53 protein-coding genes and 4 pseudogenes (1 of these 57 running past the window's edge) are annotated in these 56885 nt (G+C 60.0%); 20 read left to right on the forward strand and 37 right to left on the reverse strand.

What is annotated here, in order from left to right; translation table 11 throughout:
- Both BKP54_RS16550 and BKP54_RS16555 read left to right on the forward strand, forming a co-directional pair.
- Nucleotides 1-520 (forward strand): zinc-binding dehydrogenase (locus BKP54_RS16550; protein WP_143347940.1); only part of this gene is annotated, 520 nt, incomplete at its 5' end.
- A 117-nt stretch (nt 521-637) separates the two neighbouring features.
- Nucleotides 638-1960 (forward strand): MATE family efflux transporter, encoded by a 1323-nt coding sequence (locus BKP54_RS16555; RefSeq protein WP_084814667.1) that lies wholly within the window; start codon nt 638-640, stop codon nt 1958-1960.
- Between the two features lie 206 nt (nt 1961-2166).
- Here the strand turns inward: BKP54_RS16555 and BKP54_RS16560 are convergent, their stop codons facing one another.
- Nucleotides 2167-3762 (reverse strand): winged helix-turn-helix domain-containing protein, encoded by a 1596-nt coding sequence (locus tag BKP54_RS16560; protein ID WP_084814668.1) that lies wholly within the window; start codon nt 3760-3762, stop codon nt 2167-2169.
- A gap of 249 nt (nt 3763-4011) precedes the next feature.
- On the opposite strand from BKP54_RS16560, the gene BKP54_RS16565 reads away from it, so the two are divergent.
- From BKP54_RS16565 to BKP54_RS16580, 4 genes are all read left to right on the forward strand, one after another.
- Nucleotides 4012-4764: an SDR family oxidoreductase gene (locus BKP54_RS16565; protein ID WP_025431392.1), complete on the forward strand. Its 753-nt coding sequence runs from the start codon at nt 4012-4014 to the stop codon at nt 4762-4764.
- A 77-nt stretch (nt 4765-4841) separates the two neighbouring features.
- Nucleotides 4842-5255 carry a cupin domain-containing protein gene (locus BKP54_RS16570; protein ID WP_025431391.1) on the forward strand — a complete coding sequence of 138 codons (414 nt, stop codon included), beginning with the start codon at nt 4842-4844 and terminating at the stop codon, nt 5253-5255.
- A gap of 89 nt (nt 5256-5344) precedes the next feature.
- Nucleotides 5345-6442, forward strand: a complete 1098-nt coding sequence (locus BKP54_RS16575) for an HlyD family secretion protein (RefSeq protein ID WP_025431390.1) — start codon at nt 5345-5347, stop codon at nt 6440-6442.
- Nucleotides 6439-8064, forward strand: a complete 1626-nt coding sequence (locus BKP54_RS16580; RefSeq protein ID WP_084814573.1) for a DHA2 family efflux MFS transporter permease subunit — start codon at nt 6439-6441, stop codon at nt 8062-8064. Before BKP54_RS16575 ends, BKP54_RS16580 begins: the two co-directional genes overlap by 4 nt.
- 194 nt (nt 8065-8258) lie before the next feature.
- Here BKP54_RS16580 and doeB read toward each other — a convergent pair whose 3' ends face one another.
- The 10 genes and pseudogenes from doeB to BKP54_RS16630 form a co-directional block, all read right to left on the reverse strand.
- Nucleotides 8259-9269, reverse strand: coding sequence for a N(2)-acetyl-L-2,4-diaminobutanoate deacetylase DoeB (doeB, locus tag BKP54_RS16585; RefSeq protein ID WP_084814574.1), 1011 nt, complete (start codon nt 9267-9269; stop codon nt 8259-8261).
- Between the two features lie 2 nt (nt 9270-9271).
- Nucleotides 9272-10453, reverse strand: coding sequence for an ectoine hydrolase DoeA (gene doeA / locus BKP54_RS16590; RefSeq protein WP_084814575.1), 1182 nt, complete (start codon nt 10451-10453; stop codon nt 9272-9274).
- Nucleotides 10454-10484: 31 nt separating this feature from the next.
- On the reverse strand, nt 10485-11477 hold the full coding sequence (gene eutC / locus BKP54_RS16595; RefSeq protein WP_084814576.1) for an ectoine utilization protein EutC: 993 nt from the start codon (nt 11475-11477) through the stop codon (nt 10485-10487).
- Nucleotides 11474-12481: a hydroxyectoine utilization dehydratase EutB gene (gene eutB, locus BKP54_RS16600; RefSeq protein WP_084814577.1), complete on the reverse strand. Its 1008-nt coding sequence runs from the start codon at nt 12479-12481 to the stop codon at nt 11474-11476. The genes eutC and eutB overlap by 4 nt, the downstream gene beginning before the upstream one ends.
- A 2-nt stretch (nt 12482-12483) precedes the next feature.
- A pseudogene (gene eutA / locus BKP54_RS16605) lies at nt 12484-13262 on the reverse strand (ectoine utilization protein EutA).
- The gene (gene ehuD / locus BKP54_RS16610) at nt 13262-13924 is read right to left on the reverse strand and encodes an ectoine/hydroxyectoine ABC transporter permease subunit EhuD (RefSeq protein ID WP_084814578.1); all 663 of its coding nucleotides are present in this window, start codon (nt 13922-13924) and stop codon (nt 13262-13264) included. Before ehuD ends, eutA begins: the two are co-directional and overlap by 1 nt.
- Nucleotides 13925-13928: 4 nt before the next feature.
- The gene (gene ehuC / locus BKP54_RS16615; protein ID WP_057207768.1) at nt 13929-14588 is read right to left on the reverse strand and encodes an ectoine/hydroxyectoine ABC transporter permease subunit EhuC; all 660 of its coding nucleotides are present in this window, start codon (nt 14586-14588) and stop codon (nt 13929-13931) included.
- Nucleotides 14589-14671: 83 nt separating this feature from the next.
- The gene (gene ehuB / locus BKP54_RS16620) at nt 14672-15523 is read right to left on the reverse strand and encodes an ectoine/hydroxyectoine ABC transporter substrate-binding protein EhuB (protein ID WP_057207767.1); all 852 of its coding nucleotides are present in this window, start codon (nt 15521-15523) and stop codon (nt 14672-14674) included.
- Between the two features lie 62 nt (nt 15524-15585).
- Nucleotides 15586-16371 carry an ectoine/hydroxyectoine ABC transporter ATP-binding protein EhuA gene (gene ehuA, locus BKP54_RS16625; RefSeq protein WP_025431380.1) on the reverse strand — a complete coding sequence of 262 codons (786 nt, stop codon included), beginning with the start codon at nt 16369-16371 and terminating at the stop codon, nt 15586-15588.
- Between the two features lie 123 nt (nt 16372-16494).
- The gene (locus BKP54_RS16630; RefSeq protein WP_084814579.1) at nt 16495-17880 is read right to left on the reverse strand and encodes a PLP-dependent aminotransferase family protein; all 1386 of its coding nucleotides are present in this window, start codon (nt 17878-17880) and stop codon (nt 16495-16497) included.
- A gap of 102 nt (nt 17881-17982) precedes the next feature.
- Here BKP54_RS16630 and BKP54_RS16635 point away from each other — a divergent pair, with 102 nt between their 5' ends.
- From BKP54_RS16635 to BKP54_RS16650, 4 genes are all read left to right on the forward strand, one after another.
- Nucleotides 17983-18465, forward strand: a complete 483-nt coding sequence (locus tag BKP54_RS16635; RefSeq protein WP_025431379.1) for an Lrp/AsnC family transcriptional regulator — start codon at nt 17983-17985, stop codon at nt 18463-18465.
- A 119-nt stretch (nt 18466-18584) separates the two neighbouring features.
- Nucleotides 18585-20081 carry an NAD-dependent succinate-semialdehyde dehydrogenase gene (locus BKP54_RS16640; RefSeq protein ID WP_025431378.1) on the forward strand — a complete coding sequence of 499 codons (1497 nt, stop codon included), beginning with the start codon at nt 18585-18587 and terminating at the stop codon, nt 20079-20081.
- 48 nt (nt 20082-20129) lie between these two features.
- The gene (locus BKP54_RS16645) at nt 20130-21506 is read left to right on the forward strand and encodes an aspartate aminotransferase family protein (RefSeq protein WP_025431377.1); all 1377 of its coding nucleotides are present in this window, start codon (nt 20130-20132) and stop codon (nt 21504-21506) included.
- 11 nt (nt 21507-21517) lie between these two features.
- The gene (locus tag BKP54_RS16650) at nt 21518-22588 is read left to right on the forward strand and encodes an alcohol dehydrogenase family protein (RefSeq protein WP_025431376.1); all 1071 of its coding nucleotides are present in this window, start codon (nt 21518-21520) and stop codon (nt 22586-22588) included.
- Nucleotides 22589-22767: 179 nt separating this feature from the next.
- On the opposite strand, the gene BKP54_RS16655 is transcribed toward BKP54_RS16650, so the two are convergent.
- Entirely contained in the window at nt 22768-23157 is a 390-nt protein-coding gene (locus BKP54_RS16655) for a RidA family protein (protein WP_025431375.1), read from the reverse strand.
- A 166-nt stretch (nt 23158-23323) separates the two neighbouring features.
- Between BKP54_RS16655 and BKP54_RS16660 the strand changes: the two genes are divergently transcribed.
- Nucleotides 23324-23917 carry a TetR/AcrR family transcriptional regulator gene (locus tag BKP54_RS16660; protein WP_025431374.1) on the forward strand — a complete coding sequence of 198 codons (594 nt, stop codon included), beginning with the start codon at nt 23324-23326 and terminating at the stop codon, nt 23915-23917.
- Nucleotides 23918-24053: 136 nt separating this feature from the next.
- Here the strand turns inward: BKP54_RS16660 and BKP54_RS16665 are convergent, their stop codons facing one another.
- Entirely contained in the window at nt 24054-25451 is a 1398-nt protein-coding gene (locus BKP54_RS16665; protein ID WP_084814580.1) for an MATE family efflux transporter, read from the reverse strand.
- Nucleotides 25452-25888: 437 nt separating this feature from the next.
- On the opposite strand from BKP54_RS16665, the gene BKP54_RS16670 reads away from it, so the two are divergent.
- Nucleotides 25889-27835 (forward strand): hypothetical protein, encoded by a 1947-nt coding sequence (locus tag BKP54_RS16670; RefSeq protein WP_025431372.1) that lies wholly within the window; start codon nt 25889-25891, stop codon nt 27833-27835.
- Between the two features lie 26 nt (nt 27836-27861).
- Nucleotides 27862-28080: a hypothetical protein gene (locus tag BKP54_RS16675; RefSeq protein WP_025431371.1), complete on the forward strand. Its 219-nt coding sequence runs from the start codon at nt 27862-27864 to the stop codon at nt 28078-28080.
- A gap of 170 nt (nt 28081-28250) precedes the next feature.
- Here BKP54_RS16675 and BKP54_RS16680 read toward each other — a convergent pair whose 3' ends face one another.
- From BKP54_RS16680 to BKP54_RS16710, 7 genes are all read right to left on the reverse strand, one after another.
- Complete coding sequence (locus tag BKP54_RS16680; RefSeq protein ID WP_025431370.1) at nt 28251-28529, reverse strand: HU family DNA-binding protein; 279 nt, start codon at nt 28527-28529, stop codon at nt 28251-28253.
- Between the two features lie 55 nt (nt 28530-28584).
- Nucleotides 28585-28878 (reverse strand): WGR domain-containing protein, encoded by a 294-nt coding sequence (locus BKP54_RS16685; RefSeq protein ID WP_025431369.1) that lies wholly within the window; start codon nt 28876-28878, stop codon nt 28585-28587.
- A 400-nt stretch (nt 28879-29278) separates the two neighbouring features.
- Nucleotides 29279-29527, reverse strand: coding sequence for a DUF982 domain-containing protein (locus BKP54_RS16690; protein WP_025431368.1), 249 nt, complete (start codon nt 29525-29527; stop codon nt 29279-29281).
- Between the two features lie 101 nt (nt 29528-29628).
- Nucleotides 29629-30033 carry a tRNA(fMet)-specific endonuclease VapC gene (gene vapC, locus BKP54_RS16695; protein ID WP_025431367.1) on the reverse strand — a complete coding sequence of 135 codons (405 nt, stop codon included), beginning with the start codon at nt 30031-30033 and terminating at the stop codon, nt 29629-29631.
- Complete coding sequence (vapB, locus tag BKP54_RS16700; RefSeq protein WP_025431366.1) at nt 30033-30263, reverse strand: type II toxin-antitoxin system VapB family antitoxin; 231 nt, start codon at nt 30261-30263, stop codon at nt 30033-30035. Before vapB ends, vapC begins: the two co-directional genes overlap by 1 nt.
- A gap of 153 nt (nt 30264-30416) precedes the next feature.
- Nucleotides 30417-31583, reverse strand: coding sequence for an MFS transporter (locus BKP54_RS16705; protein ID WP_084814581.1), 1167 nt, complete (start codon nt 31581-31583; stop codon nt 30417-30419).
- A 12-nt stretch (nt 31584-31595) separates the two neighbouring features.
- On the reverse strand, nt 31596-31811 hold the full coding sequence (locus BKP54_RS16710; RefSeq protein WP_041693189.1) for a DUF1127 domain-containing protein: 216 nt from the start codon (nt 31809-31811) through the stop codon (nt 31596-31598).
- Nucleotides 31812-32002: 191 nt separating this feature from the next.
- Here BKP54_RS16710 and BKP54_RS16715 point away from each other — a divergent pair, with 191 nt between their 5' ends.
- Nucleotides 32003-33511 (forward strand): winged helix-turn-helix domain-containing tetratricopeptide repeat protein, encoded by a 1509-nt coding sequence (locus BKP54_RS16715; RefSeq protein WP_025431363.1) that lies wholly within the window; start codon nt 32003-32005, stop codon nt 33509-33511.
- A 362-nt stretch (nt 33512-33873) separates the two neighbouring features.
- Here the strand turns inward: BKP54_RS16715 and BKP54_RS16720 are convergent, their stop codons facing one another.
- The 3 genes and pseudogenes from BKP54_RS16720 to BKP54_RS35850 all read right to left on the reverse strand — a co-directional run bounded on the left by BKP54_RS16720 (nt 33874) and on the right by BKP54_RS35850 (nt 36828).
- On the reverse strand, nt 33874-35640 hold the full coding sequence (locus BKP54_RS16720; protein WP_084814582.1) for an ATP-binding protein: 1767 nt from the start codon (nt 35638-35640) through the stop codon (nt 33874-33876).
- A gap of 236 nt (nt 35641-35876) precedes the next feature.
- A pseudogene (locus tag BKP54_RS16725) lies at nt 35877-36158 on the reverse strand (helix-turn-helix domain-containing protein); the annotation flags it as partial.
- Nucleotides 36159-36414: 256 nt separating this feature from the next.
- Nucleotides 36415-36828, reverse strand: a complete 414-nt coding sequence (locus BKP54_RS35850) for a hypothetical protein (RefSeq protein WP_158071700.1) — start codon at nt 36826-36828, stop codon at nt 36415-36417.
- A 130-nt stretch (nt 36829-36958) separates the two neighbouring features.
- On the opposite strand from BKP54_RS35850, the gene BKP54_RS16735 reads away from it, so the two are divergent.
- Complete coding sequence (locus BKP54_RS16735; RefSeq protein WP_084814583.1) at nt 36959-37339, forward strand: hypothetical protein; 381 nt, start codon at nt 36959-36961, stop codon at nt 37337-37339.
- 908 nt (nt 37340-38247) lie between these two features.
- Here BKP54_RS16735 and BKP54_RS16740 read toward each other — a convergent pair.
- The 13 genes from BKP54_RS16740 to BKP54_RS16805 all read right to left on the reverse strand — a co-directional run bounded on the left by BKP54_RS16740 (nt 38248) and on the right by BKP54_RS16805 (nt 52860).
- Nucleotides 38248-39015 carry a metallophosphoesterase gene (locus BKP54_RS16740; RefSeq protein ID WP_025431359.1) on the reverse strand — a complete coding sequence of 256 codons (768 nt, stop codon included), beginning with the start codon at nt 39013-39015 and terminating at the stop codon, nt 38248-38250.
- 1012 nt (nt 39016-40027) lie between these two features.
- On the reverse strand, nt 40028-40840 hold the full coding sequence (locus BKP54_RS16750) for a TIM barrel protein (protein ID WP_025431358.1): 813 nt from the start codon (nt 40838-40840) through the stop codon (nt 40028-40030).
- Nucleotides 40837-41646: a 5-deoxy-glucuronate isomerase gene (iolB, locus tag BKP54_RS16755; RefSeq protein WP_025431357.1), complete on the reverse strand. Its 810-nt coding sequence runs from the start codon at nt 41644-41646 to the stop codon at nt 40837-40839. Before iolB ends, BKP54_RS16750 begins: the two co-directional genes overlap by 4 nt.
- Before the next feature lie 11 nt (nt 41647-41657).
- Nucleotides 41658-43496, reverse strand: coding sequence for a 3D-(3,5/4)-trihydroxycyclohexane-1,2-dione acylhydrolase (decyclizing) (gene iolD, locus BKP54_RS16760; protein WP_084814584.1), 1839 nt, complete (start codon nt 43494-43496; stop codon nt 41658-41660).
- Entirely contained in the window at nt 43493-45415 is a 1923-nt protein-coding gene (gene iolC / locus BKP54_RS16765; RefSeq protein ID WP_025431355.1) for a 5-dehydro-2-deoxygluconokinase, read from the reverse strand. Before iolC ends, iolD begins: the two co-directional genes overlap by 4 nt.
- 15 nt (nt 45416-45430) lie before the next feature.
- A complete protein-coding gene (locus tag BKP54_RS16770; protein WP_084814585.1) occupies nt 45431-46360 on the reverse strand; it encodes a TIM barrel protein in 930 nt (309 codons plus the stop codon).
- Nucleotides 46360-46653, reverse strand: coding sequence for a putative quinol monooxygenase (locus BKP54_RS16775; protein WP_025431353.1), 294 nt, complete (start codon nt 46651-46653; stop codon nt 46360-46362). The genes BKP54_RS16770 and BKP54_RS16775 overlap by 1 nt, the downstream gene beginning before the upstream one ends.
- Nucleotides 46650-47591 carry a sugar phosphate isomerase/epimerase gene (locus BKP54_RS16780; RefSeq protein ID WP_025431352.1) on the reverse strand — a complete coding sequence of 314 codons (942 nt, stop codon included), beginning with the start codon at nt 47589-47591 and terminating at the stop codon, nt 46650-46652. The genes BKP54_RS16775 and BKP54_RS16780 overlap by 4 nt, the downstream gene beginning before the upstream one ends.
- Before the next feature lie 75 nt (nt 47592-47666).
- Entirely contained in the window at nt 47667-48839 is a 1173-nt protein-coding gene (locus BKP54_RS16785) for a Gfo/Idh/MocA family oxidoreductase (RefSeq protein WP_025431351.1), read from the reverse strand.
- A 171-nt stretch (nt 48840-49010) separates the two neighbouring features.
- Entirely contained in the window at nt 49011-49913 is a 903-nt protein-coding gene (locus BKP54_RS16790) for a sugar phosphate isomerase/epimerase (RefSeq protein WP_025431350.1), read from the reverse strand.
- A gap of 20 nt (nt 49914-49933) precedes the next feature.
- Nucleotides 49934-50755: an ATP-binding cassette domain-containing protein gene (locus BKP54_RS16795; RefSeq protein ID WP_025431349.1), complete on the reverse strand. Its 822-nt coding sequence runs from the start codon at nt 50753-50755 to the stop codon at nt 49934-49936.
- The gene (locus BKP54_RS16800) at nt 50752-51771 is read right to left on the reverse strand and encodes an ABC transporter permease (protein WP_198956842.1); all 1020 of its coding nucleotides are present in this window, start codon (nt 51769-51771) and stop codon (nt 50752-50754) included. The genes BKP54_RS16795 and BKP54_RS16800 overlap by 4 nt, the downstream gene beginning before the upstream one ends.
- Nucleotides 51772-51885: 114 nt before the next feature.
- Nucleotides 51886-52860, reverse strand: a complete 975-nt coding sequence (locus tag BKP54_RS16805; protein ID WP_025431347.1) for a substrate-binding domain-containing protein — start codon at nt 52858-52860, stop codon at nt 51886-51888.
- Between the two features lie 148 nt (nt 52861-53008).
- On the opposite strand from BKP54_RS16805, the gene BKP54_RS16810 reads away from it, so the two are divergent.
- From BKP54_RS16810 to BKP54_RS16825, 5 genes and pseudogenes are all read left to right on the forward strand, one after another.
- Complete coding sequence (locus BKP54_RS16810; protein ID WP_025431346.1) at nt 53009-54049, forward strand: LacI family DNA-binding transcriptional regulator; 1041 nt, start codon at nt 53009-53011, stop codon at nt 54047-54049.
- A 135-nt stretch (nt 54050-54184) separates the two neighbouring features.
- A pseudogene (locus tag BKP54_RS35155) lies at nt 54185-54292 on the forward strand (adenosine-specific kinase); the annotation flags it as partial.
- A pseudogene (locus tag BKP54_RS16815) lies at nt 54280-54496 on the forward strand (L-idonate 5-dehydrogenase); the annotation flags it as partial. The pseudogenes BKP54_RS35155 and BKP54_RS16815, both read left to right, overlap by 13 nt.
- A gap of 33 nt (nt 54497-54529) precedes the next feature.
- Nucleotides 54530-55285: an SDR family oxidoreductase gene (locus BKP54_RS16820; protein WP_025431345.1), complete on the forward strand. Its 756-nt coding sequence runs from the start codon at nt 54530-54532 to the stop codon at nt 55283-55285.
- A 272-nt stretch (nt 55286-55557) separates the two neighbouring features.
- Nucleotides 55558-56508 carry an alpha/beta hydrolase gene (locus BKP54_RS16825; protein WP_025431344.1) on the forward strand — a complete coding sequence of 317 codons (951 nt, stop codon included), beginning with the start codon at nt 55558-55560 and terminating at the stop codon, nt 56506-56508.
- Between the two features lie 213 nt (nt 56509-56721).
- Here the strand turns inward: BKP54_RS16825 and BKP54_RS16830 are convergent, their stop codons facing one another.
- On the reverse strand, nt 56722-56885 hold the final stretch of the coding sequence (locus BKP54_RS16830; protein WP_084814587.1) for a glycosyltransferase family 4 protein. The gene runs 979 nt beyond the window's last position; the window shows 164 of its 1143 coding nt (coding positions 980-1143); its start codon lies beyond the right edge, outside the window; the stop codon is at nt 56722-56724.

A 56885-nucleotide genomic window follows, 5' to 3' on the forward strand; every position in this document is an offset into this window, starting at 1 on the left:
GGTGACCGGCGCCGGGCCGATCGGCATCATGGGGGCGCTGGTTGCCAAGCGCTCGGGCGCGCGCAAGGTGGTGATCACCGACATCAACCCGACGCGGCTGGAGCTTGCCCGCAAGGTCGGCATCGACCATGTCGTCGATGCGTCGAAGCAGAACCTCGCCGACGTGATGAAGGCGATCGGCATGACCGAGGGCTTCGATGTCGGGCTGGAAATGTCGGGGGCAGCACCCGCCTTCCGCGACATGATCGACAAGATGAACAATGGCGGCAAGATCGCCATTCTCGGCATTGCGCCGGCCGACTTCGAGATCGACTGGAACAAGGTGATCTTCAAGATGCTCAACCTCAAGGGCATCTACGGCCGCGAGATGTTCGAGACCTGGTACAAGATGATCGCCTTCGTCCAGGGCGGGCTCGACCTGTCGCCGGTCATCACCCACCGCATCGGCATCGACGAGTTCCGCGACGGCTTCGAGGCCATGCGTTCCGGCAACTCCGGCAAGGTCGTCATGGACTGGTAAGCGGGACAACGTTTTGCAGACAGTATCGACGTAAACAGGCCGATCGGCCGGGGTGATAGAGATGTTTAGGCAAACTGGTGCGGCCGTGTGGATCTTTCCGCCAAGGCCGAATGCGCGATGAACATTTCGCCACCTGTGGAGCTGCAGGAAAACTGGAACCGCCGGATGGTCACGCTGGCGTTTCCGATCATCCTGGCCAATCTCGCGCAGCCGGTGTTGTCGCTGGTCGACACGATGGTGGCGGGGCATCTTCCTGGTCCCTGGTATCTCGGCGGGGTGGCGCTCAGCGGCGTTCTGTTCAATTTCCTGTTCTGGAGCTTCAGCTTTCTGCGGATGGCGACAACAGGGCTGGTCGCTCAGGCTTCGGGGGCCGACGACAGCGCACTCATGCGCAAGCATCTGCTCAGGGCGCTTCTCATTGCCGCTGCCGGTGGCACGATCATCATAGTGCTGCAGAAGCCGATCATCGAAATCGGGCTTGCGCTCCTTGGTGGCAGCGAAGCGGTCTACGAGAGCGCCGTGGCTTACGCTTCGGCGCGAATCTGGTCGGCCCCCGCGGCTCTCGGGAATTTCGTCCTGCTCGGTTATCTGCTGGGTCGCCAGCGGGTGATGATTTCGCTCGCGTTGCAGATCGCGCTCAATGTGCTCAATCTTGTTGCGACCGTGACATTGGTCTTCGTGTTCGACTGGGGGGTCGCCGGCATCGGCGCTGGCACCGCCATGGCCGAATGGGCTGCCTTCATTGCCGGTTTGTTGATCGTGCGACCCTTCAGTGCGGGGCCGCCGCTGGCGTTGCGCGAACTCCTGGATGGCGCCGCCTTTCGAAGCTTGATTGCAGTCAACCGCGACATATTCTTGCGCAGCCTCTTCCTGCTGGTGTGCTTCGGCTGGTTTGCGCGAAGCGGCGCTGCAGAAGGCGACGCGATCCTGGCGGCCAATGCGGTGCTCTTGAACCTCCATGGCATCACCTCCTATGGCCTCGATGGTTTTGCCCATGCAACCGAGACCCTTGTCGGATCCGTCATCGGCGCACGCCGCAAGCAAGCCCTTCGACGTGTGATCAAGGCGGCCTTCCTGTGGTCCGGACTGGTGGCGCTGCTGTTTTCACTGTGTTATGCGCTGGCTGGTCCGACGATCATTTCCCTGTTGACCAACCAGGAGGAAGTTCGCGCCGCGGCCGTCCAGTTTCTTCCCTACGTCGTCGTGTTGCCGCTGATCTCGGTGACGAGTTACATGCTCGATGGTGTGTTCATTGGCGCAATACGCACCCGGGAACTGCGCAACAGCATGTTTATCTCGACGACGGTCTTCCTCGCGACGGCATACATTCTCCAGCAAGTTTGGGGCAATCATGGGCTCTGGCTCGGGATGATGGTGTTGATGCTGGCGCGCGCGGCGACATTGGGCCTCAAACTGAAGCGTATTTTTGCGCAGCTGTGATCTGGGCGCGTTGACGAAAGGCGCCTTCGGGCCTTCGCCATCGCCTGCTTCGCGTTGCCACTGGGCGATACCGGGCTGTCTTCTGGTTTAACCCTATCGAGCAGCCTTTAGAGTGCTCGGTTGAGCAGGGAAAAGAGGATCGTTGACGGCGGCCAGTCTGTCCCGGCGAGGGCGGTGACGTCGTCATCCAGTTCAAGCCGGCGGGTTCATTCCGGCAACCCAGCCAGGCGCAAGCCATCGGCAAACCGTGCAAGATCTTCCGGGCGATGGATCGGAAGCCAGTCCTTGAGGTTGGCGATGCGCAAGGATGGATCGAGGGTGCGCAGGCGCTGCATCGCCTGTCGGGCTTCCTCCAAGCGCCCTGCAAGTGCGTTGCTCGACGCCAGAAGGGCGACCGCGACGAGGAGGCTGGGCAGGTTCCCCAGAGCCTTTTCCGCCCAGGACGAGGCGGAATCAAAGCGCCCGTCGAAGAAATGCGCGAGCGAAGTGGCGGCCTCCATGCGAAACATTTCCGGATCCAATGGGCTCAAACGAACGGCATGCGCGAGATCCTCGATTGCGTTTGCCGTTTCACCGCGGAAAACGCGCAGGGCGCCGCCGAGGAACCAGGCCGGAGCGAAGTTTGGATTGAGCAGTCGTGCCCTTTCAATGAGCGCAATGCCGCCGTCGAGATCGCCGGCGAGATGCCCGAGCGCGTGGCCGGCTCTCGTCAGCGCCACCGCATCATCCCGACCCAGTTCCACCGCCAGCCGCGCCAACCGCACGCCTTCGGCGATCTCGTGGTTCCGGTCGACCATCCAGCCGTTTAGCTTGCGCCAGAAATGGCACCAGGCCGCCCCGCCATAGGCCGATGCAAAGTCGGGGTCGAGCTCGATCGCCTTGTAGAAAAGGGCCAACGCTGCCTCGATCGCGTCGTGGGTTCCGATGTGCAGTTTCGCCATGCCACGCAGGTAATAGTCGTAGGCGTCAAGGCTTTCCGTCGGCTTGCGTTTGGCGCGCTCGATTTCCACGCGCTCGAGTTGCGGTGAGATCGCGCCGACGACACTTGCCGAAATCTGATCCTGAAGGTCGAAAATGTTGTCGAGCGCGCCCTCGAAGCGTTCTGCCCAGAGATGCGCCCCGGTCGTGGCGTCGATCAACTGGCCGGTGATGCGCACCTGGTTGCCAGCTTTACGCAGGCTGCCTTCCAGCACGTAGCGCACGCCCAGTTCCCGGCCGACTTCCTTCACGTCCACCGCCCGACCCTTGTAGGTAAAGCTCGAATTGCGCGCGATGACGAACAGCCAGCGGATGCGCGACAATGCCGTGATGATGTCCTCGACAACGCCGTCGGCGAAATACTCCTGATCCGGATCGCCGCTCAGGTGCTGGAACGGCAAGACGGTAATGGAGGGTTTTTCGGGAAGAACGAGCGCGGACGGCTGCTCCTGCAATTTTCCGGAGGCCTGTTCATTGGCGCCACGCCCGCCGGGCTGTGGCGTGTCTCCGATTTCATCGACCTCAACTTCGCCGACGAAGCGGAAACCCTTGCGCGCAATCGTGCGAACCAGGTGCTGCTCCTCGCCACTGTCGCCGATGGCCTTGCGAACGGCGTTGATGTGGCTGGTGATTGTCGATTCCGAGACCACCCGGCCGCTCCACACCGCCTCCAGCAGGTCGTCCTTGCTGACGACACGGTGACGGTTTGCCACCAGGTGCTGCAGAAGATCGAACACCTGCGGTCCGACGGCCACGACTTGCCCGCGCAGGGTCAGCTCCCTGCGCTCCTGATCGAGCACGTAGTCTGCGAACATGAACTGCAAGGCCGGCATCCCTGACCGAGCGCCACCGGTTCGTGGCCGGGGCAACTGACGAATGATATCTGACATCGATAGCGAACGCCTGGCTCGTCACGTGCCCGCAAGGGCGTCGGTCAGGCAGGCGTCTTGGACATATATTCAAGCATCCTTCAAAGGCAATTCAAGCCTGCCTCAAGGACTTCCCACATACCCGCAGGTACTCTCCATTCGTACAGACGGCAATGGTTGCGGTCGGCAAAGCGGAGAAAACCCATGAAGATCGTCGTTATCGGAGGCACCGGCCTTATCGGATCGAAACTTGTGAAGAACCTGCGCGAGCGCGGTCATGACGTGCTTGCCGCCGCCCCCAACACGGGCGTGAACACCATCACCCGCGAAGGTCTGGCCGAAGCGATGGATGGCGCCGAGATCGTCGTCGACGTGGCAAATGCGCCGGTCTGGGAAGACAAGGCCGTTCTCGAGTTTTTCGAGACCTCGGGTCGTAATCTATTGGCCGCCGAAGCCGCTGCCGGCGTTCGCCATCACGTTGCCCTGTCGATCGTCGGCAGCGAACGCCTTCCGGACAACGGTTACTTCCGGGCAAAGATCGCGCAGGAAAACCTGATCAAGGCGTCCGGCATGCCCTACTCCATCCTGCGCGCCACGCAGTTCTTCGAGTTTGTCGGCGGCATTGCGCAATCGGCCGACGTCGACGGCGAGATTCGCCTGTCGCCGGCGCTGTTCCAGCCGATTGCGTCCGACGACGTGGCGGCGGCGCTCACCGATGTCGCCCTCGCACCGCCGATCAACGGCACGGCCGAAGTAGCCGGCCCCGAGGCCGTTCCGCTCGATGAACTGGTGAGGCGCTTCCTCAAGGCAAAGCATGACACGCGCAAGGTCGTGCCGGACGTTCACGCACGCTATTTCGGTGCGGTGCTTAACGATCAGTCGCTGACACCAGGCGACAAACCGCGTCTCGGCACGATCCACTTCGAAGACTGGCTCGGCCAGCAAGCCGCACACTGAGGCTTGCGCAGTCTGCACAAAACGCTCGTCCGGGACACGGCGCGGCGTCCCACGAAACACCCATTAGGAGAACGACAATGCTGACACGGTTTCTCAAGGCCTTTGCCCTGGCAACACTCTCGATCACCCCGGTCTCAGCCGCCGACCGACCCGAGGGCAAGGTGACGATCGTATTCGACCACGTCCTTCCGAACGTTCCCGGCAAGAGCATGAAGGGCGTGCTCGTCGAGTACGGGCCGGGCGGCGCTTCGCCCGGCCATACGCATCCGGACTCGGCCTTCATCTACGCGACTGTGCTCGAAGGCGCGATCCGCAGCAGCGTCAACGGTGCGCCGGAACGGGTCTACGAGGCCGGCGAGAACTTCTACGAGGATCCCGGTGCTCGTCACGGAGTAAGTGCAAACGCCAGCGACACGAAGCCGGCGCGATTGCTCGCGGTGTTCATCGTTGAGACCGGTGAAAAGGAACTGACCACGCCCATCGGCGAATGACCATTGAACGCGTTTCCGCGCGGACAGCCTTTGGCAACTCCATCGAAAGGCTGCCTGGCGACCACCTAACCCCAACAGGAACTGAGAAAATGGATCCGCTCGAAGACAAAGTCGCCAGCGTCGTAGGCGAGGGCGCAGCGATCCGTGGCGCCGCGAAACAGGGCAACAAGAAGAAGGTCGTCGGCCTGCTTCTGTGTCTCGGCGCAGTGATCGCCGTTGCCGGCGGATGGGCCTGGGCTCGTCCGAGCGGCGAGGCGTCGACCGACAACGCCTATGTGCGCGGCGATGTGACCGCGCTTGCCCCAAAAGTCGGGGGCTACGTCACGGCGGTGGAGGTTGATGACAACCAGACTGTAAGCGCAGGGCAGGTGCTGTTCCGGATCGATGATCGGGACTACAGGGCGCGCCTTGCGCAAGCGGTGGCCAATGTTGAAGCTGCCGAAGCTCGCCTCACCAATGTCGACGCGGAGACCGAGCTTCAGCACGCACTCATTCGGCAGGCCGAGGCCCAGAGACGTTCGGCCGTCGCCGAAATGGATCTGGCGACCAAGGCCTACGATCGCCGGCGCGAACTCATTCGCAGCAATACTGTGAGCCAGGCCCATGTCGATGAAAGCGATACGGCGCGATCAAGAGCGGAGGCGGGCGTGGCGGCTGCATCCGCCACAGTCGAGGCTCAGCAGCAACGCATAACGGTCTTTGCCGCTCAGCGCGAGGCGGCCGTCGCCGCCGTGGCCCAGGCACAGGCCGCTCGTGATCTCGCCCAGATCGATCTCGAAAGCACCGTGGTTCGCGCGCCTGTTGCCGGCGTTATCGGCAACCGCCAGGTTCGTATCGGAAGACTTGTCGCGCCGGGTAACGCTTTGCTCGATATCGTACCGGTCGCCGGGGTGTGGGTGGTGGCGAACTTCAAGGAAACCCAGCTCGAACATATCCGGTCCGGCCAGCGCGTGCACATTCGCATCGACGGTTATCCGAACGATGCCCTTGTGGGCGTGGTGGACAGTTTTGCGCCTGGCAGTGGGTCTGCCTTCAGCTTGCTCCCCACCGACAATGCGACAGGCAACTTCGTTCGTGTCGTACAACGCGTTCCGGTGAAGATCCGGCTTGCCGGCAATCCGCTGCTTGGCCGTCTGGTTCCTGGCCTATCGGCACGAGTCGCGATCGATCTGGAGAGCGGATCATGACAATGGCCGTCACCGCGATCCCGGAGCGTGAGAGATCGACGACAGGCGCGCTTCTGGTCACTGGCATTGTGCTTGCCGCCCTGACGGAGGCGATCGCCAGCACCGTCCTGTCGCTCGGGCGTAGTGATATCATCGGCGACACCTATGCAACGCCAGACGAGTTCGCCTGGCTGGATGTCGGATACACCAGTTTCAAGCTCATCGGCTTCATGACGGCCCCTTGGCTGCTCAGCCGCATCCATCCCTTGCGCCTGATTATTGCTTCGACCCTTGCCATGGGCTTGGCGTGCGCCATTGCCGCCATGGCCACTCGCCTGGACTTGCTGGTCGTCCTTCGAGTAATTCAGGGCTTCTCCGGCGGCACCCTGTTGGTCGGCGGTCAGGCGATTATTTTCCTCGCCTATCCCAGAACTCGTCAACCAATCCTGCAAGCGTTGTTCGCCATGGGGGCCGTTGTCGCGCCAGCGACGATCGCCCCGGCGCTTCAGGGATGGTTGCTCGACAGCCAATCCTGGACATGGATCTTCTACAGTATTGTCCCGGTGGCGCTCGGCGCCGCCGGGCTTCTACTGATCGTAGACATGCCAATGCCGGCAAAAGCGGCGCATCGCCCGTTTGACTGGATCGGTTTTACACTGATGTCCGTCGCGCTCTTTTCGCTCACGTATGTCCTCAGCCAGGGAAGTCGATGGGATTGGTTCGAGGAGCCTCGGATCCTGTGGCTAACGGTGATTGGCATGGCCACGCTGCTGGCGTTTCTTGGCCAACAGGTGCTGGCAAAGGGGCAGGGTCTGCTCGATTTTACCCTGTTCCGGTCGGAGGATTTCAGCTTCGCCTTCATCGTCAGCTTCGTTGCCGGCGCCGCACTGTTCGGGAGCGCCTTCCTCATTCCCTCATTCGCCGTGTCCGTTCTCGCATTCACGCCCACCGACGCTGGGCAGCTCTTGTTGCCGAGCGGTGCACTTTTCATCGGCGCGCTCCTGCTGGCTGCCTATCTCATGCAGGCCCGCCACCTTCCTCCGTTTGCCACGGTGCCCTTCGGCATCCTGATGATCATGGTCGCGATGTGGATGCTGTCCGGCTCGACCAGCGAGAGCGGCGCGGACGACATGATGGCGGCGGTCCTGTTGCGCGGTCTGGGTCTCGGCTTCCTGTTTCTATCGATCACCCTGATCGCATTCAGCAACCTTAACAGCCGCAATCTTGCCTCCGGGATCGGCCTCTTCAATACCGGTCGCCAGCTTGGTGGACTGATCGGGGTCGCAGGGCTGCAAACATTGATAGACCATAACGTTGCCGCCAATGTCGCTGTGCTTGCCGCCGACGTGACCTCAGGGGAGATCGCGGTGCTCGAACGGCTGAAGATCACGACAGCCATGCTGATGGCGAAAGGGATGGAAGGAGCTGCCGCTAGCCGGGCAGCAACGAGCCTTCTGGGCCGGGCGGTCACAAGTCAATCGACGGTGATTGCCTTCGACACTGCCTTCAACGCCGTCGCACTGCTTTTTCTGTTTGCCGCCCCGGTGCTGGTCGCCATCAAGATCGGATTGGCAAAATATGCAAAGGCACGCGTTCGGCAATCGCAAGGCGAAGAAGTCGTATTGCAATCGCTTCGCCGATAACCCGCAGGGTGTCAGGACGGGCCACCGAGGTGGCAAGACGTACGGTTCCTCGTGTTCCAGCCGCTTCGGAGCGCACAAAATCAGTCACCGGCGTTTAAGCGGGACAAAAATAGTTTTCAGCGCCTGGCTGCGAGGTTTTGGAATGGCCGTGACGGCCGGCAACCGGTTCAACGCGTGCGGTGGAACGGGTCCAACTAGACGGCAACCGCAACGACCGCGACGCAGTCTCCTGCCTTGACGAGGCCTGGGAAATGCCGGGCGCACAGGATGCCATCCATCTTCGTGCAGACGTCGGAAGGCAGGGCGCCGGTTTTGCCGATCGGGTGGATGCGGGCGACGACCTGACCGGCAACGACGCTCTCCCCCATGTCGACCAGAGGTTCGATCAGGCCGGCGTCCTCGGCAAAGGAAAAGCAATTTCCATCCGGCATATCCAGCCATTGCGTCCGGCCGGCAGCCGACCTGTCCCCACCCTTCAGGATGCCGGCCGTGTGCAAGACGTTAGCGACACCCTGTTTGGCAATCCCTGCGCTTTTTGCAGTTGCCGTGCCACCGCCTCCAAGTTCCGTCGTGATGAAGACCTTGCCCATCTCCTCCGCCGCGGTGTCGTACATTCCAACCGCGTCGATCTCGAGCATCTTCATCGAGTAGGGCGCGCAAAATGCGTCTACGAGTTCAAACGATCGTGCCTCCTGCTGCTTGTCCGGCAGGATGTGCGCCGCGCAGAACGGCAGGAAATCCAGCGTCTTTCCGCCGGAGTGAAAATCGAGGACGATATCGGCGAGCGGCAGCAGTTCGCGCTGGAAGTAATCGGCGATCTTCTCCGTCACCGTGCCGTCGGGCCTTCCGGGAAAGCTGCGGTTCATGTTGCCCTTGTCAATCGGCGATGTGCGCGTCCCCGATACGAAAGCGGGATAGTTCATGGCCGGCAGAATGATGACCCGGCCGGCCACGTCTTCGGCCTTCAGCGTGCGCGCAAGGTCGAACAGGGCGATCGGCCCCTCATATTCGTCGCCGTGATTGCCACCGGTCAGAAGCGCCGTCGGCCCTTCTCCGTTTTTTACGACGGTGACGGGGATCATCACCGAGCCCCAGGCGGAATCATCGCGGCTATAGGGCAGCCGCAGGAAGCCATGCTGGACGCCGTCCATCGAGAAATCGACGGTCGGCGAGATCGCAGACGGGCGCAGCTCTGAAACCGTCATGATCAGTCCTTCACGAAAAGCTTGCGCGGCACATTGGCGAGGCATTCGACCCCCGTCTCGGTGATCAGGATGCTTTCTGTGGTCTCAAAACCCATGTCCTCGAGCCACAGGCCGGTCATGAAGTGGAAGGTCATGCCGGGCTTCAGCTCGGTCATGTCGCCGGGACGCAGGCTCATGGTGCGCTCGCCCCAATCCGGCGGATAGGACATGCCGATCGAGTAACCCGTGCGGTTGTCCTTGACGATGCCGTACTTCTTCAAGACAGTGAAGAACGCCTTGGCGATATCCTCGCAGGTGTTGCCCGGCTTGGCCTGGGCAAGCCCCGCCTCCATGCCTTCCAGTGTCGCCTTTTCTGCGTCGATAAACGCCGGCGTCGGCTTGCCGAGGAATACGGTACGCGATAGCGGCAGATGGTAGCGATTGTAGCAGCCGGCAATCTCGAAGAATGTGCCTTCACCCGACTTCATCGGCCGGTCGTCCCAGGTCAGATGTGGGGCAGACGCCTCGACGCCTGAAGGCAGCAATGGCACGATCGCGGGATAGTCGCCGCCGATGCCGTCGACGCCGCGCGTGCCGGCATCGTAGATCTCGGCGACGAGATCGCACTTGCGCATGCCGACCTCGATCTTGTCGAAAATGCGCTGATGCATGCCTTCGACGATACGGGCAGCGTTGCGCATATAGCCGATTTCGGTTGGGCTCTTGACCGCGCGCTGCCAGTTGACCAGCGCCGTCGTGTCGACGAAGCGGGCATTGGGCAGATGCTTCTGCAAGGCCACATAGGCGGCCGCCGAAAACCAGTAATTGTCCATCTCGACACCGATCCGCAGCTTGTCGAGACCGCGCTCGACAAGCTTTGCAGCGAGATAATCCATCGGATGGCGCTCCGTGGACTGCACATAGTGATCGGGGTAGCCGATGATGTTCTCATGGCTCAGATAGGCCGTCAGCTTGGCGCCATTGGCATCCTGCCCGCGCCCGTACCAGATCGGCTCGCCGGTCGGCGGCACCACCACCGCCTGATGCACGTAGAACGACCATCCGTCATAGCCGGTGAGCCAGGCCATATTGGTCGGATCGCTGACAATGAGCAGGTCGACGCCCTTTTCCTCCATGGCCTTGCGCGTCTTTTTCAGTCGCGCCTCATACTCCCAAAGGGAAAATTTGAGATTGGGTTGGGTCATGTCTCTCCCTCATTCTCCGGCCGTGCCGGTCTCAACTTTCAAATGTCGTGCCCTTGCCGCGCTCCTGCGCGCGGGCGAAGGCAAGCGTGGCAATGGCGGTGTCCTGGATCCCGGTGCCCGTCAGGTCGACGATCGTGATCTGGTTCGCATCGGTGCGTCCCTGCCGCTGGCCGGCGATGATTTGGCCGAGCTCGGCAAAGTCGGCGTCGGCGGCAATGGAGCCGGCCTTTATGGCGTGGTGCAGTTCGCCGAGACGCCGCGTCTGCTTCAGACTATCGGCGACATAGAGCGAGGCTCGGGCGATTGCTGCGGGTTCGATCTCGTTCTTGTGCTCGGCGTCGGAACCCATCGCGGTCAGATGTTGGCCGGGCTGCAGCCAGGCAGCTTGGAGGATCGGTGTTTCCGCCGGCGTCGTGGTGACGATCACATGCGCGCCATCCACCGCTCGCTGCGCATCGCGTTCAGCGCGCACGGGAAATCCGAACTTCGCTGTCAGCGACCGCGCCGCAGCCTCTGCCTTTTCGCTATCCCGACCCCAGATCCGCGCTTCCCGGATCGGCCGTACCAGGCAAAGAGCTTCGAGCTGCAGCATCGCCTGCATGCCGGCACCGAAAATAGCGGCCACCGAGGCGTCCGGTCGCGAGACGTGCCTGGCAGCAACCGCGCCCGCCGCCGCCGTGCGCACGTCGGTCAAATAGCCATTGTCGAGCAGCAGCGCCTGCACGACACCTGTTGTTGCCGACAGCAACACCATCAGGCCGTTGGTGCTTGGCAGTCCGAGCATGGGATTGTCGAAGAAGCCGGGACTGATCTTGATCGCGAACCCGTCTAGACCGGGGACATAGGCTGTTTTGACGTCGACTTCTCCCCGGTGTTCGGGGATGTCGAGGCGCAGGATCGGCGGCATCACCACAGCTTTCGTGGCGAGCGCGTGAAAGGCATTCTCGACGCAATCGACGGCCGCAAGGTCCAGCGGCACGATCGCCCTCAGGTCGGCCTCGGTCAAAATGGTCATGCGTGTCATGCCGCATTCTCCCGCAACAGATCCGTCTCGCCATTTACCACGCGCCGGTGCAGCCCCATGTCGACGTTGCGACCGGAGAGGATCAGCGCAAGCGGGCGGCCGTGCGTGTCGATCTTGCCGGCAAGCAGTGCCGCAATGCCGACCGCACCTGCGCCTTCGACGATCTCGCGCTCCTGCGCGTAGGCGTGCCGCATGCCAGCGGCGATCTCCGCTTCCGAGAGCAGCACGACGTCGTCGAGCAGCGCGCGACACATGGCAAAGGTGACGCGATTGGCAAGGCCGATGCCGCCGCCAAGCGAGTCGGCAAGACTTGGTACTTCGGCAACCTCGACGGGGCGACCCGCATCGAGGCTCGCCTTCATCGCCGCGCCCCGTTCCATGGTGATGCCGATCACCCGAACGCCTGGCCGGCGCGTCTTGACCGCCAGCGCCACGCCCGAGGCCAGGCCGCCGCCGGAAAGCGGAACGAGCACGGTTGCGACCTCCGGCATGCTGTCGACGATTTCGAGACCGAGCGTGCCCTGGCCGGCAACAACAGCCGGATTGTCGAACGGCGGCACCATCACGAGCCCGTCCTGCTCGACGAGCCTTTCGACTTCGCGCTGGGCATCGTCCTGCGAGGCACCGGTGATATGGACCCTGGCGCCAAGACGACGAATTTCAGCGACCTTGTTGTCGGGAACGAGGTGCGACATGCAGATCGTCGCAATCGTGCCTTCGGCCTTTGCGGCATGGGCGAGAGCCCGGCCGTGATTGCCTGTCGAGGCGGCAACGACGCCACGCTTGCGCTCGTCAGGCGACATGGACAGCAAGGCGTTGCAGGCACCGCGCAATTTGAAGCTGCCGGTGGTCTGGTGATGTTCCAGCTTGAGCCCGACAGGCACACCCGACAACTCGGACAGGGATGGCGAGAGAACCAAAGGCGTTCTCAGCACATGCGCCGAAATCCGGCGGGCCGCCGCTTCAATGTCGCCATAGGCCACGGGCAGGGGAGATCCGGACATGCTCAAACTCCCGCCATCGGCAGCGTCATCAGGCGGCCGAGCTGAGGACGGTGCTCGTCATCGCCGCAAAGGCGCAGGCACGCCCAGGCGGTTGCAAGATTGCTGGTGACAACGGGCTTGCCGATCGCATCCTCGATCCTGGCAGCGACAGAGGCGGCGCGGACCGCCGTGCAGGAAATGAAGAGCGCGTCGGATTTCTCCGCCATCGCCTCCCTGGCGAAAGCAATGATTTCGTCGGCACCGATACGCGCCATTTCGCGATCATCCGTCAGGCCAAGGCAGGTAAACCGATCGATCGTAAATCCGCTCTCAGCAAAATAATCCGCCATCGGCCGGCTGGTCTCGAGGGTATAGGGGGTCAGCACGGAAATGCGGCGGGCACCGAGGGCATGGAGGCCTTTGACCGCCGCCGCCGTCGGGGTGACGACCGGCACGTTGGGCTTTGATGCATGGATTGCCGCCGTGACCTGCTCGTCGCCGATGACCACCGAGGCCGAGGTGCAGGAATACATGATAACGTCGAGCTGTTCGTCGGGCAGGATCAGGCCGGCGGCGTCGTCAGCGACGGCTGCATCGCGCGCAGGTTTTCAGGCGTGACCGGGTTGGCATAGTGGATGCGCGCGACATAGACGCCAACGCGGTCGCTTGCGACCATGCGCTGGAAATCCGGCTCGGTCGTGTGGTCGGTGGCGAGGATGATCAGTCCGACGCGTTTTTCGAGCGGGCGCTCGTCAAGCGTCGGAGCACGAGAGGCGAGGGAAAGAGAGAGCGTTTTTTCCATCAACGTTCCTCCACGCGACTGTAGCGTTCTTCCAGCCACCTGAGGAAGACGACCGAGATGAGGCTCATGACCAGGAAGAACACGCCGACAAGCGTCATCGGTTCGATGTAGCGATAGTTGCTGTTGGCGATGCTTTTCGCCTGGTTCATCAGTTCCAGAACAGTGATGGCCGATAACAACGGTGTCTCCTTGAACATGGCAATCAGATAGTTCGCCAGCGCCGGGATCATGGGCGGTATCGCCTGCGGCAGGATCACGTGCAGCCAGGTCTGGCGCAGCGTCAGATTGGTGGCGCGCGCCGCCTCCCACTGTCCGCGCGGGACGTTCTCGATGCCGGCGCGGTAGACTTCCGCCGTGTAGGTGCCGTAGTGGATTCCAAGCCCGATGACGCCGGCGACAAGGGCAGGCAGGCTGATGCCTATGTCAGGCAGGACGTAGAAGATGAAGTAGAGCTGGACAAGCAGCGGCGTGCCGCGAATGAACTCGAGGATGAAGCCGACCACTCGGGCAATCGGTTTCGGAGCCGAGAGCCTGAGGATCGCAAAGATGAGGCCGACGACGGCGGCGACCACTGCCCCCAGAACCGTGGCCAGGATCGTGATCTTCAGGCCTTCGAGCAGGGTCGGAATGATCTGCCAGACGAAATTCCAATCCCATTCCATCAGATCAGGCCCTCACGCCATCAAGGCCGCGCGTCATGCGCCGCTCAAGCCAGCGCATGCTGCGCGAAATGACCCAGGACATCAGGAAGTAGAGAACGAGGATCACCGTGAACGGGATCAGCGTATTGCCGGTCTGGGCACGCACGACCTGTGCCTGAAACGTCATGTCTGTCAGCGAGATCAGTGAGACGACGGCCGTTCCTTTCAGCAGCTCGATGGCGTTGTTGCAGAAGGTTGGCAACATCAGCGGCAAGGCCTGGGGCAGGATGATATGGCGCATGGCCTGAGAGCGGGTCAGGTTGAGCGCGATGCAGGCTTCGCGCTGCTCCCGGCCAATCGCCTTCACCGCACCACGCACCACCTCGGCACCATAGGCTCCGACATTGAGGCCGAGCGCCAGGACGCCCGCCTGTAGCGGCGTCAGCGTGATGCCTGCGAAAGGCAGCACGAAGTAGACCCAGAAGAGCTGCACGAAAATCGAGGTGCCGCGAAAGAACTCGATATAGGTCGTCGCCAGCGCCCGTACCGCCATGAAGCGGCTGACGCGCGCAAGCCCTGCCACGAAGGCCATGACGACTGCGAGCGCCGAGCCAAGCACCGTCAGCTGCAGCGTCACCAGCGCGCCCTGCAATATCAGCCCTATGTAGCCGGACCAGTCGATCATCGTTGTTCACATTTCCAGTCGTCGTCGTGAGCGATCGAGACCGGCTCCCTTGTCGCAAGCGCGAAGAAGGGAGCCGGAGAACCTTACTGGGCCGCGCAGAGCTTTTCGCGCGTCGTCGACATCGCCGCCTTGGCGGAAAAGCCATAGGGTTCGATGATCTTGGCGAACTCACCTGATTCCTTCAGCTTCGCCAGCTCGACGTCGAAGGCGTCGCGCAGCGCTTCGTCGCCCTTCTTGAACGCGGCGCCGTCGCAGTAGACCGGCGCACCTTCGACAGGGGCGACAACCTCGAGGTTCGGGTCGTTGGCTTTCGACATCAGGTCGTTGATCGACAGGACCGGGAGGGAGTAAACGTCGATGCGCCCATCCTGCAGCATCTTCAGCCCGCTCTGACCATCAGGCACGACAATGACGCGATCGCGCGGAACGCCGGCTTCCAGCGCCAGCTTTTCCTCGGTGCCGCCGCCCGGCGCGCCGATCTTGACATCGGGATTGTCGGCAATGTCCTTGTAGCTCATCAGCTTCAAGGGATTGCCCTTCTTCAGCGCGAAGGCTTCCGCGTCGCAAAGAACCGGTTCCGAATAGGCAACCGCTGCACAGCGCTCGGGCTTCATGAAGAGGCCGGCGGTGATCGCATCGTGCCGCCCGGCCTGAAGGCCGGGGATCATCGCGCCATATTCGGAGATGGATGCGGCGACATCAGCAACGCCGAGGCGCTTGAAGATTTCGCGGGCAACGTCCGGTGCGGCACCAGACACCTTGCCGTCGGCCCCCACTGCGGTGAACGGCGGCTCGTTGGCGATCGCAATGCGGGCAAAGCCCTGTTCCTTGAGCTGCTGCAGCTTGTCGTCGTCAGCAGCGGCCGGGGTTGTGGCAACGAATGCCATCAGCGTCGAAACGCTTGCGGCCACTGTCATGAAATGCGTCATTTTCATCGGTATCGGCTCCTCTGGCTGTTCTTCATCTTCTTGTTTGGGGCACATCCCGGCGCGAACGCTCAGACGCGGTGCCCTGCCGCGATTATCTTGCGCAGGAACACTTGCGTGCGCTCTTGCTTCGGATGACGGAAGATGTCGTCCGGTTTGCCTTCCTCGACGATCTTGCCGCGGTCGAAGAAAAGGATCCGGTCGGCAAAATCGTGGGCAAAGCCCATCTCATGGGTGACGAGCAGCATCGTCATGTCGGTCTCGGCTGCGAGTCTGCGCATGACGTTCAACACTTCCTCGACAAGCTCGGGGTCGAGTGCGGATGTGACTTCGTCAAACAGCATGATCTTCGGCGACAGCGCCAGCGCCCGGGCGATCGCCACCCGCTGTTTCTGCCCGCCCGACAGCTGCGCGGGCATGCTTTTGGCCTTGTCGGCCATGCCCACCATGTCGAGAAGCTCCATTGCCCGCTTTTCCGCGGCCGGCCTTGCCATGCCCTTGGTAAGCATCGGCGCCAGCGTGACATTGTCGAGAACGCATTTGTGCGGAAACAGGTTGAAGTGCTGGAAGACCATGCCGATCTTCTCGCGCATCCGGTGAAGGTAGCGCTCGTCTGCGGCAACGAGGCCGCCGTTCCCGGGCATGTGATAGAGCTGTTCGCCATCGACATGGATATGGCCGCCGCTGATCGTCTCCAGCGTCATCAGGATGCGCAGGATCGTCGTCTTGCCGGAGCCGGACGGACCGATGAGCGCAAGCTTTTCGCCTGGCATGACCTGCATCGACAGACCGTCGAGCACCGTCAACGGACCGTAGCGCTTGATGATGTTATCGATGCGGATGATGGGTTCGGGCATTCACGTCTTTCCCTGGTGGGGACCGGTGATGCCTTAACGATGATCGCCCATCTAAATCATGTCAATTGGAATAATAATATCATGACAATTATTCCGATTCCGCTCGGAAAATAGGCTTTCGCCTCAAATCGCAAGCAGAAGCGCTTCGGGATTTCCCATCGCAAGCGAGGCGACGATGCCGAGGCCCTGTCGCAATTCCTGCTCGGCGGTGGAGCCCAGCGATATGCGCACGGCCGGGCGCCAGCCGAGGTCCGAGGTGCGGAAGGAAGATCCTGGCGCAATCGCCACGCCACGCAGGCGCGCCTGCGAGACGAAGCCCTCTTCGGTATGACCCTCCGGCAGCGGCAGCCAAATATGCAGGCTCTGCGGATGCGAATGATAGTCGAGATTGCCGAGCGCCTCGGCGGCAATGGCGTGGCGGGCAGCCAGTGCCCGCCGCTGCCAGTCGACCAGCTCGATTGCCGTTCCATCGCTCACCCAATGCGTCGCGATCTCGGCGATTGCCGGTGTCGCCATCCAGTTCGAGACGAGATGCCGGTTGGCAACGGCAGCCACATAGCGATCGGGTGCAGCGAGATAGCCGATGCGCAGGCCCGGAACGGTGATCTTGGTGAAACTGGTGATGTAGAGCGTCCGCTCCGGCGCAAAGGCCGCGACCGGCTTTAGCCCCGCGTCGACGAGCGGACCGAGAATGTCGTTCTCGATGATCGCGATGTCATGACGACGGGCGACTTCGGCAAGGGCGGCGCGCCGCGCCTCGCTCATCAGCGTTGCCTTCGGGTTGATGACCGACGGCTGCAGGAAAATTGCGCGAATGACACCTTTTCGGCAGGCTTCGTCCAGGGCCCCAGGGATCATGCCGTCATGGTCGATCGGCAAGCCTTCGAGGTGGATGCCGAGATAGGTCGACAGCGGCACCAATGTATGGTGGCTCACCGCCTCGGTCGCAATTGTCGATCCGGGAGGCGCGACGCTCATCAGCGCCACCGTCATGGCCGATGTCGCGCCGTTGGTGAGGCTGACATTGAGCGGCGATATCTCCAGGCCACAGCGCGCAAGCCATTCAGCCGCCACGTTGCGATGACGCGGGAAGACCATATTGGGGCGGAAGGAGAGCGCCGAACTCGAGGGCAGATTTTCCGCAAGCCAGGCAAAAGCTCCCCGCATCTTCTGCAGATGGAGCTGCTCGCAGACCGGTTTGAGGATCGAAAGGTCGATCAACTCGCCCAGGCGCTCCGGCAGATAGGGGGGCTCAGGCTCCTTTGCCTGGGTCTGCACGAAGCTGCCGCGCCCGATTTCGCCGGACACAAGCCCTCGGCGGATCAGTTCGTCATAGGCGCGGCTCACCGTTTGAACCGACAGCGACAGCTCGTCGGCAAGGTTGCGATGGGTCGGAAGGCGCTGACCGTTGGATAGCTTGCCCTCCTGGATCGCACGCGCGAACTGTTCGGCCAACGAGAGGTAGGCCGGACGGCGGAGCTGGGCAGGGTCGGGGCGCCAATTTGTCATGATTTTACACTGCTGAAAATCAGGTCAATTGACAACGGCAAAATCAACACCCAATCTCTTTTTCCAGATTTGACATGAAACAGCACGCGCGAAAGCCCTGAAATGAAACTCGACGCCATCGACCTGCGCATCCTTGAGGCTGTCCAGGAGGACGGTCGCATTACCAAATTGGCGCTCGCCGAAAAGGCCGGGCTGTCGCCGACGCCATGCTGGATGCGACTTCGCAAACTGGAGAAGGCCGGCATTATCACCGGCTACCATGCCCGGGTGGCTGTGCGCCGCGTGGCGCCGGTGGCGAGCGTGATGATGGAAGTGACGCTCGGCAATCACCGGCAGGCTGACTTCGAGCGTTTCGAGCGCGCCGTCGCAACCATACCCGAGATCACCGCCTGCTGGTCGGTCGGCGGCGGCGTCGACTACATCCTGAAGATCATCGCGGCCGATATCGACGCCTACCAGCGGCTGGTCGACAGCCTGCTCGATCGCGAACTGGGGATCGACCGTTACTTCACCTACATCGTGACGAAGACCGTCAAGGAAGAAACCGTTCTCCCTCTGGTCGCATTGCTGCCGGCAGCACCCTAGACAATCTCTCTTTCCTCCGGCACGATTTCAGACCAAGTCTCTCTTGGCTGCTCGCTGAACAGACAATCTCTCGCCCATCCGCTGCCACTATCTCCTCAGCCCATGCCGAGGAGATGCCGATGGCCGCCGTTTTCGCCCGCACACCGTTTCACGACACGCTGAACCAGTTGGGAGATCGTCACCTGCTGCGCGAGCTTGCCTATGTCAACGGTCGCTGGACCTCGTCTCGCCAGGGCAAGAGCTTTGCGGTGACCGACCCGGCCACGGGCGGGACCCTTGCCTGGGTGGCGTCGCTCGATGGCGATGAAACGATCGCGGCAATCGACGCGGCAGACAGGGCTCTTGCCGGTTGGCGGGACATGCTTCCGCAGGAGCGCGCCGGCATACTGCGCAAATGGTGCGAACTGATGCTGGCTGCCAAGGACGATCTCGCTTTAATCATGACGCTGGAGCAGGGCAAGCCGATTGCCGAAGCACGCGGAGAGATCGACTATGCTGCGTCCTTTCTGGAGTGGTACGGCGAAGAAGGCAAACGCCTGAATGCCGAAAGCGTGACAAGCCACCTTGCCGGCGCCGAGATGATCGTGCGCCGGGAGGCGCTCGGCGCCGTCGGTATTGTCACTCCTTGGAACTTCCCGTCCGCCATGGTGACGCGAAAGGCTGCCGCAGCACTTGCGGCGGGGTGCACGGTGGTCGCCCACCCGTCCTGCGAAACGCCGCTTTCGGCGCTGGCGCTCGCCGAACTCGCCGAACGGGCCGGAATTCCAGCAGGCGTCTTTAACGTCGTCACCGGCGATGCTGCGACCATCGTCGGTCAGATGTGCGCGGACAAACGCCTGCGCGCCATGAGCTTTACCGGGTCCACCGAGATCGGCCGATTGATCGCTGGCCAATGCGCGCCGACGATGAAGCGCCTCGTCATGGAGCTTGGCGGACATGCCCCGCTCATCGTCTTTGCCGACGCGGATATCGAAAAAGCGGCCGACATCGCTATCAACGCCAAGTTCGCGACGTCCGGCCAGGACTGCCTGGCTGCCAATCGGATCTACGTCGAACGCCCGATCCTTAGGGCTTTCAATGCCGCGTTTGCGGCACGTATCGCCAAGCTGAACGTCGGGGGCGGTCTGGATGCCGGTGTCGACATCGGTCCGCTGATGCATGAGCGCGCTGTCGCCAAGGTCGAGGAACAGGTCGCCGACGCGCTGAAACGCGGAGCGACCCTTGTATCCGGCGGCAGGCGGCACCACGTGGGCGCGCTATTTTACGAGCCGACGCTGCTGACCGATGTTCCCGATGACGCGCTGATCATGCGGGAAGAGACATTTGGCCCTGTGGCGGCCGTCACTTCCTTCGACAGCGAGGCGGAGGTGATCGCCCGCGCCAACGACACGGACTATGGCCTGGTCGCCTATGTCGTCACCGAGAACGGAGCACGACAGATGCGGCTCGGCCGGGCACTCGACTACGGCATGGTGGCGATCAACCGGGTGAAGATCACCGGCGGGCCCGTTCCCTTCGGCGGCTGGAAACAGTCGGGTCTCGGCCGCGAGGGATCGAGACACGGGCTCGAGGCCTTCACCGAGCTCAAATATCTCTGCATCGACACCGCGGCCTGAAGTCGCTCCATCAACCAATCGAGACCGACAGCATAAGGACAAAAGACCATGCTCGACCGCAACAACGAACTGACCGCCTGGGACCGCGACCACTTCTTCCATCCGTCGACCCACATGGGCATGCATGCGCGCGGCGAGACCCCGACCCGGGTGATTGCCGGCGGCGAGGGCGTCTACATCACCGACGTCAACGGGCGGACCAGTCTCGATGCCTTTGCTGGACTCTACTGCGTCAATGTCGGCTATGGCCGTCAGAAGATCGCTGACGCGATTGCCGAGCAGGCAAAGAACCTGGCCTACTATCACGCCTATGTCGGGCATGGCACCGAAGCCTCGATCACGCTGTCCAAGATGATCATCGACCGGGCACCGGAGAGCATGTCCCGCGTCTATTTCGGGCTTTCCGGTTCGGACGCCAATGAAACCAACGTCAAGCTGATCTGGTACTACAACAACATTCTCGGACGGCCGGATAAAAAGAAGATCATTTCACGCTGGCGTGGCTATCACGGATCCGGCGTGATGACTGGATCGCTGACCGGTCTTGCGCTCTTTCACAACGCCTTCGACCTGCCACGCGCACCGATCCTGCACACGGAGGCACCCTATTATTTCCGCCGGCCCGACCGTTCGATGGACGAGGAGCAGTTCTCGCAATATTGCGCCGACAAGCTTGAGGAAATGATTGTCAATGAAGGGCCGGACACCATTGCCGCCTTCATCGGTGAACCGATCCTCGGCACCGGCGGTATCGTTCCGCCGCCGAAGGGCTATTGGCAGAAGATCCAGGCGGTGCTTGCCAAATACGACATCCTGCTAATCGCCGATGAGGTCGTAACCGGCTTCGGCCGTCTCGGCACGATGTTTGGCTCGGATCACTACGGCATGAAGCCGGATCTCATCACCATCGCCAAGGGGCTGACCTCCGCCTATGCGCCGCTCTCGGGAACGATCGTCTCCGACAAAGTGTGGCAGGTTCTGGTTCAGGGATCCGACGAACTCGGGGCCATCGGCCATGGCTGGACCTATTCCTCCCATCCGATCTGTGCTGCAGCCGGGGTCGCCAATCTCGAGCTGATCGACGAACTAGGCCTCATCGAAAATGCCGGTACGACCGGCGCCTATTTCCGCGAAAGACTCGCCGAAGCGGTTGGCGGCCACAGGCATGTGGGTGAGGTTCGTGGCGATGGGCTGATGGCAGCCGTCGAGTTCGTCGAAGACAGGGACGACCGTAGGTTCTTCGATGTGAGCCAGAAGATCGGCCCGCAGGTTTCTGCCGCTCTTGCCGAGCGTGGCGTCATCGGCCGCGCCATGCCGCAGGGCGATATCCTCGGTTTTGCCCCGCCGCTATGCCTGACACGGGATGAAGCCGATATCGTCGTGAAAGCCGCGACGGCGGCAATCGAACAGGTTCTCGGGCGCTGAGGGAGGCCGTCATGACCTTGATACCGACAACGATGAGCGCGGTGCAACTCGTCGGTCATGGCGGGCTCGACAAGCTCGTCTACAACGGCGCTGTCCCCGTGCCGGGGCCGGCCTCCGACGAGGTTCTGATAAGGGTGACGGCCTGCGGAATGAACAACACCGATGTCTGGGTGCGCCAGGGCGCCTATGGCACGGAGGACGACGCAGCGGCGGTTTCGACCTGGCGTCGCCAGGGCAACACCCTCACTTTCCCACGCATCCAGGGCACCGATGCCGTTGGTCGCATCGTCGCCACCGGATCGCGCGTCGATCCGGCGCGTGTCGGTGAACGGGTGATGGTGGATTTTTCGATCTACAACCGCGATGACGACAGCCTTGCCGACATCGATTACATGGGCCATGGCCGCGACGGCGGCTATGCCCAATATATGGCGCTGCCAGCGGAAAATGCCCATGTCGTCGATACCGATCTGACGGATGTCGAGCTGGCGACGTTCTGTTGTGCCTACCTGACGGCGGAACGCATGTTGGAACGGGCACGGCTGGTCGCCGGCGAGACCGTGCTGGTGACCGGTGCCTCGGGCGGCGTCGGTTCCGCCATTATCCAGCTGGCGCGGGTTCGTGGCGCGGTGCCGATAGCCATTACCAGCGCGGGTAAAGAGCAGGCCCTTCTCGATATCGGCGCCAGTGCCGTGGTCACGCGCGACAAAGGCGATCTCGTGGACGCAGTCACCAAAGCATCACAGGGCAAACCGATCGATGTCGTTTCCGATCTCGTTGCCGGCCCGATGTTCAACGATCTTCTGAAGGTGCTGAAACCGGAGGGTCGCTACACCACCGCCGGCGCGATCGGCGGCGCCGTCGTTCAGCTCGATTTGCGCACGATGTATCTGAAGCAGCTTGAACTGCACGGTTCAAGCCAGGGCACCCGGGCCGATTTCAGGCGCTTGGTTCGCTATATCGAAGAAAACAGAATCCGGCCGCTGGTCGCAGGCGTCTATCCGCTGCGTGAGTTTCATCGCGCCCAGACGGATTTCATGGCCAAGTCTTTTGTCGGCAATCTGGTTGTCGTTCCGGACTGAGGGCCGAATTCCTTCATGCTTGACAAATTCGAGAACGAGCTAGGCGGCCGGCGCCGCATGCGTCTCGAGCAGCAAGGCCGGCGAAACCATCGGACTTCACAATGTCGGAGTTGAGCCAATCTTCCATTGGTACCGCGACCGACTGTTAGAAATCTGTCCCACGATCGCGCCGGCTGAGCCTAGGGGATGCGGGCGATGACCTTGATCTCGAAGTCGAAGCCGGCGAGCCAATTGACACCGACTGCGGTCCAGTTCGGGTAAGGCGGCTTGCTAAAAATCTGTTGCTTGACGGTCATGATTGTTGCGAACTGGTTCTCGGGATCCGTGTGGAACGTCGTCACATCGACAAGATCGTCGAATGTGCACCCGGCCGCATTCAGCGTCGCCTTGAGGTTTTCGAAGGCCAGTTGGACCTGGCGTTCAAAGTCGGGTTCCGGCGTTCCGTCGCTACGGCTACCAACCTGGCCGGAGACGAACAATAGGTCACCGGATCGAATGGCGGCCGAATAACCGTGTTCCTCATAAAGAGTGTGCCGGTTTGCGGGAAAGATTGCTTCGCGCTCTGTCATCTTTGATCTCGCCTTGTTGTCATTTGACCGCATCCAATGAGCGGACGGCGACGCTTCAAGCGCTTTCCATGCCCACTCGTTTCATGTACGGTGCGTATGTGAAATAGCCGAAATGCGCCTCGTATGTCAAGTTCATATACGAGGCGTATATGAACTTGAGGGCAAGATGGCGAAACGGCGTGTCGAGACGATGGAGGAGAACCGCGTCAAGCTGATCGCGGCGGCGCGAAAAGCCTTTGCCGAAAAGGGATATTCCGCTGCTTCAATGGACGAATTGACCGCCGAAGTCGGCCTCACGCGAGGGGCGCTTTACCACAATTTTGGCGACAAGCGCGGCCTCTTGGCCGCGGTCGTCAACCAGATCGACTCCGACATGGCTTTGCGCGCGCAGGAGATCGGCGCCCGTGCGACAGACCCTTGGCAAGGCTTGCTGGCCGAGGGTGCCGCCTATATCGAGATGGCACTTGTCCCAGAAGTGCAGCGCATTGTTCTGCTCGACGGACCTGCTGTCTTGGGCGATCCATCGCAATGGCCGAGCCAGAGCAGCTGTCTTCAGGCGACAAAGCGCACAGTTGAGCGGCTGACCGCGCAGGGGATACTCAAGCCGGTGGACGCGGAAGCCGCCGCCCGGCTTCTCAGTGGCGCTGCGCTCAATGCCGCCCTCTGGATTGCCGCCAGCGACGATCCGCAGGGCGTACTGCCGAAGGCTGTCGCCGCTTTCCACGCACTGGCCACGGGCTTTCTCATGAAACCCGCGTAGGGTCCCGGGCCAATTCAATGGCGCGAAATTTGTGATTTTGGCGCCACGAAACTTCGCGTGGCACCGCACCACATCGCTCCCTTGCGTCATCACCAACCGGCAACGCTGCCGGCCTCATGTGGCCCCGCTTAGTTTCTCATACAGTTATCCTTTGGACCCTGAGCCCAAAGCCGCCTGCAGGGGCGGGGATCTTCAGGATTGGGATAAGGATCGCTGTCGCGAGGGTGGCCACAAGGCAGTCTGTGACCGGAAAGGCAAACCAGATCGCCGTGCTGTCGCCGAAGACCCCAAAGCAGACAATCAGCAGCGGGCTAAGCGCAAACGGCTTGACGAGCGTCAGCACCGCCGCTCTCCCAGGCTGGCCCACGGCCTGGAAATAAAGCGCGAACACCAGAATGGGCCCGGTAAAGAGATAAAGAGAAACCATCGGCCGCAGGATTGCGCCGACTTCTGCGACGACATGCGCATCCTGCGCAAAGCCCGCGCCGATCCTGCTGCTTGCGCTCAGCAAGATGAGTTCGACCGCGACGCAATAGAAAAACGCAACGCTTACTGCGAGGCGCAACATTCTGTCCGAACGCTGATAAAAACCGGCTCCGACATTGTTGCCGACGATGCTTTGCGTGGAGAGCGCGATCGCCATGATCGGCAAGAAGGCAAAGCTGAAAATGCGCATGACGATGCCATAAGCAGCAGCAGTGTCGGCGTAGCTGGCGCCGGCGGTCAGCCGCAATGTCGCGATCACCGTGGCCGCAACCAGTGCGATGCCGATGAAGCTCAGGCTCAGCGGCATGCCGAGGAGCACAATGGGCCGCCAGCCACCGGCCCAACTATGCGCCCCAAGCGAAGCGAGCGGTATCATCCAAACGCCGTGTAGCCGCATCCCGACCAGGAGTGCCAATCCAAGGGCCTGGGCCAGCGCCGTGCCCAACGCCGATCCGGCAATGCCAAGATCGAGCTCGACGATCAACACGTAGTTGAACGCGATGTTGGCGAAGGTTACCCCGACCGACATCAATGCCATCAGGCCCACGCGACCTTCGTTGCGGCAAGCATCCGCGTGCAACCCCAGCAGAAACTGCGCAGGCGTCGCGCAGATCATGATCAGGAGGTAGCGGTATGACATTTCGGCGATGTTGCCTTCGGTGCCTGCTATGTGGCCGGTGGCGATGCGCCCGCCCACAAGGAAGGCAAAGATCAGCACCAGCGCCATCATGAGCGCGAGACCGTGGGCCCGTGCAAATACTGCCGCCGCCATGTCTCGCGCACCTGCGCCTAGATGCCGGGCAAGCAGGCTGGACATGCCGCCGCTGACAAGCGTCGACAATGCGATGGTGACCATCACCGCTGGAAAGACGATGCTGACCGCAGCCAGGGCATCGGCACCGATGAAATGCCCGAGGATGGCGGCATCAACCACGGTCAATAGTCCGCTCATCATCATGACAAGCATCATCGGCAAAGCATTGGTAATAAAGAGCCGCCCGATCGGAGCGGTCAGGAACGGATTTTGTTGTGCGTGTCCGGACGACATCGCTCACTCCTCAAATGAGGCATTTCGCATTTGACAGGGAGCCTGCTTTGCCTACCGACGAAATGCTTCGAGGGTGAGAGGATGAGTATCGTCGGGCTTCACCGTGACTTGCGTCCGCAGGCGGCAGGTGCCCGATACCTTAGCCGAGCTTTATCCGCCTGCCGGTCCCGATGTCAAATTCTTAGATCTATCAAGGCGGCCGGTCCGGCGCTTCTCAGCCAGCGCGGCTTTGAACTTGTTCGCTGTGTTGACGCATCAGATCCGCTCCCCATTGGGCTGATTGTGACGTGGTGCTGCACTATTGATTGGGACAAATGTGCGAAGCTTTGAGACATTGAGAGTTCGCCGTTGCACTCTGATACTGTAAGTTGACTTCGGCATGATTTTCCCCCTACTTCAACTTAGGATCGTGTGGAAATCTGATAGAGGTCGAGCGATTGGATTCAGGCGGTGACCCACAGTCCACGATCTTCCGCCTGCGGACATTTGGCGGTCTGGAGTTGCTCGATGAGCATGGGCACGCCATCCCGTTCCCCGCAAAGGCGCTTGTGATCCTCGCCTACCTTTTTTCCACAGGCCGTCGGACCGCCACGAGAATGGAGGTTGCGGAGCTGCTTTGGGGCAGGGGAACGCCATCAGTCGCTTTCACCAATCTTCGCAGGTTGATCTCGCGGATCAGAGGTCGTCAATCCGAGCTCAATGTGCATTTTCTTGTTTTTTCGAACCATGGGATCGAGCTCAAGTCATCCTTGATCACCTGCGATGTTTCGTTGTTTGGGATGGCCGAGCCTGAAGGCTCTTTCGATGAACTCAAGGTGCTTGTTGATCGACTTCGATCGGCTTTTCTGCATAAAATCGACCTTCAAAATTCATTGTTTGACCACTGGCTAGCGCAGCAGCGAGAGCGTCAGCTGATAGCGCTCGATCATGCCATGCGGCTGATGGCATCTCTGGCCAACACAGCTGACCAGCGTGCCGTCGTCCAACAGGCCGCGCTGCTCGTCTTTCTCACGGGCTCAAACGACCAGATCGCACCCAAATTTCTGCTGCAGGCCTACGATGTGCAGGGAGAGGTTGAGCATCTCAGGCGCACGTTTGAACGGCGTAACGAGATGCTCGCATCCTGGATGAAGGAGAAACAATCGTTCCCGCCAGCCAAGATCGCGGCGCGGGCGGCAAATGTCGAGATAATCAATCCCGCTGAACTGACGGAACATTCAAGGCCTAGCCTGCCGCGCCTGGCGTTGCTCCCGCCCAGCAACTACAGCCGCGAACCCGCCGCAGCGATGATCGTGGCCTCGCTTCTGGAGGACATCACCATTGGCTTCTGTGTGCTGAATAGCGTTCAGGTACTGGCACCTTACTCCGCCCTGCAGATAAGCCGCAAAACTGAAGACCAGCTCGCGATGCTTGAGCATCATGGCCTGACCTATGTGCTCGAGACACGGTTGAGCGGGGTGGACGAGGCGCTTTCCTTGTTCACACAGCTCGTGTTTCTTCCCACGAGCGAGATTGTCTGGGCGGAGCGGCTCAGCCTTGATGGCGCGCGCTTCGCGCAAAACAGGCGTGACATATCCGGGCGCCTGGCACTTTCGGTCGCGAGCGAAATCGAGCGCCACAGGATCACGCGCTCCAATTTCGATCGGAACCCGGCCACGTATCACCGCTATCTGCTCGGACGGCAGTTCTTCGACCGCTTGACGCTGCCCAACCTGCGCCGTGCCCGAAAGGAGATGAAAGCGGTATTGCAGGAAAGCCCCAACTTCGCGCCGGCGCTCAGCTCGCTTGCACGAACCTATTCGGAGGAGTGGCTTCTGGCGGCGCGAGGCGAGGCGGATTTGCTCAAGTCGGCTGAGACCTATGCCTTGCAGGCCATTGAGACAAGCAGCGACATGGCGGATGGTTACCGCGAGCTTGGGGTGGCAAAGCTGCTGCAGGGTGCTCTCGACGAAAGCGTCGAGACTTTGCAACTGGCCGAGACGCTAAGCCCACACTACGCGGATATCATTGCCGACCATGCCGACGCCTTGGCCCACTGTTCGCGTCTGGATATCGCGTGTCGGACCATCGAGCGCGCCATCGAACTCAATCCCATAAGCCCGGATTCCTACCTGTGGACGGCGGCGGGCGCCTGCTACGGTCTCGGCCGTTTCGAGGCGGCGATTGGCTACATCGATAGAATGGCAGATGGCAGCCTCGCCGACCGGTTGGCGGCTGCGAGCTGGGCCATGCTCGGCCACCGCGACAAAGCACATGTGTTCGTTACCAGAGCACGAGAAACCCATCCCGACTTTGATGTCGAAAACTGGCTGTCGATCGTACCGATTAAGGAAAAATGGCACAAAGACATCTATCGTGAAGGTCTCAAGAAGGCAGGCTTCTAGACATAAAACCGAGCGGGGGAATGTGCATGGCAAAAGTTGCGATCTTAGGTTTCGCTGGCGAAGAGGGACTTTACATTGTTGACCTGGAGGCAGGGACCGTCGCGCCGATGACCGTGCCGGTCAAAGGCGCCCTTCAGACCGTCGTTGATCTCCAAAGGGCCGGAGGCACGGTTATCAAGGGCGTCAGCGTCGCGGTTTCCGTGACGTCGGCCGAGGACATCTCGAACGGCCGGTTCGACGGGTAGGGCGGTCCGGGTGGACGTCTTCACTGCGTTTGACGATGGTGCGCAGCGGCGGTGGCGCTTAAACGCGTGCGGCTGAGAAGCCCCATGGCATTGGGTTCTGCTGCTGCCTGGACGCAGAGCCTAAGCGGGTTCAGTGGCCCCGCCAGCAGGCGGGGCCAAAAGCTGCGACGTTACTTGTTGAGTGCGTCCTTCAGAGCCTTTGCCGGTACGAAGGACACCTTCCTTGCTGCCGCGACCTTGATGGTCGCTCCGGTTGCCGGATTGCGGGCTTCACGCTCAGGCGTGGCCTTGACCTTGAACTTGCCGAAGCCAGGCAGGGAGGTTTCGTTGCCGGAGACCGAAGCGGCGGAGATGGCTGCAAGCACGGATTCAACGACGGCTTTGCTTTGAGCCTTCGTCAGGCCATGCTCGCCGGCGATCTTTTCTGCGATTTCAGTTGTGGTGGTCAAAAGTTGTTCCTCCTCGTTTTTGACGAAAGGATACTTTGCCCGAATGGCGCCAATGTCATCGGTCTTGCGCAACAACACCCGCCTCCTCGGGTGATTTTCCACAGATTGCCTTGGCAACATAGCCTTTCGCCCTCTTTCTGCGGGCGATTTGGAGAAGGAGCGCAATGGCATCGGCCTCGGATGCGAAGTGATGGCTCATCTCCTGGCCGAGCGTACCGATGCGCCCCCAGGCGCGGATAAGGGAGATTTCGCCAAAGAGCGTCGGCTGTATCGAAAGCGCATAGTAGCGCGCCATGTTTCGGCTGGGATCTATCCGTTGAAAGTAGAGGTTGGAGCACTGCTGGGTCATGAACGCAGCATCGCGCGTCGGAGAATCCGCGTCCAATGAGAGTTTTGAATCGGTCGGGGCGAACCGATTCACGTCGTTGATGTGAAAGTTGGCGTCGCCGAGCCAAACCTCGACAGTTCCGCAAAATGTCGACCTGAAAGGCGTGGAGGCCGCGCCTGCGGCAGCAGGGCGCGGCCTCTTTGATAGTTGCTACACTAACCGCCCCGGGACGCCGGAGCTTGTGCACCCTGGATGGATTTCATGCCACTGGAAAAACGGCGGTGGAGCAGGCGAAGCAACCCTCAAGTGATGCACTGGTTATCCACAGATGCGAACAAGCTTAGGAACTTGTAATTTCGCGCGAAATTCACGGGCTGTGGAGAACCGCCCCGATCGTGAAATCAGGTTGCTTTCCGGCAACTCACGAGGAAATCTCGTCCTCCGCAATCGGGAATGAACATTCGATGGCCGCGCCAATGAAGGCCTTGCGCGACAGCCCAAGGCTCTCCCCGCGCTCGAGCGCGGCGTGGCAGCGATTTCTGGCCCGTTCGTAGAACCATCCGCCTTGCGGCCATTCACTTAGATACTGCAGCGCATCCTCTGGCCCGTTGATACACCGCTCACCTTCTGGACCGACCCTGACGGGGTGATCCCAATTGATACCTTGCATCTGCGTTGCCTCCGTTTCGCCGCAGAACGCTTATCTTGCAAGTTTGTTCCTTCCTCCGGCCAGGCTTTCGCGCCCCTGGCAATCGGGCATGCCTTCCATTGTCAGGTGGTCGCCCAGTCCTCAAGACGCAAGCCAGGCACTCTTTCCGATTCCCGTCCATTGTTGCTGACCAGGATCAGTCCCTGTGAGCGGGCATGGCCAGCAATCATTTGATCGTAAGGTCCGATTGGCTTGCCGGTCCTGGCCAGCTCGGCCCGGAGTTGGCCAGTGTGTGCTGCCGCCAAGCGATCAAAGTTCAGAACGTCGAGCCTCGCCGCAAATCCTTCAACGACGTTGAGATTTCGCTCCGGCATTGCCGATTTTTCAGCGCCGAAAATCAGTTCCATAAGAGTGATCGAACTGATGCAGAGCTGCCCCTGGTGGCGGTTGAAAGCCTCGCGAACAGGCTCTGGACGATTCTTGATCGTGAAGATGCAGATGTTGGTATCGAGCATGTATTTGAGCATCAGAACGTCTCGCGCTCTTGCTGCTCGGGCTGGTCACGATCCGCCATGAAGTCGGCGCTCGCCCGTTCGCCGTTGAACCAACTGTCCCAAGCTTCCCCGGCCGGGGTTATTATTCGAGTCCTTCCGACCGCCACGACATCGACTCTCTTGACATCGTCGGGTAGCGCCACGGCCTTCGGTAGACGGATCGCCTGGCTGCGATTGCTTTGAAATACGGAGCCCTGGTCCATCGATCACCTCTTGGGATATGGCTTAAGTATATCCCCATATAGGTTGTTGGCCGTGGATATGTCAATGGGATATGCCAGGCGGCGATCATGCTGACTCCCTATTGGTGGAACCCGGCTTATCGTCATCGACGCGGCATGAGGCAAGTGCCCGGATCAACCCCGTCGTCTCTCCGCCATCAGGAGAAAGGCCAGGACACAGCACAGCAGGCCAAGGGACAATGGCAATCCCTGATGTCCGATCAGTTGCATCGCCAGTCCTGTGACGGGCGAGCCCACGATGCCGCCGGTACCCCATAGGATCGCGAAGGCAGCGTTGCCGGCGATCAAGGCTTGACCGGCGAAACGCTCGCCGAGCTGGATCAGCGACATGGTGTAGATCCCGAACGAGACCCCGCCGCAGACGAAAACGAGCGGCCAGATGAGCCACGAGTTGAAGAACCACGGCAGCAACAGGCAGCCGGCCAGCGATACCACAGCACAGACCAGCATCGTCCGTCTCGAGCCAAATTGCTCTGCGACGCGCCCGAGCAGAATCTGCAACACGGCATTGCCTGCGATGAAGCAGGTAATGATCGAAGCAATGCGCTCTTCGGCACTGCCGAGTGCGGCCCCATAGACCGCGAACAGGGAAAGCAGGGTCTGCTCGAAAGCAGCGGCAGTGAAAACCGCGAACAATAGGAGCGGTGCCAGAGCGAAGAAGCCGCCGACCGATGTTGCCTCACCCTCATGCGGCATGTCCGGCAGGCGCGGCACGACCGCAAGCACAATCAGACCGCAGAGAAGGAAGGCGACGATGCCGATCATGAAGGGCGGCCAGCCCTGCGTGCCAACCAGCCCGAGCGACAGAGGGCCGATGGCGAAGCCAGCCGAAACGATCGATGAATAGAGGCCCATGATGCGGCCCCTGCGTGGCGCGGGCGTGATCGAGAGCAGCCAGGTTTCGCTGATCACGTAGAGCGGATTGGCGAAAAAGCCGAGCAGGAAGCGCAGTGGCATCCAAGTCCATACTTCTTGCGTCAAGCCAATCGCGATCAGGGTGAGCGCGGCCAGCATCGAACACAGGATCGCAAGCCGCGGCGCGCCCACCCGCCGGGTAAACGCGGGAATGAAAGGCGCGGATACAATGAAACCGAGCGGCGTCATCGCCGCCGACAGGCCGATCACGCCTGATGTCATTCCCTGCCGCTCCAGGATGAAGCTGAGCAGCGGATAGGTTAGCCCCTGTGCCACGGCGAACACCGTGACGGTCGCGATGATGCCCGCCATCGCGGCCCATGGGATCCGATCCTCGCGCGATATTGTCGTGCATTCGGTAATCATGAAGCATTCGCCTTATAAGGGATTTGATACTTGCCAGAAGGACTTGGCGATCTCTGCCTCGAACTGCTGTCTCGTCAGACCGATGTCATCGATCAAATGAGGATCGTCCTTCAACTTTTGCTCAAGTTCCCAGCGAAAGCGTATCCGCTCACCCCAGGTAGCGATGATGCTTCGCAAGGTCCCCAGGCTGTAGTGTCGGCGCGACACTTCCGCCGGTTCCACGGGCATTGCCGGCCACGCTGCCTGAAGCGGGGTCGACGCAGAGGTGGGAATATCGTTCATGGCAACCTCCATATGGTTTGAGCGGCCAGCGGCCCTCGACCTGAAAGAGGATGGAGTCTGCCGGATACGAACGGCGTCGTAATTAAGGCCTCACAAATAGTTCTCAAAAATTTCCAAACGGACTATAGATGCGCCGCATGCAGGGATCGCGCTTTGCCTTTGGTCCGTTCGTGCTTGATCCGGATGCGGGAACGCTGCTTCGGAACGGTGATCCCGTTGCCGTTGGCCACCGCGGGTTAAAGTTGCTTGCAGCACTCGTCGGACGACCCGGCGAAATTCTTGGAAAAACCGAGTTGATGGATGCGGCGTGGCCAGGCACGGCTGTCGAGGAAGGCAATCTCACCGTCCAGATCGCGCAGCTGCGCAAGCTGCTTGGTCCCGCCGCCGACGGCGGTGAATGGATCTCGACGGTTCCGCGCGTCGGCTACCGCTTCACCAGGGCCATCGAGCAGCTGAGCGGCGCGATGCGAAAACCTTTGCCGCTGCCCGGCAAACCATCGATAGCCGTGCTGCCCTTCGTGAATATCAGCAACGACCCCGAACAGGAATCCTTCGCGGATGGGTTGACCGAAGATCTGATCACTGACCTGTCCAGGATCTCCGGCCTTTTTGTCATCGCACGCAATTCGGCCTTTGCCTACAAGGGGAGGGCGATGGACGTGCGCGGGATCGCTGAGGATCTTGGCGTGCGTTACCTGCTGGAGGGCAGCGCTCGTCGCGCCGGCGAGCATGTGCGCATCAACGCCCAGCTGGTCGATGCGGTGAGTGGCGAACACCTATGGGCGGAACGCTTCGATCGCAGCCTGAAAGATATCTTTGCCGTTCAGGACGAGGTCACCGGCAAGATCGTGGAAGCCTTGCTCGGCCGGCTGCGCGCACCGCCGTCGCGGAACCGACCCAACAATATCGAGGCTTACGATCTCTGCGTGCGGGCGCGTAAGCTGATGGATGACACGCCGCAGTCGGCGCAGGAAGCGCATCTGATGCTCACGCGCGCAGTTTCGCTCGATCCTGATTATGCCGAGGCCTATCGCTGGCTTGCCATGAATCACTGGATGGGGTGGGTGCATTCGGGCGGACCAACCGAATCTAGCCGTAGCATAGCGTTGGAAATGGCGCGCAAAGCCGTCGCGCTCGATCCCAACGATGCCGGCAGCCGCTGGGTCTTGGCTTACCTGCTTGCCTATGAGCGCAGCTTCGCCGAGGCGGACCAGGAATTCGCCACGGCGATCAAACTCGACCCGAACGAGGCCGACAGTTGGGCGGCACTCTCCGATGTCGCGGTCCTGGCCGGACGGGTGGAGGAGGGTCTTGAGCACATTCGCAAGGCGTTCCGGCTGAACCCGTTTCCGGCGAGTTGGTACTATCTGACGCTCGGCCAGGCCCAATACGCGGCCGGCGAGTACGAAGCCGCTGTCGAGACGCTGCGCAGGGACGAGACGTACCGTACAAGCTCGCGCCGTTTCCTGGCGGCAAGCCTTGCTCAGCTGGGCCGGCTCGACGAGGCACGCACAGAGGTCGAACTCTTCCTGGTTGGCAATCCGAGTTTCACAATCCACCACTGGGCGACGACCGAGCCATTCCGCGACGCTGCGACGCTTGCGCATTTCGTCGATGGCTACCGCAAGGCGGGGCTCCCGGAGTGACACGCGGGCGTGATCTCCCAAACCCGCCATGTACCCTGAGCGTGGAAAAAGCGGCGAGAGCCTTGCCGGTCTTTTTGCCGCTTGCTTGTGGCCGTCAGACAGCCTCCATCCGCACGGTCGAAAACATCGGCGCGGTGCGGTTCTTGGCGATTACGCGCGGTCGCTGGTCAGACCGGGTGGGTGAGGGTGCCGGGTGCCGCGAGGTTGGCCCGACCCCTCGATCAAGCGGGAAGACTTGCCGGCGCTAGTATTCCCGGTCCCCCGCCGTCGCTATTTTGAACCCGCTGTGGCGAGCCGGCCCAGCCGCGCCAACGAGACTCTGGCAACATTGCTGCCGACGCCTGGTGCGCTCAATACCCTGGTTATCCGCGGGGTTCCGGCTCGAAGTCCTCCAAGGCGGCATGGATCGCATCGCGCAGCTCCTCTCCGGTGATGGGCTTGTGCAGAATGCGCGCGCGACTGGCGCTAACCTCCTTGAGGCGCGATGGCGAGGTGTCGCCGGTAACGATGATGGCCGGAACGCGGCGGCCGATGTGGTCGCAAAGGGTCTGGATCGCGTCCAGACCTGTGGCGCCATGCTCCAGGCGGTAATCGGCAACGATAAGATCGACCGGCGCGCTGCCGGCCACCAGGGCTTCGGAATGGACTCTCAGCACTTCCTCGGCAGACCGGCCGGCATAGATGCGATGCCCCTCCAGGGTCAGAAGCCGAACCATGGCGTCGGCCACCTCCTTCTCGTCCTCCACCAGTATGATACCGGCCGTGATGCCGGCCGCGGGAGATGGCCGGCCGGGTTGCAGGGGAGATCCTACCGAGCGAGCCCTCGGAACTGTGATCGAGAACATCGAGCCGCGCCCGGGCACGGACACCAATCTTAAGGGATGTTGCAGCAGCTCGGCCGTGCGCCGAACGATGGCAAGGCCCAAGCCCAGACCCTGTGTGCGGTCCCTTGCCGGATTCTGCAACTGCATGAATTCCTCGAAAACCATCGCTTGCTGATCGGCAGGAATGCCGGAGCCCGTGTCCAGGACCTGGATTTCGACCGAATTGCCGCGCCTGCGGCAGCCAAGGAGGACACCGCCCGCATTGGTGTAGCGAAACGCGTTCGACAACAGGTTGTTGAGGATCCGTCGGAGCATCATCGGGTCGCTGTCGATCAGCAAGTCGCTGTTGACGATCCGCCAGTCAAGGCCGCGCTGGTTTGCTTCTGCGGCGAACTCGTCGCGAAGATCGCGAAAGAGGTCGCGCAACGACACTGTCTCGTTCGCGATCGTCACGATGCCGGCGTCAAGTCGGGAGATATCGAGCAGCGCATTCAGCAGTCCGCCGAGATTGCTGACGGCGGATTTCGCCCTCGTTGCCAGATCGCGAGCATCGGCTGAGGCGACGTTTCCACGCTGCCCCAATATTGCAAGTGTGGAAACAAGCAGGCTCAACGCATGGATCGGCTGGCGCAGGTCGTGGCTGGCGGCTGCCAGAAATCGCGTCTTGGCGCGGTCTGCTGCCTGTGCCCGATCACGTTCCTCTTGCAGGTGACCGACGAGACTCTCGTTTTCCAGCCTCAGGCTGACGGTTTCACGCAACATCCGGTAGGTGATGCGGCAGTAGTAGAAGTTGATTGCCACAAGGGAGGCGAGCAGGAACAGGAAAGCGCCGGAAATATCGCTGTCCGTCAGAATGCAGCGGACGGCGATCGGCAAGACCGTCACAAGAATTGAGCCGATGAGCGCGGGCGGAAAGGCCGACAGAGACGGAACCGTGCCGCAGACGAGGCCGGTCAGCACGATAACCGTGAACGAAAGAACAATGGGCGCATCCGGAAGGAAGCCGACCCAGCCGAGCGTGCCCCACAGCAGGCCGGACGCCCAGGTGAATGCTGCAGCGAGCCAGGCCCATCGCATGATGGACCGGGAATCCCTTGGGCGGCTGAAAAAACGGCGGGAGGCGAGCACACGCAAGACGATCAGCAGATAGAGCGCGCCAACCCATCCGACCAGCCAACTCGCCGATACGGCATTGCGAAGGACGTACACCGCAGCGCCGGAAATGACGATGTTGGAGATGACCACGCCATAGGAGTTGCGATACAGAAGCTCGATGAGAGCCTGGCGGATCTTGTCTTCGTGCATTAGCCCTCTCCAGATGCCGGAGGGACATCATCCAGCGGTCCATCCCAGGACGATTGATTTATCGGAAAACTGTTTCCCATAAGTTGGCGGCCAAGAATTTGCGCCGAACCCTTTCATCGAGGGTGGCCAGATGAACCACTCGTTCGCCGTCATCCTTGCCGGCGATCATATGATCGCCTCCAGTCGGATTCGAACCCGGCCGATACCATCTCCACATCACCGGCCGGCTTCCCGGCGGCCAAGGTTGGTCCGAAATCCACGTAATGCTCACGCACCAAGTCGAGCACCAGGTTGCGGAAGTCCTCGCTGTGACGCCGGTTGCTCGGACCGCCGCGCTTCTTCGAGACCAGTCCGTCAGCGCCGGCCAGGTCATAGGCCTGCAACAGCCGGTGGACCTGACTGCGGCTAAGACGAAGCAACTCGGCCGCCTCGACGACACTCAGGCTGCCACCGCGAATCCGCTGGATGAGTTCAAGGCGATGCAATTCCTTCTGCGACATGACGATCAAACAAGACATGACGACTCCCAACACAAAGGGCCTTGGCCACGATGCAAGTCGCTAATCTTGCTCCCCAACGCTGACGTTCGGCCAGCATCCCAAGAGGCGACGACCGTCGCATCTCTAACTGGCCTATATGTCGCATTACTAAATAGCCGCTACAGATGAAAGTCGCGTAAGCTTTGTTATGGAACACCCGAGCGGTTTTGTGAGTGTTGTTTTTTCGATTTAAACCGCCGTTTACGCCGTTGTGGATTTCCTCGGTAACGAGCGGTTATCGCTGTTGCTTTTTGGCATGGGTATGGAAGGTTGCATCCGTCCACTGATGGCGGGTCTCTATGCCAATCAATCTCAGTTCATCATCGATACCGCCGACACTCACAGGCATGGCCAGCGTTGCGCCATCTGGTGTCCCGCGCTTCAGGGACCGGCCTTCCGGAGGGTGATCATTCCCGTCGTTCGGTCCAGGCTTTTGGACAGAACGATGCTCTACACGGCGATCACTCGTGGCATTGAGACCGTCGTGCTTGTCGGTGACCGCGATCTGATCAACGAAATAGTTGCCGCAGCGCCGACGAGCTTGGCGAGAAATACCGCTCTTCACTTCGGATTTTGACGGAAAATCCACAGTCAAATACCAATCCCTTGCCAAGTTCAGACTGTTCTTGATCGCCAATGGAACGGCCATTATGCTGCTGTTCTGGATGCCTATCCGAACCTGCTGCCGGGTTGAAAGGCGAATTCTCAATCGACGACGACCCTGTCCATAGAGGTCGAAGTGTAATCGGCAGACTTCGGCCAGGACAACGGATCGTCTGATGTTCCACCAGCCAGTAAAGTTTACTCTTTCCAATGTTGCAGCGCTTAAAAAGGCTTTGCGAACGCGATACGCGAATATTAGGTCATCGCATGCCGATGAAGCGGTGGCTGCCTCATTTGGATTTAAGACCTACGCGGCAATGCTGGTGGTTTTACATCAAGTGAACACTTCGGCACGTTTGGTCATTCAGACGGACGCATGTTTACTTATCTTACGGCTTGAGCAGCTGGGATACAGCGGACTAAGCCCCCGAGCGTTGCGGCGCATGGTTTGGGAAGTGCCGTATCCTGATCCTTGGCATGAGGACGAATTGGAACGGTCGCTTAGGGGACGCTTTGCGCCAATTCCGGCGAATTCGCAGCCTGATGATGTGATGTAGGTCGTCGCTGGATTGCTCTCGTGGCATCAGGAAGGAGAAGGACGCACCATGCCTGTCGCTATTTTGATTGGAGCTTCTGGGTCGGGCAAGACCACGATTGCGCAGCTGGGCGAATTATCTGAGACGAGAGGCGAAAGCGAGTGGGTGCGATATCCTTGACACCTTGGCAGTGTCACTGGACCAAGCCGTCACTTACGTCATTGCGCGTGCCTCCACATCCATATGACCGACGGCCGAGAGCTGCCGTGAGAATGCGTTGCGCGGGCTCGTTCTCCGGGATCGTTCAGACGCAGCACAAGATCGCATAGGGCTTCGCAACATCATCGCTCCTGTTGCGATTCAATCTACGATGAAAAGCAACAAACGGGGCGAAATGCGATGCGCAACACCTCTGATTGACCGTCCCTGCCCGCGAACCCATGCCAAGCATAGAATGTTGGTCACGCACTCACTCAGCTACAAAGCCGAAACCGCACTCTTTGGAACTTTTCTGACGCGATCCGAAACTGAGCAGATGTAAAACGAACTCCAACTTTTCCCAGACGGACCGATAGTATCCGCAACGAGAACCCTGGTTCTTCCGCAACTCGCGAAATCGGGAGTTTTCAACGCTTTGGGGCCTGCTTTTATGGCGGATTATTTTAAGGCGGCATTGGCTCTGGCTTCGCTGTAAAGCCCGACTTAGTGCACCTGATGGAAGACGTTGGGACCCGGACGCTGGCTGACTGCCGCCGGCACGAGCGCTAAGCCGGATCATAAAGCGCATGGGAACGGTTCATTTAGGACGTCTGAAAAAGCTCGATGCGGCCGCTGAGCGGACGTCTCCCGTCCTTATCGCCGCCATGCGAACCTTGGAAAAGGATAATAATACCAAATCTGTCATGAATGTCGCGATAAAGCACCAAGCCTTAAATCTCCAAAGTGAAGGCCGGATCGAAGTTCGTCCCCTCGCCCGGATATCCTCGCGGGTTCGAGACGACCTGGCAGCGTCCGATGGCATAGTCGTTCCGGTGATGGACATGACCATGAATCCACAGCGCCGGCTCCACGCCAACAATGAGCTTCTCGAGATCAGACGCATAGCAGGGAGAGAGCGGGTCGTTCCGAAACTCCGGTGAGATAGAGAGCGCCGATGGAGCATGATGCGTGACGACCACGGTCTTTCCTATCCGCGCACTCTCCATTTCGGACGCGAGAAACGCTCGCGTTTCCATATGTTTCCGGTAGGCGTGGATCGGCTTGAATCTTTGGAATGGGACCTTCGCGAACTTGACCTTTCGAAAATCGTTCATGCCGGACTGGGCTGCCGTCATTGCAATTTGCGGATCGCCGCCGAGGATACGGAAGTCGGTCCACAAGGTGCCGCCGATGAACCGAACGCCCGAGATATCGACCGCGTCATTTTCGAGAAAGTGAAGGTTGGGATGGCGGCTGGCGACTTCGCGAGCATCCCTGAGACCTTCGTGGATCGAAGCTCCGTAAAACTCGTGATTGCCGGCGACAAAGACAATTGGAAGCGAAGGATCGATATTATGGGCCAGCCATTCGATGCTCGGGACAACGCCGCGCGTCAGTAAGTCGCCGGGACAAACCAGCACATCGGCGTCGAGATCAGCCGGTTGTGCGAAGCGGGCTCCGAACTCGAGATGCAGGTCGGAGATGACCCAAATCTTCATGCTTAGTACTCCGTCTACAATTGCGGCTCGTTTTTGGACCTGAGACCTGCACGCAGGCCTCGCGGACTTCTTCCGCGCTGAGTTCGAGGTTTTGCGATAAACGGGCGGCTAGGAGTTTCAACGCGCGCCTGCTTTTCAGCAGAATTACTGTGGCGCGTTTATATTCGGTATCCAGCAGTTGGCGAACCGCTTTCCTGAGCAATGGGTCATTTAGGCGCAGACTTTCCATTGCCCGGCTCCCCGTTCCCATGTCCGTCAGCAACCCATCTCCAAAACCAAAGCTTCGGTCGCGAAGCCGGTTGCGACTACGAGATCGGCCGACGCGTCGTTATCCGAGGCTACAGGGTGCAAGTGGATACCGTCGCCGTCGGTCTGAACTTCTCAGCTATCGTCTTCGCAACTCTCCGGGCTGGGGACCGAGAGACTGTTTTGGCGTTTGAGGCTGCTACGCGTCTGATACCGGAGGTTGTTCAAGCCCAAAGGCTGTTTGGAGAGCCAGATTACATGCTCCACGTTGTAACCTATGACCTGGTAACGTTCCAAAAGCTCTACGACGACCGACTGTCGGGCATGCCAGGCGTCCAGCGTCTTGCATCGACGCTCGTAATAAGGACGTGGTGCTAAATCGTCCACTTCCACTGTTGTAACCTTGGCCCAGAGCAGCCTCGCGTATGACATTCGTTCAGGCAATTTACCTGAGTCGTGCGGTCGTCTGTTGGTAATTTCCATGCCCTTCAAGGCTGCGTATTTTCGAGTCCAATATTTACTGACAAGGTGCGAGCGGCGCACCGCTTACACGTCTAATGAGCATGGTGGCAACAAGAGTCGCCAAGTTTTGCGCGGGATATCGAGCCCGGTGTCGAGGGCGCTTATGCTGATATTTCGATACTATCTGGTAGCGGTCGCCCTGTGGCACGCCACTGGACGATCGCATCATGGGCAGCGTCCAGCAGCAGAGCAACTTCATCGGCCGAACGCCCTATGGAGCTAGTCAGGTATCCGGCGATTTCCTCTAGGTGGAAGCGAAGGAGGCCTCGATAAATTCGAACGATCGCCGTATGTCGTCTTCGAGGGTTGCGCTCTCTTGAACCCTCGGACTGGTGCATTCGAATGAAAATGGCCCCTGATACCCTGCCTCCAGAAAGGCGGAGATCTGATCGAGGGTTCCGCAGCGGTCGCCGCGATCAACAAGGATGCGGTGCGCGTCAAGCGTCTCGTCTAGTTTGCGCTGCGGATCGGATATTCCCGAAATGTGAACCGTCGCGGTATATTCAGGATAAATCCGTCCGCCACCAGCGATTACATGCTGGAAGGTGTCGTGCACGAGCTTGAACTTCGTTAGCCCGCCCACAGCTTCAATGGCTTCAACGAGTTCCACCTTTTCCTTTAGTGACGAGGATGCAAAGCCAATCGGCTCGATCAGAGCCAACAGGTTATGGCCGTCGAGCATCGGGAGAATCTCGCGCATGACTCTGCACAGAACTTTTTGCCGCGCACCGTCTTCAGTGTATTTTCCGTCGACACGCGGGATCAAGCTGAAGGTCTCCGCACCGCTTTCGGCGGCGGCATCGATAAGCGCTTCTATGGCATGCGCTCTTTCCGCCGACCAATCGTTGAAGGGATAGACCTCGCTGAGCCCCAAAAGCCTCAGGCCTCTCTCCCGGGCCATAGCTCCGGCTTCACGAGGAGAAATCCCGTCGAAGAGGCCTCGACCAAGATCGTTGCGAGGTTCCACACCCACACAACCAAGCGTCTTGGCCAAGTCAAGGAACGCTTCATAAGACAGGTGCGGTGCAGTTTTCTGATTGAGCGCTCTTTTGATCACTTCGCATCGCGCTCCATGATCCACTCGACCTCTGGAGCGGGAACGAAGCGCCATTTGCGCAGCGGTCCGGCCATAACGTTGAGATAATACATTTCGAAGCCGTAGGGCGCGCCGCAAGGATGATGGCCGCGCGGAACGAGGACGACGTCGCCGTCCTTGACCGCCATCGTCTCGTCGAGCCGGCCGTCATCGGTGTAAACGCGCTGTATTCCGAACCCGGACGCGGGGTTGAGGCGGTGATAGTAGGTCTCTTCGAGATAGGTGATCCGCGGAAAGTCGTCCTCATCGTGGCGGTGGCTTGGATAGGACGACCAGTGCCCGGCTGGCGTGAAGACTTCCGTCACGAGGAGGCTGTCGCAATAGTCCTCGTTCTCCATGGCGATGTTGTTTATGTGGCGGGTATTCGTGCCCTTGCCGCGCGCAGTCAGCGAGATTCCGTCCGGACCGATCCGGCGCGCGGAGTGGCCGCCTATGCCAGGTGCTGAACATATGGCGATGATACAATCGGTCTCAGCCGCGGCCTTCCACTCATTGCCGTTCGGCACATAAAGGCAATGCGGCGGCGTCTTCTCGAAGACGTTCATGCGGTCGCCGAGGAGACCCCAATCCTGCCCCGCCGCGGATAGCTTGGCTTTCCCTTCAACCATTACCAGGATGACCTCCCGGTCTGCCGTCTTACCGTCCGCTACCTCGCCCTGTCGCAGACGATAGAGCGAGAAACCGACGTATCGCCAACCTGCGGACTGCGGCGTGATCTCGTGGACCTTGCCATGGGTGCCGAATGGCTTTCGCAGAAGGTCAACCATGCCGGTGCTCCTTAGTTGAACGTCCGCTGATCGCGCGCATTCTGGTTATAGTGCTCACGCGCACGCTCAAGGCGTTCGGGACCGCCGGCCTGGGGCACCGCGACATCCCACCAGTGACCACCCGCCCCTGTGCCAGGAACGGCATCTGTATCGATCACAATCACTGTCGGTTTCGTACGCGAACGCGCTTCGGCGATTTTCCTCTCGAGGTCGGCAATGTCTGCTGCCTTTTCTGCGTGGGCACCCATCGAGCGGGCATGGCCGACGAAGTCCAGCTCAGGCATGTCTTCGATATTGCTGTCCTTGTACATGTTGTTGAATTCGGCTCCACCGCACTCGATCTGTAGGCGATTGATGCAGCCGTAACCACGATTGTCGGTCAGGACCACCGTGAATGGGACACGACGCATGACGGCCGTGGCCAGTTCCGAATTCGCCATCATGTAGGAACCGTCGCCAACGAAGCAGATAACCTCCTTGTTCGGAGCAGCCAGCTTGATACCCATGGCGCCGGCCACCTCGTAGCCCATGCAGGAATAGCCGTATTCCATATGGTAGCCGCCCTTCGCGGACTGCCAGAGAACCTGCAGGGCACCAGGCATCGTGCCGGCAGCGCACATGACCACGGTTTCGTCGGTAGCAACCCTTTGGACGGCGCCGATCACCTGCGCATCGGTTGGAAGATGGTTCGTTCCACCGGCCGCGGGCGCCGCCGTGACGGTCTTGACAGATTCATGCCAACGGCTGCGAGAGCCGGCGTCGAACTCCCGCGCTCTGTGATCGCCAAGAAGAGCAGAGAGTTTCTCCAGCGTGACGCGCGCATCACCGACGACAGGCGCTGCACCGTGCTTCGTCGCATCGTAACCGTGAAGGTTGATCGAGATGAGCTTTCGTCCGTTGTTCTTGAAAAGCGCCCAGGATCCGGTGGTGAAATCCTGAAAGCGCGTGCCAACACCAATCACGAGATCCGCGTTTTCGCATAGACGGTTGGCGCATTCCGAGCCGGTAACCCCCGGAGATCCGAAGTTGAACTCATCGGTCCAGGCGTTACCGCCCTTCCCCGCTTGCGTTTCGACGAAAGGAATATTGTGCTGTCTCGAGAAGGCCGCCAGCGTATCGTCTGCATCCGAATAAAGAACGCCGCCACCAGAGATGATCACCGGGTTCTTGGCGGCACGGATCAAGGTTGCGACGTCCTCAACCTCGCGCGGATCGGGCTCGGGACGGCGGATGCGCCAGACCTTCGGCTCGAAGAAGCTTTCCGGATAGTCGAATGCATCCGCCTGCACATCTTGGCAGAACGCGAGGCAGACGGGGCCGCAGTTTGCAGGATCGGTCATGACAGAAAGCGCCCGTGGAAGCGCAGTCAGAAGGTGTTCCGGTCGAGCAATACGATCGAAATATCTGACGACGGGCTTGAAGGCATCGTTAGCGCTGATCGTGCCGTCGTCGAAGTCCTCGATCTGCTGGAGGACAGGGTCCGGCCGGCGATTTGCAAAGACATCACCGGGAATGAACAACACCGGCAGACGGTTGACATGCGCAAGCGCGGCCGCCGTCACCAGGTTGGTGGCTCCCGGTCCGATGGACGAGGTCACAGCATGGGCGCGCTTTCGCCGCTTGGTCTTGGCGTAAGCGATGGCAGCATGCGCCATTGTCTGCTCGTTCTGGCCACGCCATGTCGGCAGGGCATCCCCAATGCCATGCAGGGCTTCGCCGAGACCTGCCACGTTTCCGTGGCCGAAGATTGCCCAAACGCCTTCAATGAAGCGCTCGCCGTCTTCTGTCATCTGCACCGAAAGCCACTTTACGAGCGCCTGTGCTGCCGTAAGCTTGATTGTCTTTGTCATGCTGCCTTCTCCCGCGCGGCTAACCGCGCCTTATCCCAGATCGACGCCAGGCGCCCATAACGCTTCGCCATCTCCTCGACGGCGGCCGCGTCTTCGATCTCGTCCTTCATCCAGGCGCGCGCGACATCGCCAAAGATGGTTCGCCCGACGGCAAATCCACGCACAAGCTCGAAACTCGCCGCCACCTCAAAACTCGCAACGAGCTCCGCCTCTGGAGCATCAAGGCCAAGCACGACAATTCCGCGGGTGTATCGGTCATTCTGTTCGATTGCGGCTATCGTATTTGACCATGCCGCAGACGTTTTCATCGGTTCCAGTTTCCACCAGTCAGGGAAAACGCCGATGTCGTAGAACTGCTGGATGAGTATAGCGGTCGTCTCGTCGTTGACCGGCCCGACCTTTGACGGGATAATTTCCAGCAGGAACTCCAGATTGTTGCGCCGTGAGGCCTCGAACAATCGATTGACGGTTGCTTCCTGGTCGGCGCGCGTCTGGGCATCGTCATCAGGATGGCAGAAGCACAATACCTTCACAACATTGTCGCGTGCCCATTCGCTTAAGCCGCCATAATCGCTGCCGAGCTCGGGCTCCAGCGTCAGTGGGCGGGACCCAGGCCATTCACAGGGCCGCCCAATCCAAAGGCCGCTTCCCGAGGCCGCGTGCAGGGCCTTTTTGCCGATGCGGTTATCGCAAAGGATGCCATAGCCGGGCCGGCCAGCCTGGACTTGAAGCGCTGCCTGAAGGCAGAGTTCCTTGAAGGCGCCGCCTCGTTCCAATGTGTAGCCTGGGATTTGCTCGAGCTGGATTCGATGGTCGAAGGCGAATACCCGGTAGTCCCGCCAGTCTTCCCCGTGATTGCGATGGCGATTGGTGGACCAATGGATTTGCTCGACGGTCGTATCGTTGCGCAGATCTGCTCGCTGGATACCTCGTTGCAGGAAAAACTCCAGCTCCGTCAATGACGGATAGGCGGGTGTGCAGCCGTGCCGCGAGACAGCAAACGCGCCGCATGCATTGGCGTATTTGAGCGAAGTCGACCAACCTTCCCCATCGAGCCAGCCCTTCAATAGGCCGGAGAAGAATCCATCGCCCGCACCGAGGACGTTGAAAACCTCGATCGGGAAACCTTCCCCCGAGATGCCATCGTCCAGACTGTCAGGGATGTCGCCCTCAAAAGCGACAGCCCCTTTGGCGCCTCGCTTCAGGACAAGTGTGGCAGACGCCACCGCACGGACTGCCCTCAGGGCCGCGACAGTGTCGGTCGCCCCACCCGCGATATGGAATTCCTCTTCGGTACCAACAATCAAATCGAAGAAATGCAATGTCGACTGAAGTTTTTCGGTGACCTCACGGCTGGCGACAAAACGACTTTCACCGTCACCATGACCGGCCACGCCCCACAGATTAGGCCGGTAGTCGATATCGAGCGCGGTCTTGGCACCGCTATCTCGCGCGAAGCCGAGCGCCTTGAGAACAGCAGCCTCGGTGCGAGGATTTGACAAATGCGTACCTGTTACGACGACAGCGCGTGCCGAGGCTATGTAGTCCTGCCGGATGTCGGTCTCGCGAAGCGCCATGTCCGCGCAATTTTCGCGGTAGAAGATCAGTGGGAACGTGTCTTCGTCGCGTATGCCGAGCAAGACGAGTGCGGTCAAACGCTCCGGATCGTTGACGACGCCAGTAACATCCACACCTTCACGTACCAATTGTTCACGGATGAAGCGACCCATGTGCTCGTCGCCGACACGCGTGATCAATCCGGATTTCAGGCCGAGCCTGGCTGCTCCGCAGGCAATGTTCGTGGGGGAGCCGCCGATGTATTTATTGAACGAGCCCATATCTTCCAATCGGCCACCCACCTGAAGACCGTAAAGATCGACAGAGGAACGGCCAATCGTAATAACGTCGAGTGGTTTCATTTCGGATCTCCCTCCTCAGAATCCGGCGCGCGCCAGGAACTCCCGGCTGGCTGCCAGATCATCGAGAATGCTGGCCATATTGCGCGGATCGCGCTCTTGTTCGATGGTGATGTAGCCGCCGTAACCGAGTTCGGTCAGAAGCGCGCGGACGGACTGGTAGTCGATCGATCCGCGACCTATCGGGCACATGACGCCCTTGGCACAGGCATCGAAGAAGCGGATGTGTTCTTTCATAACCTCCGCATAGACCTTGGTGTCGATGTCCTTGAAATGGATGTAATCGACGCGATCCCAGTAGTGCCGAAGCGTGGTGACAGGATCCATGTCGGAATAGGCCATATGGCCGGTGTCCAGGCAGAGTCCTGCGAGATCGGCAGGGATGTCGTCTACAACTCGCCGTAGCTCATCGGCGAACTCAATATATCCACCCGCATGAGGATGGATGGTTGCACGCACGCCGTATTTGTCGCGCGCGAGCGTCGCGACGGCACGGATATTGTCGATCATGCCCTGCCATGCGCCTTCGCCAAGACGGGGTGCCCGATCAGAATGGCCCGCCGCATAGTCGCGCTCATCATGCCCCCAATCCATCACGGTGAGATAGGGCGCCGCATAGCGTTGACCCGAATGCGTTTCAGGCTTCGGTAACTGGGTGATCAGCGCGCAGATCTCGTCCGTCTGGCGCAGAAGATTGTCTCGGTTCGACGGGGCGACAAGGTCGTCGAAAATTGTACCGGCGACGATCTTTAAGGCGCGTTTGTCGAGCGCTTTGGAAACCTGCCCGAGATCCAACGGCAAGTAACCGTAGGGTCCGAGCTCCAACCCGCCGAAACCGGCCGCCTTCGCCTCGTCGAGCACCTTTTCCCAGGCAGGAAGATGCGGATTATTGACATCATCGACCCCCCAGCAGCAGGGCGCAGTTGTTATAGTGATAGAATTGCGCATCAGGTGTTCGCCATGATTGTCTCGAAGGTAAATGAACGGTGGAATGGTTCGTAAGACTCGAGGAAGCGCTGCGTATGCTCCCTTAGCAGGTGTTCCGCATAAGCCTGCTCATCTCTCCAGCACTCGATAAAGACCAGCCGGTTCGGATTGTCCGTGCAGGTAAAGCAGTCAAAGGAAAGACAACCGTTCTCAGCTCTCGTCGCTGATTGTGCCGCCGGGGCGCGGGCGAGAATTTCATCCCGCGTCCCCGGAGCAAGCTCGATCGTGACGATGAACTTGTACGGTCCTGTCATCGGCTGATCGTGGCCTGAAGCGCGTCGATGGACGATTGGATGCCGGCGTCCGTCGACATGGTGAAATCTTCCATTTCGAGGCTTACCCACCCGTTGTAGCCAACCATGCGAACAACGGAGAAGAATTCCTTCCACCATTGCAGATCATGTCCGGCTCCGACGGCGACATAGTTCCACGTGCGGTTGGCCACGTCCGTGACATCCTTGAGTTCCAAGAGGCCGTTGACGTCGGCAAGCCCGCGCTCGATGCGCGTGTCCTTGCCGTGGCAATGATGGATCGCGCTTCCGAGCGCGCGCGCCGAGACGATCGGGTCGGCGCCCTTCCAGAAGAGATGGCTGGGATCGAGATTCATGCCGACGGTAGGGCCGACCTCGTTGCGCAGACGGAACAGCGTCTCCGGATTCCAGACGAGCATCGCCGAGAAATTCTCCAGGGCGTACTTTTCCACGCCGACTTCCTTGGCGAGCTTCACAAGGTCGTGCCAGAGCGGAAAGGCACGGTCTTCCCACTGGTAGCGATCGCGCTCTGGCATCTCATCGGGCCAGCTCTTAGTATAAACCAGCCAGTTCGGAACCATGTCGCCAGGAGCGGCTTCCGGCAGGCCGGACATTGTGACGATGGTCTTGACGCCGATCTCACCAGCAAGTCGGATCGTCTGCTCCATCTCCTTGCGGTGACGCTTACCCATATCGCCGGGGTCCAGCGGATTCGCCGAGCAATTCAGCGCGGCAATCTCAAGGCCGCGTGCCTCGATTTCCTTCAGCTTGGACTTGAGCAGGCCCTCGTCGGCGAGCAGCTCGTCGGCGCGGAAATGGGGCGCGCGAGACCAGCCGCCGCCGGTCATTTCGATGCCTTCAACGCCAAGCTTTACGCATTTGTCGAGCATGTCTGTAAAGGACAGGTCGCCCATCACGTCGGTGCATATAGAAAGTTTCATGATTTCTGGCCTTCGAGTGTTCAAGAAAATTGGGGACGCGTCCGGGAGGAAGTGCGACGCGCCCCCGAGGTGGAACTATTTGAAGTCGACCCAGGCGGCGCCGGCATCCGCCGAGCGGACGCAATTTTCCAGCCAGCGCACGCCTTCGGTTCCGGCCTTGATGCCCGGGTAGCGATGGGCCTTCAGGAAAGCCTCGTCGCCGCGGTTCTTCGCGTCGATGGCCTGAGCGATCCAGAGATAGATGTTCGACCAGCTGTCCCCGAGACCCTCCGTATGCAAGGCGCCCATACGGTCGGCTGCGAGGCTCTCAGCTTCGAGATAGGGCATGCCGTGATGCAGGATGCGGTTGGGCTCACCCTGAATGTCATAGAGCAGCTGGTCAGGATGTGAGTCGGACCATTCGATCGAGGCCTTGGAACCGACGAACCGGTAACGTTGCGACCCCATGTTGCCGGCATTGACGGATGACACCCAAAGACGTCCGCGTGCACCATTGTCGTAGTGCATCAGAACCGTCGCATGATCTTCCAGCGGTGCCCGGCTTGGGATGAAGGCCTTGCGATCGCAAAGTAGCTTCTCGACCTTGAGATCCGGCAGCACGACTTCGGAAAGATAGTAGAGATGCGTTCCGATATCGCCGAGAACAAAGGTCGGGCCGGCCGTCCTGGGATTGGTCCGCCACTTCACGGCTTCCGGTGCGCCGACGTCGTCACCCGCATTGAAGCCATGCGTATATTGAAGGTCGACGATGCGGATGTCGCCCAGCATGCCCTTGGCGACCATCGCCGCCATCTGATGCACCAGCGGATGTCCCGTGAAGCCGTAGGTCACGCCAACGATCAAGCCTCTCTCGTTGGCCAGCTTCTCGATTTGCTCGCATTCAGCGACCGTAAAGAACAACGGCTTTTCGCAAATGACGTGGATGCCGGCTTCGAGGCAAGCCTTGGTGATTTCGTAGTGCGTGAAGTTCGGGGTCGCGATTGAAACGACCTCGACGCCATCTTCGCGTGCCGTTTCATTCGCTATCAGTTCCTTGTAGTCAGCGTAGCACCGGTCCGCCTCTACGCCCAGGTTGACGCCAAAGTCACGGCCCCGAGCGGCTTCGAGGTCAAATGCGCCGGCCACCAACCGATAGGTGCCGTCACGCAGTGCGCCGGTGCGGTGTTTGTAGCCCACTTGTCCGGTACGGCCGCCACCGACCATACCCCAGCGCAACGGCCGTTCAGTCTTCTTTTCACCATTGATCATTTCATATCTCCTCGGCCCGATGCCGGTTTTCATGGCACAGCTTCGCCGTCCGGCGGTTGGGAGCCGGCACTGCTGCAAATCTCTCGTCAAATTGTGCGCGCTTTCGCGCGTTTGCTGCTTGGCTGAGCACCCGCTTTCGAAGAAGTGAGGGTGCAGACTTTTCAGCTCCGACTACGGCTTCCGATATTTCTCAACGTAGTTCTGCATCTCGTTGCACATGAACCGTCCGGATTCATCCGCCTTGTCTTCCCACGCGAACACACAGGAGGTCATGATGCCGTCGAAGCCGATTTCCGCGAGCGTGCCGAAGAAATCGTCCCAAGGCACCTCGCCCTGGCCGATGTTGAGATGCTGGTGCACCCGCGCCTGGGTGCCGGGCGGATTGAGGATGTAGCGAAGGCCCGAGCTTGCCTTGTGATTGAAGGTGTCGCCGACATGCACATGCGCAAGCACATCCTTCGCTTCCCTCAGCATCGCCTTGGTATCGTCACCGAAATAGAAGGTGTGCGGTGCGCAGTAGAGGAACTTGACGTTCTTCGAGTTGACCGTGCGGATGATATCAAGCGCCGGCTGAAGCGTCTCGCACCAGTCTTCCGGATGCGGCTCGACATTGAGCTGGATGCCTTCGCGTTCGAAGATCGGCACCAGTTCTTCCATGGAACGCCACCATGCGTCCTCGCAGGCTTCGATCATCGAGCCGGTGTGGCAGCAGTAGCATGACCCCTTGTCGGGATGCGGTCCGCGACCGAATTCGGAATTCATGGTGTCGACTTCCATCTCCACCGCGATCTCGATAGCACGCTTCCAGTGTTTGACGGCGGCCTGCCGCTCGTTCTCATCGTTGGAAGCCCAGCGATACATCGGCAGGATAGACGCAATCCCGACATCAGCATCCTTCAATGCCTTCTTGAAGGACTTTATCCGTTCAGGAAACACGCGCGGCGCCTTGAACCATTCAAGGAAATCTGCTCGTGGAGATAGCTCTATCCACTCGTATCCAAGCTCACGAACTTTCGCCGGCAAGTCCTCCAGCGACAGATGTCGATGCATGAAAGGGTCAAGTGCAATTTTCATGGGTCTTCCTCCCTGTTTGATCAGTTGGCCGTCACCGGTGGAGGATGACCCTCATGTGCCGCCATATAGTTTTCGACTTCGGCACCCAGGTTCGCTAGCGCCTCGCCACCTGCCATGAGGTCGGTGATCTCTTCGCGCGTCTTCTCTCCCTTTTGGAAGTTCGCCGCGACCGCTCCACGGATGAGGACAGCGAAGTGGTCACCGACGGCCATGGCATGCGTCACCTGGTGTGTGATGAAAATCACGGCAATGCCGCGCTTTTTCGCTTCCAGGACGATACGCAGGACGTGGGAAGCCTGCTTGACGCCGAGGGCTGCCGTCGGTTCGTCCAGGATCAAGACGCGCGCGCCGAAGTGGACTGCGCGGGCGATGGCCAGCGACTGACGCTCCCCGCCAGACAATCCGCCGATCAGCCGATCGCCGTCATCGATGCGCGTTATGCCGAATTCCTGTACAGCCTTGACCGCAACTGCGTTGGCCCTTTTACGATCGTATATTTTGAAGGGCCAGAAGCCCTTTGTAGGCTCTGCTCCGATGAAAAAAGAGCGACCTATGCTCATCAGGGGAAAGGTTCCGCCGAACTGGTGGACAGTCGAGATGCCCATCTGTTGGGCGTCGCGCGGCCCTTGGAAGTCGACCGGCTTTCCATCCATCAGAACCTCGCCGGTATTGGGCTTATAAACACCTGCCAGCGTCTTGATGAGGGTGGATTTGCCAGCACCGTTGTCGCCAAGGAGGCATAGTACCTCACCTGCATGGACCTTAAGCGAGATGTCATGGAGGACGTCGATTGGACCAAAAGACTTGTTGGCGTTCCTGAGTTCAAGAATTGGAATGCTCACTGTTGGCCTCCCTTCTTCTTCTTCGGTGAATAGGTCAGTGCCATGATGCGGAACGTGTTATTCATCAACACGGCCAGCAGCAGCATGACGCCGATAATCAAGCTCGACCAATTACGATCAAAAGTCGTGAAATAGATTCCCTGGTTGACGATCGCGAATGTGACCGTGCCGAGGAAAATCCCGACGATCGAACCAAAGCCACCCGTTAGCAGAACTCCGCCAACCACAACCGCAATGATGGAATTGAAGATAAAGGTCATGCCCGCAGATACCTGCGCAACATTGAAGAGGATGGCCTGACACATTCCGATGAAGGCTGCACTTACCGATGAAAGCACAAAAAGTGTCACTGTAAGCTTGTCCGTCGGAATACCTGCGTTCCGTGCGCTGACGCGGTCGCCGCCCATGGCGAAAACCCAGTTCCCGAAAGGCGAAAAGTGGACGTAGAAGATGTAAAGTGCCGTCAGCGCGATCCACCAGAAAATCGTCTGCTGGAAGCTGCCGCCGACAAAGGAGCCGAAGATCGATTTTGCGATTGCGCCGGACTCAGCTGGACCGAGCGCCACGCTTGTTGTCCCCGTCAGCAGCACGGAAAAGCCCAAAATCAAGCCCTGTACGGCAAACAGTGTGCCTAATGTCACGATGAGCGATGGCACAGCAGTCCGAATGACGAGAAAGCCGTTGATCAGGCCAATCACCAAGCCGAGGCTCAACGCCCCCACAATGCCCAGCCAGATTGGCATGTCGTAGTGACCGGAGATAATCGCCACCGTGAGCGCGCCCGCAGGGATCATCGCACCGATGGAAATATCAAGTTCGCCGGAAATCATCAGCAACCCGACAGGGAATGCAATGATACCAAGGTTAGCCGCAACATTGAGCCAGCTTGCAGCACCGGCAGGCTTCAGGAACTCGATGCTTCCGAAGACTACGAAGAAGATGAGCACGAAAACCAGGCCGAGAACGGCGCCGGATTCGGGGCGTCGTATAAGATCGCCCAAGAACAAGTTTTTCACGTAATTCACTCCCAGAGTTGGCGGCAGGCTGAACGAGCTGATCCAGCGCTAGCGAATGCACCCGCCGATCCGCCGACAACGCGTCAGGGATCGACGTGAAACATTAATTCGCGGTCAGCGCGCGCCTTTCGAGACGCCGGTCAACGTTGCGTCGATGTTGGACTTATCGACGATGCTCGGACCGGTGAGCACTGGGGACGTCGGAAGATCAGTTCCGAAGTCTATTGCAGAAGCCAAGAGCGTTACGGCTAGGAGCGACTGGAGGTAGGGCTGTTGGTCGATTGCGAAACCTTGCGTACCGCCCTTGATGCGATCGAGGCCCGACTGGTTAAGATCGAAGGTTCCGAGAAGCGCGGTTTCGGTCTTTCCGGCTTGTTGAATACCGATCGCGGCCGAGTCGGCGTCGCCAGCCGAGATCGTGATGACGCTGTCGATCGTGGCGTCTTGAAGGAGCGTCGCCTTGATGGCTTCGGCCACAGCGGTGGCGTCGCCGAAGCTCGTTGCCGGCAATGGCAGTTGCTTGCCGACACCGCCTGCTTTGGTAATACCGTCGATGACGCCCTTGCAGCGCGCCTCGAGATTGGCGGCTCCCGGTACCGTGTTCACGCAGAGCACGTTCTTTTTGCCATTCTTGAAGAAGTATTCGCCGCCAGCGACGCCCGCGAGATATTCATCGGAGCCGACATAGTTGATGGCACCGAGTTCCTTGGCCTTGTCGATCCCACCGGCATTCATCAAGATGACCTTGATGCCGGCCGCGACCGCTTCCTTGATTGCCGGATCCTCGCCCTCGGGAACCCAGTTCGGAATGACCAGACCATCGGCCTTCTGGCTGATTGCCGTCTGAATGAGCTGCACGACGTCAGGAGCGAAGTTGTCGTAAGTCTGAAGACGCAGGTAGTTTACCTTGCCGCCGTTGGCCTCGACGACCAGCCGCGCATCATCAACGCCCTTCTTGATGAGATTCCAGAATGCGTCGTCGTTCTTGCCGCCAACCACGGCAATATTGGCTGCCATAGCCGATGGCACAGTGAATGCAACGACCGCGGTTGCGAGCAACCCTGCGCAAAATCGCTTAATTCCCTTCATAACTTCTCCTCCCGTTTCCCGTCGTCCCGAAGGACTGAATGCGTTTGATCTATAGCCCGCGAGATGCCAAAATGAAATTGCATTGACATGTCGAAGTATATAATGTTCCAAAACATTCCATTCACGGATGACACATGCGAGGACGCAGATGAACAGACCGACAATATCTGATCTGGCGAATACCGCCGGTGTCAGCCTTTCAACGGTCAATAGGCTTCTGCACGGAACAGGGACCGTGCGGGATGATACGGTCGACCGAATCCTCCAGGCCGCGGACAAGATTGGATTTTACGGCTTAGGCGCGTTGCGACAGCGCAAACAAGATAACCTGCCTCATCGCCGGTTCAGTTTTCTCATGCAGCAGTCGCACAGACCGCTTTATCAGTTATGGGCCGAGGGGCTTAAAGCGGCAGCCCAGAGAAGGATCGACGCCGTCATCGAACCGGAGGTCATATTTGAAGACGATTTATCTCCGGAAGCGGTCTCTGCGAACCTGCTGCAGATTGGTCAGACTGCAGATGCCGTCGCAATCATAACAGCGGATCACCCCCTGGTAAGCCAGGCAATTGACGAGTTGCGTGGCAAGGGTGTTCCCGTGGTTGCATATGTTACCGATTTGTCGGCCGCGAGCCGCGCTGGCTTTGTCGGCACCGACAATTGGAAAAGAGGAAGGACAGCTGCCTGGTTTATCAGCCAGACGGCCGATGAGCCCGGAAAGGTGTTTCCTCTGGTTGGTAGCAACCGCTACCAGTGCCAGGACATCGCTGATGCCAGTTTTCGGTCATATATGCGAGAGAACGCTCCGGCTTTTCAGGTCAGCGACACGCTTCTTACACACGAGGTGCCTGAAAACGCCTATGAGATCGTACGGGGTTTGATTGCGCAGGAACCTGAGATCAAGGGCATTTTCGTCAACGGCGGCGGTATTTCGGGCGTGTTGCGCGCCATGCGCGAGCTCCCGCCAGAGCGGCAGGGCAAGATTCGCATCGTCTGCAGCGACGTGGGACCCGAAACACGCAAAGGGTTGAGCGAAGGCCTGATCACAGCGTCGTTGTGCCATCCCCTCGACAAGATGCCGGGGGAACTCATCGATGTCATGCTGCGATTGATCGAGCGCCGGGACACGCCCTCCATCGAACAGCGCATCGTCCCGTTCGACATCCTTACGCCGGAGAGCATATGGACGTAGTCAACGAATGCCATTCACAAGCGTGAACAGCCCGCACCAGCGTGACTCGATACTGGCCTGCTTCGAGCTCCATCCGAACCGAGATCGAAGCCGGAATGACCTCGACGCAGAAGCTCAGCCTCATTGGTCTCACCGCAGGTGATCGTCGCGCAAACTGAGCTGGGCCGCGGCGTGCTCGGCGTGGTGGATGGAGGCTCCACACCGCTGGGTGTCGAAACCGACGCAGACATAGCATTCCGATGATGACGATCACGGCGAAGGAACTGGACCTGTGGGGCTCCTTCCGGTTCCGAGGAATTCGCCGTTGCCGTGAAGCTGATGCAGGGTGGCCTGATTGACGTCAAGTCGTTGATCACCCACACACTGGCGCTGTCGGATGCACTCAAGGCCTTCGAGATTGCCTCCGACAAGGGGCAATCGATGAAAGCGCAGATCGAGTTTAGCTGATATGCGAAGCGACAGACCGCTTCGGGAGGAAACATGAGCATCCAACTCTTCGACCTGTCAGGCAAACGCGCCCTCGTCACGGGCTCCTCGCAGGGCATCGGCTTTGCGCTTGCGCGGGGCCTGGCCGAGGCAGGCGCCGAGGTCATCCTCAATGGGCGCGACGAGGAAAAGCTGAAGGCGGCCGCCAAAAGCCTCGGGGCAAGGCATACACTTGCCTTCGACGCCACGGATCATGATGCGGTGCGGGTGGCCATTGACACCTTCGAGGCGGAAGTCGGCGCAATCGACATCCTCGTCAACAATGCCGGAATGCAGCACCGCACGCCGCTGGAAGATTTTCCGGCTGATGCCTTCGAGCGGCTCTTGAAGACCAATGTTTCGACCGTCTTCAACGTCGGTCAGGCGGTTGCCCGCCACATGATAAAGCGCGGTTCCGGCAAGATCATCAACATCGCCAGCGTGCAGACAGCGCTCGCTCGCCCTGGCATTGCACCCTATACGGCCACCAAGGGCGCGGTCGGTAACCTGACCAAAGGCATGGCGACCGACTGGGCGAAGTACGGTCTGCAATGCAACGCGATCGCACCGGGCTATTTCGACACGCCGCTGAACGCCGCACTCGTCGCTGATCCGACCTTTTCCGCCTGGCTGGAAAAGCGCACGCCCGCCGGCCGCTGGGGTAAGGTCGAAGAACTCGTCGGCGCCTGCATCTTCTTGTCTTCGGACGCCTCCTCCTTTGTCAACGGACACGTGCTCTATGTCGACGGCGGTATCACGGCTTCACTCTGAGGCGCGCCGCCGCTTCCTTCTCATTTGTCATCTCGAAGCTTACGTCTGAGACGGCGGTTTGGGGTTCCTGTTGCCTTGCATATGTCCACGGCAGCCGCGTAACTCCGGTGTACCGCTGTTTTGGTGCCTCTTTTTTGATCGGTCCGATTTATCGAGCGCATGAAGCCCCGTGGATTGAGTTTTCAAAGAGTTCAAATATTCTATGGCGCGCCCGACAAGAAAAAGTGTTTCAAAATTAGAAGTATACTGCGTCCAACTTAGGGATTGACTGCATGCTCATCTATTCCGACGAGAATATTGAAGTACTTCACCGCGCGGGATCATCGCCTTATCTTCTTGTCACCTTTAATGAGATGGACATGCAGGCCAACGGCAGTCGGTTCTGGGCGCAACGGTTTTGCGAAAAAGCCGACATTGCCGCGCTCGGCTTCATCAGCCGGCGGCCTAATTGGTTTCCGGCAGCGAGCATCGTTAAGGCGGTCGACGCGGCGCAACCCATTTTGCGTGCCGCGCCGGAGCGTGTCCTCTACGGTCATTCACAGGGCGGCTATGCGGCGCTGCGTTATCGTCGGCGCTTCGATGCGACCGTCGCCATCGCCTTCTGCCCGCAAGCCTCGATTGACCCGAATGCAGTACCGTTCGATCGCCGGTTCACGCGACATTTCTCGCCCAAGCTCCACACCAATATGGGGATCGCCCCCGACCAAGCGGCCGGCCGCGGCTATGTCTTTTTCGATCCGTTCCATTCGGTCGATCGCCGGCACGCGGAGCAGATCGCGGCGCTCCAAGCAGAGACGCGGCTCGTTCCGGTCCATATGACCGGACATGGCACCGTCCGTGCCTTCATTGGAACAGCGCGGGCTCTTTCGCTCATCGACGCTTGCCGAGCGGACAACGTCACGGGCCTACGGGAACTTGCCCGCGTGGTTCGTGTCGCCGCACCCATGAGGCCCTACCAAATCGCGGTCTCGGCAATCGCTCGCCATCCCGCTTGCGCCGACCGGTTGCAGGCTCGCTTTGGCGAGGGTTTCTCGCCCGTGGAGCGCGTTAATTTCCTTTATCATCGGGCCAACCGTCACATCCGCGACAGTAAACTCGCTACCGCGCGGGAAATGCTTGCCGAGGCCGTGGCACTTCAGCCGGCCAATCTCGGTTTTGTTCGCCGGCTCGAGGAGCTTGATAGCCGTATAGCCCGAGCTCGCGACGTGGCAATTTCTGGATGAGGTGCATTTATGAGTTCATCCTTACAAAAGATCGGCATCGCCTATGACGATGGCGACAAGGAAGCCGCAAAGACTGGCCGTTGCCGAACCAAATAGGCTTGAAGCGGCCGTGCTTGCAGCGTTTTGTCGCTAGTCAGTTCATTGCCGCCTTCGGGCGGCTATTCCTTTGGAGAGATCCTGCTGCGGCTGAACTTTTGATCGAATTTGGCGGCGTTAGACCACCACACGTGCCGCGGCGGCCACCGCGTCCCACTCCGCCAGAACCCGTTCCTGGGTGAACCGGCGCGCGCTTTGTTCCGCGCTGCGTCCAAGGTGGTATCGCAGCAGCGGATCCCGCAGGATCCTTCCAAGGGCCGTCGCCAGGGCGTCGATATCTT

Source organism: Ensifer sp. 1H6 (assembly GCF_001976035.1).
In the GTDB taxonomy this organism is placed as follows: domain Bacteria; phylum Pseudomonadota; class Alphaproteobacteria; order Rhizobiales; family Rhizobiaceae; genus Ensifer; species Ensifer canadensis.

Excerpts from the sequence above, each read along its gene's own strand:
- BKP54_RS16555 (WP_084814667.1), top strand. The coding sequence starts at position 638 with ATGAACATTTCGCCACCTGTGGAGCTGCAGGAAAACTGGAACCGCCGG.
- BKP54_RS16565 (WP_025431392.1), top strand. The coding sequence starts at position 4,012 with ATGAAGATCGTCGTTATCGGAGGCACCGGCCTTATCGGATCGAAACTT.
- BKP54_RS16570 (WP_025431391.1), top strand. The coding sequence starts at position 4,842 with ATGCTGACACGGTTTCTCAAGGCCTTTGCCCTGGCAACACTCTCGATC.
- BKP54_RS16575 (WP_025431390.1), top strand. The coding sequence starts at position 5,345 with ATGGATCCGCTCGAAGACAAAGTCGCCAGCGTCGTAGGCGAGGGCGCA.
- BKP54_RS16580 (WP_084814573.1), top strand. The coding sequence starts at position 6,439 with ATGACAATGGCCGTCACCGCGATCCCGGAGCGTGAGAGATCGACGACA.
- doeB (WP_084814574.1), bottom strand. The coding sequence starts at position 9,269 with ATGACGGTTTCAGAGCTGCGCCCGTCTGCGATCTCGCCGACCGTCGAT.
- doeA (WP_084814575.1), bottom strand. The coding sequence starts at position 10,453 with ATGACCCAACCCAATCTCAAATTTTCCCTTTGGGAGTATGAGGCGCGA.
- eutC (WP_084814576.1), bottom strand. The coding sequence starts at position 11,477 with ATGACACGCATGACCATTTTGACCGAGGCCGACCTGAGGGCGATCGTG.
- eutB (WP_084814577.1), bottom strand. The coding sequence starts at position 12,481 with ATGTCCGGATCTCCCCTGCCCGTGGCCTATGGCGACATTGAAGCGGCG.
- ehuD (WP_084814578.1), bottom strand. The coding sequence starts at position 13,924 with ATGGAATGGGATTGGAATTTCGTCTGGCAGATCATTCCGACCCTGCTC.
- ehuC (WP_057207768.1), bottom strand. The coding sequence starts at position 14,588 with ATGATCGACTGGTCCGGCTACATAGGGCTGATATTGCAGGGCGCGCTG.
- ehuB (WP_057207767.1), bottom strand. The coding sequence starts at position 15,523 with ATGAAAATGACGCATTTCATGACAGTGGCCGCAAGCGTTTCGACGCTG.
- ehuA (WP_025431380.1), bottom strand. The coding sequence starts at position 16,371 with ATGCCCGAACCCATCATCCGCATCGATAACATCATCAAGCGCTACGGT.
- BKP54_RS16630 (WP_084814579.1), bottom strand. The coding sequence starts at position 17,880 with ATGACAAATTGGCGCCCCGACCCTGCCCAGCTCCGCCGTCCGGCCTAC.
- BKP54_RS16635 (WP_025431379.1), top strand. The coding sequence starts at position 17,983 with ATGAAACTCGACGCCATCGACCTGCGCATCCTTGAGGCTGTCCAGGAG.
- BKP54_RS16640 (WP_025431378.1), top strand. The coding sequence starts at position 18,585 with ATGGCCGCCGTTTTCGCCCGCACACCGTTTCACGACACGCTGAACCAG.
- BKP54_RS16645 (WP_025431377.1), top strand. The coding sequence starts at position 20,130 with ATGCTCGACCGCAACAACGAACTGACCGCCTGGGACCGCGACCACTTC.
- BKP54_RS16650 (WP_025431376.1), top strand. The coding sequence starts at position 21,518 with ATGACCTTGATACCGACAACGATGAGCGCGGTGCAACTCGTCGGTCAT.
- BKP54_RS16655 (WP_025431375.1), bottom strand. The coding sequence starts at position 23,157 with ATGACAGAGCGCGAAGCAATCTTTCCCGCAAACCGGCACACTCTTTAT.
- BKP54_RS16660 (WP_025431374.1), top strand. The coding sequence starts at position 23,324 with ATGGCGAAACGGCGTGTCGAGACGATGGAGGAGAACCGCGTCAAGCTG.
- BKP54_RS16665 (WP_084814580.1), bottom strand. The coding sequence starts at position 25,451 with ATGTCGTCCGGACACGCACAACAAAATCCGTTCCTGACCGCTCCGATC.
- BKP54_RS16675 (WP_025431371.1), top strand. The coding sequence starts at position 27,862 with ATGGCAAAAGTTGCGATCTTAGGTTTCGCTGGCGAAGAGGGACTTTAC.
- BKP54_RS16685 (WP_025431369.1), bottom strand. The coding sequence starts at position 28,878 with ATGACCCAGCAGTGCTCCAACCTCTACTTTCAACGGATAGATCCCAGC.
- BKP54_RS16690 (WP_025431368.1), bottom strand. The coding sequence starts at position 29,527 with ATGCAAGGTATCAATTGGGATCACCCCGTCAGGGTCGGTCCAGAAGGT.
- vapC (WP_025431367.1), bottom strand. The coding sequence starts at position 30,033 with ATGCTCAAATACATGCTCGATACCAACATCTGCATCTTCACGATCAAG.
- vapB (WP_025431366.1), bottom strand. The coding sequence starts at position 30,263 with ATGGACCAGGGCTCCGTATTTCAAAGCAATCGCAGCCAGGCGATCCGT.
- BKP54_RS16705 (WP_084814581.1), bottom strand. The coding sequence starts at position 31,583 with ATGATTACCGAATGCACGACAATATCGCGCGAGGATCGGATCCCATGG.
- BKP54_RS16710 (WP_041693189.1), bottom strand. The coding sequence starts at position 31,811 with ATGCCCGTGGAACCGGCGGAAGTGTCGCGCCGACACTACAGCCTGGGG.
- BKP54_RS16715 (WP_025431363.1), top strand. The coding sequence starts at position 32,003 with ATGCAGGGATCGCGCTTTGCCTTTGGTCCGTTCGTGCTTGATCCGGAT.
- BKP54_RS16720 (WP_084814582.1), bottom strand. The coding sequence starts at position 35,640 with ATGCACGAAGACAAGATCCGCCAGGCTCTCATCGAGCTTCTGTATCGC.
- BKP54_RS35850 (WP_158071700.1), bottom strand. The coding sequence starts at position 36,828 with ATGGCCGTTCCATTGGCGATCAAGAACAGTCTGAACTTGGCAAGGGAT.
- BKP54_RS16735 (WP_084814583.1), top strand. The coding sequence starts at position 36,959 with ATGTTCCACCAGCCAGTAAAGTTTACTCTTTCCAATGTTGCAGCGCTT.
- BKP54_RS16740 (WP_025431359.1), bottom strand. The coding sequence starts at position 39,015 with ATGAAGATTTGGGTCATCTCCGACCTGCATCTCGAGTTCGGAGCCCGC.
- iolB (WP_025431357.1), bottom strand. The coding sequence starts at position 41,646 with ATGGTTGACCTTCTGCGAAAGCCATTCGGCACCCATGGCAAGGTCCAC.
- iolD (WP_084814584.1), bottom strand. The coding sequence starts at position 43,496 with ATGACAAAGACAATCAAGCTTACGGCAGCACAGGCGCTCGTAAAGTGG.
- iolC (WP_025431355.1), bottom strand. The coding sequence starts at position 45,415 with ATGAAACCACTCGACGTTATTACGATTGGCCGTTCCTCTGTCGATCTT.
- BKP54_RS16770 (WP_084814585.1), bottom strand. The coding sequence starts at position 46,360 with ATGCGCAATTCTATCACTATAACAACTGCGCCCTGCTGCTGGGGGGTC.
- BKP54_RS16775 (WP_025431353.1), bottom strand. The coding sequence starts at position 46,653 with ATGACAGGACCGTACAAGTTCATCGTCACGATCGAGCTTGCTCCGGGG.
- BKP54_RS16780 (WP_025431352.1), bottom strand. The coding sequence starts at position 47,591 with ATGAAACTTTCTATATGCACCGACGTGATGGGCGACCTGTCCTTTACA.
- BKP54_RS16785 (WP_025431351.1), bottom strand. The coding sequence starts at position 48,839 with ATGATCAATGGTGAAAAGAAGACTGAACGGCCGTTGCGCTGGGGTATG.
- BKP54_RS16790 (WP_025431350.1), bottom strand. The coding sequence starts at position 49,913 with ATGAAAATTGCACTTGACCCTTTCATGCATCGACATCTGTCGCTGGAG.
- BKP54_RS16805 (WP_025431347.1), bottom strand. The coding sequence starts at position 52,860 with ATGAAGGGAATTAAGCGATTTTGCGCAGGGTTGCTCGCAACCGCGGTC.
- BKP54_RS16810 (WP_025431346.1), top strand. The coding sequence starts at position 53,009 with ATGAACAGACCGACAATATCTGATCTGGCGAATACCGCCGGTGTCAGC.
- BKP54_RS16820 (WP_025431345.1), top strand. The coding sequence starts at position 54,530 with ATGAGCATCCAACTCTTCGACCTGTCAGGCAAACGCGCCCTCGTCACG.
- BKP54_RS16825 (WP_025431344.1), top strand. The coding sequence starts at position 55,558 with ATGCTCATCTATTCCGACGAGAATATTGAAGTACTTCACCGCGCGGGA.